Source organism: Paenibacillus tianmuensis (genome assembly GCF_900100345.1).
In the GTDB taxonomy this organism is placed as follows: Bacteria; Bacillota; Bacilli; order Paenibacillales; family NBRC-103111; genus Paenibacillus_G; species Paenibacillus_G tianmuensis.
Map to the genome: position 1 here is coordinate 283,611 of NZ_FMTT01000001.1, position 51,894 is coordinate 335,504.

The window sequence follows — 51,894 nt, forward strand, 5'->3', positions numbered from 1 at the left end:
AGCTTACACGGGGCAGGTTGCCGTTCCGGGTGAGGAGGATGCCGAGGACGAGGCCGCCGCGGGCGAAAAGACGGATGCTTCCGGTCTTGCCGTCTGGGAAGCGGAAGATTCGGCCCAAAGCGACGATACGTTGATGTTTTTCCATCTTAACTATAAAGTCGCTTATGAGGAAGGCGAATTGCCGGCGCAAACGTGCGTTTTACCGGCCAACGAGGAGACGAATCCGGAAAAGTATGAAACGGCTTTGCAGCAAGCATGGCATTGGCCCGAAGCCCGCGAGACGGTGGAAGCATGCCAGCATTCCTTGCTGTTTACCGATTTCTGCGCCGCAAGCCTTCCTTATAAAGAACGGCTGGAGCTGTTCCAGAATGCGCTGCGGGCTTTGCTGGAGGTTGCCCCGTGCGACGCCCTCTATTGGAGAGCAAGCGACAATATCGTAGATCCGGAGCAGTATTTGGGCGCTCTGGCAGAAGGGCAGACGCTGTACGGGGCGATGAGCGTCAGATTTTATAACGTCCAGGGCAGAGGGACGGAGCGCCAGGAGTTTTTGATGGATACGATCGGTCTTGCCGCACTGGGACTGCCGGATCTGCAGTGTCATTTTTACGATATGGAGCCGGGGGAAGTCGATTCCGTTCTGGGCAATCTCGGTTATTACGTATATAACCAGGGAGACATCATTCAGGATGGCGAGACGGTCGGCGTAACGGAACAGCAGCGCTGGCGCTGCGAGCATCAATACGCATTGGCGGCGCCGCGCCGGTACGTGCTGGACTTGGACCCGGGCGAGCCTTACTATGCCGGCAGACAGCATCACGACGAAAACCAATAATGCAGGAGGCGGGGCTGTCGTATGGATAGCATGCTGGAAGAACTCATAACTGAAATAAAGCAAGAAATTGAGCGATGGTTCGAATTCATTGGCGACAAAGATGCGGAACAAATTGTGAAGCGCACCCCGCTACAGGTCGGGATTCATGACTTCGGCCTACTGGAGTACGCCAAGGGCAGAGTCAGCGTGACGGACTCGGAGCTAGATTTCGTGTCGCCAAAAGTCAAGACCCGGCTGGGCGAGCCTGCCGAGCTATTGTCGGAGGAGCAAGTCCGGGAGCAGATCATCCCGTCCTTGGCTGTATTCATGCAGCAGCAATTGGACAGCCTTCCGTCCCCGGCGTTAATCGATTATAAATTTACGTTCTGGGGAAAGTTTCGCGTGCGGGAAGGCGAAGTGACGCTCCCTATCCTTCAGCATATCGACGAGGCGAAGAAGGAGCGGCTGCTGAATTCCATTGCGTCTTATATCCAAACGAAGCTCGATGACGGGAAGTACCCTACCAAGCCGCTGGAGACATTCTTTCTCTCCAGACACCTGCTCGACGAGAAATTATTTCCCGAGCCGGATGCAGGTCGGATCATTTCCGTGTTCGAGAACATTTTGGAGCTGAATAAAGGGAAGAAAGAGCGGCTTGCCGAGCATCGTTCGAATATCGTGTATGCGCTGCGGAAATGGGTGGAGGAAACGTTTCTTCCTCGTTATTTCGAGATTCGGAAAGAGCCGTATCATCAAGCAGAGTATACGAGAAAAAGAGATATTCAACTCGAAGATACCGAGCAAGGGCCGATTGAGCTGCTGTTATATACGGCGGTGTCCATTATTAAATATGAGCCTTCTTACAGCAAAAGCATGGGGCTTGCCTTTTTGGAACGGGCCGTCGAGCTGGGAAGCGCCCGGGCATCCCGCTACATGAAGGAAGGCAGCGGAACGTTTGCCAAGGAAGATGTATATTTCCGCGACGAGTTTGTGGAATGCACGGCCAATGACGTATTCGCTACCGTAACGATTACGATGAAGCAGGAAGCCGAGGAGAGCTACGCGCGTGCGCTCCGGTTTATTTGCCGCTTGCTGCAGCAAGGATTCCCCAAAAGCTATCAGATTAAGCTAAAATCCGGCGTCAAGCAGTTTTTGCCCATCAAAGGCTTAGCGAAGTCAGGGACACATCGTTTCTTCGCCAACGCTATGGAATACCCGAAGCTGTACCCCCTGTTGGAGGAATATGCCCGCGAAGCGATGGAAGAGTTCGAATGGTATGCGGATACGGAAGGCGAGAAGAACTGCATGCCGGGCAGCTATGCCGTCTTCGGCCTCGGATTGGCTGACCGGAGCTATTTTGCGCTGGTAGAGGAGTATATGAAGCAGGTGGATGACGAGCACCAGTCCGTGCAAAATGACTTCACGGTTGCTTTCGTTGAACGGTATGGCGTGAATGCGGAGACCATCCCCACGCTAGTGACGTGCTTGCTGCACAGCACCGACTCGATCAAGCTGAAGATCAAGCCGGCGATGGAAGAGGAAGCCAATGCAAGATTGCTGCTTGATCACGTTAGCGGACTTCAGCCTTATGAAGTGCAGCGTATCGTCTATCCGATTTGGGGCAGTGTGGAGAAGCTTAAGACTGCCGGCGCCAAAGCCAAAGGGGAGAAGGCGGTATTGCTATCGGAGCTAGTGCAGGCTGCATCCTCCAAGAGAAGCCAGCGCTAGGCAACGTTAGAAGAAGGATAAGTGATATAGACAAGGCGAGGGTGCTATGGAAAGAACGTTAACGGACAGAATCAGCAACAAAACATGGTCGATTCAGCAAACCGGGAATCAAGTTCTCATCTCAAGCAACGGAGGCAAGGCGAAAGAAAAAGTCTTTGATGAGCCGGGGCAAGCGGCAAAGTATGTACAAAAGGAAACGTGGAGCAGGCTGAAAAAAGGGTTTGTGCTGCATAACCCGCAGGCAGGAGCCGGACAGCCGGTTCTGCACCGTTACATCGGAGGCGGCTACACTGGCTTTATGCCGCTGGCTGCGATGGAGGATACGAACACGTTCTTTTGCAGCTATGTGGTGGGCCAGTTTGAAAAAGAAGAGATTTATCTCATGGACGATCAAGGGGAGAAACAAACAACCTACGAGCTTCTGGGAAAGCAGTTAATCTTGGATATGCGGCACTGTGCCGAACAGAACGTACTGCTGTTGAATATTGACCATCATATTGCGGGACTTTCTCTGGGCAATGGCGAGATGGAGCGATACACTCCCAAAATGCCGGCGAGTACGCTATCGGTATCCGGCTCGACGGCGCTCTGGTACGATAAGTCCAGCCTTGTCGTCTATGATCTGGGGACGAATACCGTCCGCTATACGAGACAAGTGGAATGCGAGAAGTACGGCGGACATAGTACGCAGCTTTGCGCAGCCGTGTCGCACGACGGCCGCCTGATGGCGTATTGTACGCAAACCGACGAAATCGTAATCGTCGATATGACGACCATGCAGGAACATATGATCGCAAAAGACAAAAATGCGATGACGTCGAGCATGGCTTTTTCGCCGGACGACCGATTGTTGTTCACGCAGGAGCAGTACGGTTCATGGTCGCTTAAGTGCTATGACCTGAGCACAATGACCGGATGTAGGGACTGGATGACGACGGATATAAAAAGCTTTGCGATCCATGAACGCAGAAGACTGCTCGCCGTGTACAATTACGGCAAGATTCAGCTGTTCGACCTCCAGACGATGAAACCGACGATGGCATTTGAGGTCGAGCATGTCGTGAAAAACTGCACCCTAGCCTTTACACAGGATTACCTCGCCGTCTATACGGATTATGGCTGCGTGAGCCTCTATGCACTTGCATAACTAAAAAAACAAGCCGGAGCGCAATTTCGGTTGCACTCCAGGCTTGTTTTTCATTTGCTTTATAGCTGATCCGCATTTGAAGATGGCTTGCCATAGGGATCGAGATTTTCGTCTCCAATGATATCGACATAATCTTTGGCGCCTTCGGGAACCGTCAATAAATCTGCCGCTTCCGCCGTTGTCTCAAGATTTTCAATGCCTGTTTGGGTTTCTTTATCCATCGTTACCTCCTGTAGTTATTCCATCGAATATCCATCTAATTTTTCACGATCTCCGATTTCCTGGGTATCGTCCGTTCGAAATCCATCACGTTCATGTGACGTAAGATCCTCATAGACCGTTTCGGGATTTCCATCCGTTTCTTTTTCCAGCTTATCTTGCGGCATGGCTTCATCTCCTTCACAATGGATATCATTTACAGCATGCGGCAAAATTATTCTACATAAAAAAGACCGCCAAGCATGGCGGCTTACTTATCCTGTGTCCGGTAGACAACCAGGATCGTGCTTCTTTGATATTCCCCTTTGTCCGGTTTGCTTTTGATAATCGATCCGTAGCTTATACTTACAATTTGATCTTCCGCTAATGTGGACAGAAATTCATTGCAGCTTTTCTCGGCAAGCCTAACGTCGGAATCAATGAACTCTTTCACTTGAATCATGCTTTTCACCTTTCTTGGCTTATGATGATAACCCGCCATACATTAAATGTAAAAACCGCTTTCATGCAGTAAGGCATCCCGCCCAATAGAGTGGAATGCCTTACCAATTGACCATATCATATAACCACTATGGAGTCAAACCGCTAGATTATAACGATGAATCCTATCCTATTGTGGAAATGAAATTTTGAATTGGTTATGATAGGAGGGGAAGCCCTACATTGGTTTTGCCCAAAGGAGAACATGAATGGAAGAGAAATTGCTAAAAAAAATTGTAATGAACGTTCCTTTTTCCTATCCGCTGGCGGAAGGAACCACGATTCAAAAAAATGCCAACGATCCGAAGCTGCGAGTGAAGTGCTTTTATCTTACCGTCGTGAATAAAGGCGATCATACGGGAATCGAGATCTTTATTAAACCGGACACCTATTTCTTGATTGCGAAGGCCACTTATCATTATGACACCTTTGAAATGACCGTGGTCAGGCAACTGGAGAACATCTCTGTTCACTATAATGAACTTCCGGATTATATCGGGCAAGAAAATATGAGCCTGATTGACGATCGGCTGTCTTATTATTTGTTTAAATCCCTGTAGCGGGTTGTGGCGGAAGAAACGCTGGATAGCGGCTGCGAAGTTTATGAATAAAGCTTGCCAAAGGTGGTCATAGATTATGGTGGAATGTCCGAACTGCGCGAAGCCTACGGCGTTTCAGAGGCACTGTTCCCATTGTGGAACCATTCTGCAGCATACGGCCGAAGAGAAATTCGAGCTGCTTGGCGAAGCTGTGGAGAAGGCGATTAAGAAAGAGCGCCAAGAGCGAAAAAAGAAAAAGCGGATCAAAATGCTTATGGGCATAGCCATCATTTTGCTGGCCGTCTATGTCGGGGTAAAAAGCGTCGGAGCATAGAAACACGGGAAGGGCGGAAATCTATGAAAAAAGATGAGTTTGGAAACCGGATGAAGGAGTATGAGCATGCGTTCCGGCATAGCTTGTCGCGCCGTCTCCCGATTATTGTCAGAATCGACGGATGTCATTTTCATTCATTTACGCGTGGTATGAAGAAGCCTTTTGACGAGACATTGACCCATGCTTTGTGGGAAACGTGCAAGTACCTTGCGCAAAATATCATGGGATGTAAGATCGTTTATCATACTTGAATCAGTATGTTTATGTGGACAAGGGGGAGTAGGCTTGGAGTGCGTCCTGCTCATTGGAATTCAGGCTTCCGGCAAATCGACCTTCTTCAAAGAAAAGTTTTTTAATACGCACATCAGAATTAACTTGGACATGCTGAAAACAAGACACAGAGAAGACATCTATGTGGCTGCTTCCATCGAAGCGAAGCAGCCTTTCGTCGTCGATAACACGAATCCCACAGCTGAGGATCGAAAAAAGTATATTGAGGCCGCGAAGCGGGGGAGGTTCAAGGTTACCGGCTATTATTTTGAGCCGGATTTTGCAGAATCCATGAAGCGCAATGAACGCAGGGCAGGGACAGAAAAGATTCCCGAGATCGGCATAAAAAGCGTACTTAAGAAATTGACCCTGCCCGACGCAGATGAAGGATTCGACGAATTGTATAAAGTGATCTCGCAGAACGGCATGTTTATCGTATCAGAGCTATAACCCTATAATAAGGAGAGCGAATCAAGCCTTATTTTAATTTACCGTAATTTTTCTTAGCGCCGTTAAGGTTCGCAGTCTTGCGTGTAGATGTCTTTTTTCAGACTCGTTCATTATAAAGTTCACGCCGTAGTGATTGAGCGTGTTCGTTGATTGCAACTGCCAGCGAATCGAACCGTTGAGCTTCAAAAGCTCTTCTTGCAGCTGCACATGTAAAATGATCTTCAGCTTGTTGCTGGCAGCATTCAAATTTAAGGGAGTCACGATTTTGCACCCCGAGTTGCTGATATCCATCAAATTTGCTTTGACTGGTGTGCTCGACGTTGAAGTGCCGTTAATATTCGTGACTTCGAAATAGCAAACTAACGGAGTATTTAAACTAAATCTAAAAGCATCGCTTCGCTTGTTTTGATACATGACGCACCGCCTTAAATAGTTTTGGATTGCCATCCCACATAGGTATAGCCTATACATATATCGGTAATTTTGATCATTTATTTAATCTTTTAATAATACTACAAGAATTGCTTAACGAAGTCTAATATGTTCCCTTATAGGTCAGCTTTACAAATCTACAAAATTAGATATAATGATGCGTATGGATCCTTCATTGATTTATAAAGCATTGTCTAACGAGACCCGCCGTCAAATTATGGTGTGGTTAAAAGATCCGGAGCAATATTTCGATAAAACCCCCTATATGGAGCACGGGATCGATTTCCGCGTCGGGGTGTGTGTTTCGGATATTCAAGCGAAGGCGGAGCTTGCCCAGTCGGTCGTTTCCAACTATTTGTTAACGATGCAAAAAGCCGGCTTGTTGGAAGCGGAGCGGTATGGAAAGTGGACGTTCTATCGTCGGAACGAAAAGACGATCCAACAATTTGCCGAGTATACTCGGACCGAACTTTAGTATGAAAGGAGAGACCCTTTTTTTTTATTTTTTTGCATATTCATATCTATATATATGTATTTGAAGATTAGAATGAGATAGGAGATATATCGAGAGATGAACAAGATCAACCCTTTGCTTATCATTGTTTTAGCATTAGGCGTATTCGGAATTATAACGACGGAAATGGGAATTATCGGGGTTTTGCCGCAGGTTACGCAGAAGTTCAACATCTCCGCCTCGCAAGCCGGATGGCTGGTCAGTATATTTGCTTTAGTCGTTGCGGTCTCAGGCCCGTTCCTGACGCTGCTCGCCTCCGGAATGAACCGCAAATTTATTTTATTGACCGCAGTGCTGTTGTTTGCGATTTCCAATATCGTGTATGCTTTTACGACAAGATTTGACGTCATGCTGGCTTTCCGCATTATTCCGGCTATGGTTCATCCCGCTTTCTTTTCAGTTGCGCTTGTCACGGCGGCATCGCTCGTTTCTCTGGAAAAAAGCGGCCAGGCGGTTACCAAGGTTTTTGCCGGCATTACGGTCGGGTTTGCCTTCGGCGTGCCATTGACTTCCTATCTGGCGGAGCGGGTCTCGCTGGAAGCCGCTTTCCTGTTCGGGGCTGTCGTCAGCCTCGTGGCCTTTATCGGTATTTGGGCTTGGCTTCCCTCGATGCCGGTTCAAGCAAAGCTGTCTTCCGGCGCACAGTTAAGTATTTTACGTAAGCCCGCATTGTGGCTAAATATCGCCGCAGTAACGAGTATATTCGCCGCGATGTTCTCGGTATACAGCTACTTCGCCGAATATCGGACAAGTTTCCCATATAAACGGCTCTTGGATCAGTATGATGCTGATGATCTTTGGAGTGATTATGATTTTGGGTAATTTCTTATTCGGAAGCTTTTTGCAAAAGAACGTTCTTCGAACGACGGTCCTCTTTCCTGTAGCTTATGCTGCTGCTTATCTGCTGATTTATTTTGCGGGAGGATACTTCCTTCCCATGATCGTGATGATCTTGCTGTGGGGAATCGTGCATTCCGGCGGGCTTGTTGTCAGCCAAAGCTGGCTCATGACCGAGGCGCAGACGGCTCCCGAGTTCGGCAACAGCCTGTTTGTCTCGTTTACGAATCTCGGCATAACGATCGGAGCGTCGGTCGGCGGCTGGTTTATCGGGCAATGGGGAATCCATCAGCTGATTTGGAGCGGGGTCGGGTTTGCCTTGCTGGCTTTCCTGCTGATCGCCGTAAAAATAAAATGGTACAGCGCTTCACAGTGATATACCAACAGCTGTTTTTTCTTTCTGCGAGGTGTGCTAAACTGAAAGGATAGCGTCCAACTCAGAAGAAAGGAGTTTTCACCGATGCAAATATCCGATTTTCTGTTCCCCAAGGACAATGTGGTCTATATTAACTCGTCTGCGACGATGCAGGAGGCCTTGGACAAGCTAGAGCAAAGTCAATACACGGCAATTCCCGTTATTGACGGTGAGGGGAAATATATTGGCACCCTTTCGGAAGGGGACCTATTCTGGAAGATGAAGAGTGCCCCCGGATTGAGCTTTCAAAACTTGGATACCATCAAAGTTCATGAAATTAAACGCCGTATTCATAATGAGTGCGTGTCAATCAAAGCGCACCTGGAGGATATGCTTCATCTGGCTACCGATCAGAACTTCGTTCCCGTCGTAGACGATAACCGAATCTTCATCGGAATGATCCGCCGCAAAGATATCATCGAGTACTATACGAGTAATATTACGGACTAACCTTTTGGGTTTGGTCGAAATTTGTTTTCAAAGTAAATCCCCTCTAAGCAGCATTCTTGAAAAAGAGTGCGCTTGGAGGGGATTTTTCACTTTTTGAAACCATGAAAATAATAGAATTAAAGAAAAATAAATATAAATTTGTAAAATATTATTGTATAAATGGTAATATTATGATATTTTGAGTTTAGTATATTGTGCACGTTATACTAAACTATCATTAAGGAGTGACTTTATGAAAAAGCTTTTGATTTCCGCTATGGTTACACTCACCTTGATGACTCCTACAAACATTTTTGCAGCTCCCATCGATTCTGTTGCTTCCCTTGCGGCAGCTGAAAACAGCGGCTCCGCTTGGGTTGCGAAATTTCCCGGCTCCACAAGTGTCGATGACCTCAACGACCCGTTTAAAAGCGATGTCAAAAGATTCATAGCCGCACTTCATGAGGCGGGCATTTCAACGAGCGTCAAATCTACTTACAGACCGCTAGAACGGGCCTATTTGATGCATTGGTCATGGATGATTGCGAATAAAAAGGCAAGCCCGAAGGATGCGCCTGCCAAAGCCGGCGTTAATATCAAATGGGTACATGATAATGATGATGCAAATTACAGCAAATCGATCGCCGGAGCAAGAGCGATGGTAAACGGCTACGGGATTTCTGAATTGAAAGTCGCACCGGCGCTGAACTCCAACCATACCGCAAGAAACGCGATAGATCTTGCTACGTCTTGGTCGAAGTCCAGCGTTGTGATCAAGGATGCGAACGGCAAAAAAGTAACGATCAATTCCGGCGAAAAAAATAGTACAAACGCAACATTGATTTCCGTAGCCAAAACGTATGGCTTGGTCCATTTTACTCCTGTAAATAACGATAAGAACCATTTTTCTCCTAACGGTCGCTAGTTCCCATTCGAGAGTCGAATTTGCTTGTCGAGAACGTGGTCAGGGAACACTAGGTAGTACGAGGGGGTATACACCTCCGTATGTCACTCTGTATTAGTGAAGACCACGTTCTCAACACTCTGGAGAGTCGAATTTTATTCGACTTTTTTTATTGTATAAAGAAACTTGACATATCGATAAATTGCGATATTATAATGTGTATGGAGCCGATTGAAATTTTTAAAGCACTGTCCAATGAGTCAAGACTGCAAATTTTGCATTGGTTGAAAGATCCTGAAATACATTTTACGCCCCACGAAGGGATTGATATGAGAAACATTGGGGTATGCGTCTGTCAAGTCACTGAAAAGTTGAAAATGACTCAGTCTACAGCTTCTCAATATTTATCGATTCTCCAACGAGCAGGGCTTTTAAAGACGGAACGTATCGGCAAGTACACGTACTATAAAAGAAACGAGGAAACGATACGCGAAATCGGTTTATTTTTTAACAATGAAATCTAACCACGACAAACCGAATGCTCTAATGAGGATTTGGTTTGTTTCAAGCCTACATATCGATATATCATAATATGTAGATTTTTTTATGTACAATACATCGATAAATTATAATATATAGATGTGAAAGGATAAGGTGTAGTAATTGATGGCGAACCCTTGGAAAGTTTATTTTTTGGCAATTGTCAGTTTTTTAGTCGGGACATCCGAGTATGTCATTTCAGGTATTTTAGATAAGATATCGGATACGATGGGGATCTCGATTACTTCGGCTGGGCAGCTTGTTACCGTTTTTTCATTTGTATATGCGATTTGCACTCCCATCCTGATGGCACTGACGGCAAAAATGGAGAGAAAAAAGCTGCTCGTTGGTGCGCTAGGAATCTTCGTATTAGCCAATATTTTGTCTTTTGTTCTGCCGGGATTCGGACTTTTTGTCCTTGCGCGCGTTATAATGGCTTTAGGCGCAGGAATGGTTGTTGTAACCGCCCTGGATATAGCAGCGAAAATCGCACCCGAAGGTAAACAGGCCAGTTCCATTGCAACCGTGGTAATGGGGTTCACTACGTCATTAATTATCGGTGTTCCTCTCGGACGCATGATCGCTGCGGCATATGGCTGGAAATCGGTGTTCGGTTTCATCGCCATAACGGGGCTTCTGGCTATCTTTGTTCTATACAAAACGATCCCGCGAGTGAAAGGGGATGCCCCCGTACCTTTATCCAAGCAGCTTGCTCTTCTAAAAAGCAGAAAAGTGGCGCTTGGACTCTCAATCACTTTCTTCTGGCTCGGTGGTTACTCTATAGCGTATACCTACATTTCTCCTTATCTTCTCAAGGTTGCTGGCTTGAATGAAGAAGTGCTGAGCGGAGTCTTATTGGCGTTCGGCGTGGCCAGCTTAATCGGCTCCAAATTCGGCGGCTACAGTACGGATAAATGGGGAGTTTCTTCCACGTTAACCGGGGGCATGCTCATGCACATTGCGGCTCTCATTTTACTATCTGTTGCTGTCACTCTAACGAATTCTTGGTTGTTCGTTGTCGCCGTACTTGTATTATGGTCATTTGCAGCGTGGTCATCCGGTCCTACGCAGCAATATAATTTGATCCGAATCGAGCCGAATTATTCGGGAGTCATGCTCGGACTCAACCAATCCACGATGCAATTATCGATGGCAGCAGGAGCGGGAATTGGCGGCCTCGCCGTGGATCGGGTATCCTTATCATCCATCACGTGGTTCGGGACGATCGGTGTAGCGATTGCAGTCATGGCCTCGTTTTTATTATTTTCATGGATAAGAGAGGAGTCAAGAAAAACAAGTAAGCCGCAGGAACATGTTTTATCGGACTGATTCAGATATTCAGGTGCTCCCCAAATGATCAATCGGCAAACCAGCGGGAGCATCAAGATCACTTTTGGAAACCCATGTCTATCCGATGTGGGTTTCTCTTTGTCTTGCCGTCTCGCAGATAGAGGTGATTCGGATTTTTTTATTGGTTTCCTTGCCAGATTTCATTGGGGGAGTTAGAGTATAACAAGAGATGAAGAAAATGATGGAAATTCATTATTTATTGCCTATTGACTAAGCTTAATGGATATACAATTTGACGACGACTTTCTAGTATCAAAATATGATTCTTACGGTATAGGAGGTGGCGATATTGTTGTATAATGTTGGGTTTACATAACAAGAGTGAGCCATCCAGCAAATTTATAATGAGTGAAGGAAACGATATAAGCAGAATGGCCGATTTTAGCACTTATCCCAACATGCGATTAGAACAATAAAAATCTACTTCAAGGACATATACAAAATGAAAAATAAAACAATTTCTATAGCTACTATACTATTCATCCTATTCATTTTATATTTTAACAAAGGTTGGATTCTAACGAATCTTTCATCACCGGCAAGCAACGAAACTGAAAGCGCAGCTATACTCAATTTCCCATCCGATCGTTATCCGGAAACTGCCGCCCACATAAAAGCGGCGATTGAGCATGGGAAATCCTCCATCTGTACAATCGATAGAAAAGGCGCAGAAGCCAATCGAAAGGAATCTCTGAGAGGCGTACCCGTAAAGCCTAATTTGGATCGAGACGAGTTCCCCATGGCCATGTGCGCAGAAGGCGGCAAGGGAGCCGATATCATGTATATAAGCCCTTCCGACAATCGAGGAGCGGGAGCTTGGGTGAGCAATCAACTAGATAAGTATCCGGATGGGACGCGAGTGAAGATTGTTGTGAAATGAAGTACTTCCATGTATCTGCTCATGTATGGCGAAAGTGCCAATGGCTCAAGTCCATTGGCACCCGCACAAAAGAAACAAATGAATAGCAGGCTCTTACTATTCATTTATTTTGCTAATCGCTGTTGTGTTTGTTAACTTATGAATAGAGTAACCATTCAACATAAACTGAACAATACTATCGTTAAATTTTACTTCGGAGCCTTCTTCAAATGTAAACTTATATGCTTCTACAGGATTGTCGGTGTGTTTAAGATTGCGCATTAGCTCGAATATGGCATGAACCGGGTCAACAAATAGGTAGCCTCGATCAGGATGATACAGTAAATAATTCACGCTTTGCTCAATAATCTTATGCATTTTTACTCACTCGCTCCAATCAATAAGCAATTTGTTTTTTGCGGTAAGAAATGAAAACAGAAAGAGTATATCACAATTTTTGGAATTGGTCATTAGACATTTTGATGATTATTACATTAGTACGCAATAAATTCATCATTTTACGAAAAAAAGACGATTTTTTTGGGGCATTGTAACAAACAAGCCGCCTAATTAAGGATCTCCTCCGAATTATCGTACCCCAAGTAGTAAACCTACCTTCTGCGGCCGATTAATGTTCATTTTTTGTTTAGATCGCCCTTGTATATTAACTTAGGTCTTAATTATACGGGAGAGGAGGAAAAAGATGTATCCATCATGGAAGAAATATGCGGCCGAATTCATCGGTACTTTGGTACTCGTACTGATCGGCTGCGGAAGTGCAGCTACGGCAGGTGGCGAGTTGGGTTATCTTGGAATCGCCTTCGCATTTGGTCTGTCCATCGTTGCGATGGCTTATGTGATCGGTCCGATCTCAGGATGCCATATTAATCCTGCGGTTTCGTTGGCAATGCTCATATGCGGGAAAATGCCCGGTAAGGATTTCCTGGGTTATGTGATTGCTCAGACAGCCGGAGCCGTTACGGGTTCGGCGCTGCTGTACGCGATTATCCAATCAACAGGCAAGTCCGTATCCAGCCTGGGGCAGAACGGATTCGGCGAAGGGTACGGGATCGGGATAACGGGGACGATGGCATTCATCGTGGAAATCGTTTTGACGTTCATCTTCATTTACACCATTCTGGGAGTCACGTCCGATGCTGCCAATAGTCATGTTGCAGGTCTTGTTATCGGCTTGTCGTTAGTGCTGGTTCACATTTTGGGCATCGGCCTTACGGGCACTTCCGTTAATCCGGCTAGAAGCTTCGGACCGGCAGTCATATTGGGCGGGGAAGCCTTAGCGGAACTATGGGTATTTATTGTGGCTCCTCTTATCGGAGCGGTGCTGGCCGCCATTGTGTACAGGCGGTTGAATGTCAACAACACAGAGGCGTGATTTAAATTGAATCCCCCCTCCGATCCAAGGCAGGGGGGATTTGGCGTTTCATTCTTGGCAGTTCTATAATAAAGGCTGGGGGCAAGAGTGAGGAGCAACGAATGGCGAAGGGGGAGGAGTCATTGAAAGTGAGAATTTTGGATGTGAATTATATTATTGACGGGAAACTATCCGTTACATCAACGAAAATGTTTTATGAACAACGAAATAAAGACGAAATGCGGAGCATTCATTATGAAGTTCAACTGAATAATCAGCGCTTTAGATCTAAGGCATCCGATGTAACCGAATTCGCAATTAAAAACTTACAGAAAGAACTTCCAACCAATATTAGCATCGCTTGCTGCCAATCTTGCAGACATGGCAACTTCTGTCCGTATGGCGATGATGATGATGAAGTCTACTGCCTAAAAGATAAGAAACCTAACAGTAAAGGGGATGTCGTTGAACTATTCTCAACACAGGATAAATCTATGAAATCAAGAAGCCGAAAACTTCTTGATTTTTGCAATGATTACAAGATTATGGCCCATACCGAATATTACACGTACAATGATTGGGGATTATGATCAATCCTAAGATCGAAAAGAAAGTTTAGTTATACCCAATAAGTATACGGAAAATGGCGACATAGCACTCTATACTATGGAATGTACTTATTTAAATGAAATGGACTGATACAAGTGAATTACATCGTATTGGATTTAGAGGCTACTTGTTGGGAAAATGATCGAACGAAACAAAACGAAATCATTGAAATTGGTGCCGTTAAAATCAATGATAAACTTGAGATTGTCGATGAATTTCAAACGTTCATTAAGCCGATATTAAATCCTTGGTTATCTGATTTTTGCAAACAACTAACCTCCATTACACAAGATGATGTGAATCAAGCGGAATATTTTCCGCAAGCCATTCAACAATTTCAAGATTGGATTGGCAAAGAAGATTATATCTTATGTTCTTGGGGTTTTTATGATAAAAGTCAACTAACGAAGGATTGTGAACTACATACGATAAGTACAAAATGGCTTGCTAATCATATTAGTATCAAACATCAACACGGCAAGTTGATTGGCAAAGAGCGGGGTGTGGGTATGGCAAGGGCGCTTGATATGCTTAAGCTGCCGCTAGACGGCACACACCATCGGGGAATAGATGATGCCCGGAATATTGCAAAGATTTTTGTAAAGACTTTTGATCAGCTGGAATTCTGATTACCACATTCAGAAGGGAGTTACATTATTGCGGTATGACACTGAAATTGCTTGCACATCTTATTTGACACTTCACGAACAAAAACGACGGATCAAATCGTTTTTGATAGAGTATTTCGGCGCAGCTCACTTCTTTCTTGTTGAGACGGGTTTTTCTATCACAGCTGTACAAGAGGAAACAGCTTTTTTCGAATGGATCAATGCAGGTAAACCAGATCGAACGACTAAAGAATTGTTTCATTTTAAATGGATGGAGCAACAGAAACGGAGTGGACATTTCTTATTGAAATGTAGCTTTTATAATCGATTGGAAGATAACGGCAGACAGAAGCAATTCGAGAAAATCGTCTTACAAATGAAAGCTCATATGGAGCATCCCGCTTCGACACTTCGTATCACCCAAAAAGAAAAGATCATCGATGTACGGCAATTTCATCATCGTGCTGATGGGAAAATTGGCTATGGTTTGTACCCTTATGCTGAAGATGAGAAGGGGCATTGGCGTGAAAATTTGGGTGTTGGCTTATGGATATATCGTGAGGACTTTCATCTATTATATGAAGGAATCAAGGAGGTATATCCGCGTAAGGAGAAAGACTTTGAGAATTTTGATGATACTGGCATGAATTTCATTCGTAAGTCGGAATGGAAAGTGATTCTGAACCATTGGTCTAAACTAGCGATCAGTAACCCTTCCAGCGCTGAATTTATTGATTATGTAAGTCGATGGGTGATCGCAACGCTGGAGCAGGTGGATGAAATTGCGATCGAAGGAAATTTGTAATTTGCTGATCATGCCTATGAAATTTATAAGGGAGATGCATGGGTACGGCTGAGCTTTTACTTTGCTGGCATGATTATCTAAAACTTGCTTGAAAGTATGGACGGAAATGCATATTGCATGTATAATCATTTACTGATAATGATTATCAGTATCATGATTTACGAGACAAAATACTCTTCACTCCAGCAAAGATAAGGATGGTTGTCATGAACGTACATACGGAGGCTGCGCCCCAATCCACACCGAAGCTGCGGTCCCGGCCGGTAACGGCAACGATTGTTTTGTTTACGGGACTTGCTGTCTTGCTACTGGGGCTGGCCTTTTCGGTTTCCGTCGGTGCGGCGGATATCCAGCTTTCCACCGTATGGGAAGCCGTGTTTCAGTTTAATCCGGACATTACCCAGCATCAGATCATTCAAGAGCTGCGTCTTCCGCGGGCGCTCGCCGGGGCGCTCGTCGGCGCCTGCTTCGCCGTTGCGGGAGCGATTATGCAGGGGATGACCCGCAATCCGCTTGCCGATTCGGGGCTGCTCGGTTTGAATGCGGGAGCGGGGTTCGTGCTTGCTCTCTGCTTCGCCTTTTTTCCGGGTATGCCGTTCATGCAGTTAATATTGTACTCGTTCCTCGGCGCTGCCATCGGGGCGATTATGGTGTATGGGGTCGGTTCCATGTCGAAAAACGGCCTGACGCCGGTCCGGCTCGCTCTGGCTGGCGCTGCGGTCACGGCCCTTCTTGTTGCGATCAGTGAGGGGATCGCGATTTATTTCAACATCGGACAGGATCTCGCTTTCTGGCATGCCGGCGGGGTGGCCGGGACGAAGTGGTTCCAGCTCAAAATCATGACTCCATGGATCATTGCCGCTCTGATCGCTGCCTTGCTGCTCTCCCGGTCCATTACGCTGCTGAGTCTTGGCGATGAAGTGGCAACGGGGCTGGGCCAGCGTACAGGTTGGGTGAAGCTGGCTTGCGCTATTGTCGTGCTGGTGCTTGCAGGCACGGCCGTCTCCGCAGTCGGCGCAGTCGGCTTTGTCGGGCTCGTCATTCCGCATATTGCCCGGTCGCTGGTCGGCGTCGACTACCGCTGGATTATTCCTTGCTCGGCGGTGCTCGGTAGCTTGCTCATGGTCATTGCCGACATCGGGGCGAGAATGATCAATCCGCCCTATGAGACGCCGATCGGCACATTGATCGCCTTGATCGGGGTTCCGTTCTTCCTTTACTTGGCGCGCAAGCAGAGGAGGGAACTGTAGATGGAAGCAGTGAAAATGGGAGCGACGGAACGCCGCAAAAAAATTCAGGCCATTACGGTTTTATCTGTTCTGGGCGTGCTGATTGTGCTTGCTTTTCTTGTCAGCATGAACACCGGATACACCCGGCTGTCGCCGCTCGATGTCATCCGAACGCTGTTCGGTGCGGGTACGGCGAAGCAGGAGCTCATTTTGTTTGATTTCCGGCTTCCCCGCATCGTCATCTCGGTGCTGATCGGCGCGGGCCTTGCCGTTTCGGGGTGTATTTTACAGGGGCTGTCCCGCAATGCGCTGGCCGATCCGGGCATTCTGGGGATCAATGCCGGCGCAGGCTTGATGGTCGTGCTCTTTATTTCGTTTTTCCCGTCGAAGACGGCAGCGCCGGTTTTATTACTGCCGATTCTTGCTTTCGTCGGGGCAGGCATCACCGCGGCCATCATTTACGGACTGGCCTACAAGAAGCACGAAGGCTTGTCGCCGACAAGAATGGTTCTTACCGGGATTGCCGTCGCAGCAGGCATCAGCGCCTTAATGGTGGTGCTGACGCTGCGGTTGAACCCGCAAAATTACCAATTCGTCGCCGTCTGGCTGGCGGGAAGCATCTGGGGTTCGAACTGGAAGTTTGTCACCTCTCTTCTGCCGTGGCTGATCGTGCTGCTGCCTTATGTGTTTTACAAAGCCAGAGTACTTAATGTGATCAATCTCGGGGAACAGATGGCGACCGGCTTGGGCGCTCCCGTTGAGAAGGAACGGCTCGGCCTGCTTGCCGCTTCCGTCGGGATTGCCGGCGCTTGCGTCGCGGTAGGGGGAGGCATCGGCTTTGTAGGCTTGCTTGGTCCGCATCTGGCCCGGCGTCTGATCGGTCCGAGGCACGAAATACTGCTTCCGGCCTCGGCCTTGGTCGGCGGCCTGCTGATGATCGTCGCCGATACGATTGCACGAGTCATTATTCAGCCTACGGAGATTCCTACCGGAATTGTCGTCGCGATCATCGGTGCACCGTATTTTCTTTACTTGCTTGCGAGAGCAAGATAAATCGAATGTACCCAAGTAGTGGTTTGGAGGAGAGTCGTTCCGATGAGAAAATCAAAGTTTACCTGCATCGCCGTGTTTTTACTAATCCTGATCGTGATCGCAGGCTGCGGGTCCAATTCACCCGATGCCAAGCAGGCCGCTTCCACCGATAGTTCCGGCGCGAAACCGGCGGCGGAGCGCGTCTACAAGCACGCGATGGGCGAGGCGAAAATTCCCGTTAAGCCGGAAAAGGTCGTCACGCTCCAATATGTCAGCCAGCTCCTGTCCATTGGCGTCAAGCCTCTTGGCGGCCCGGCCAATCTCCTTAAGGATCTCGGAGAGAAAGCGGCGGTAATTGAAAATATCGGCGAAGGCGGGAAGTACAATTTCGAAAAAATATTGGAGCTCCAGCCGGAGTTAATCATCACCGGGGACGTCGAACAGGAGACGTACGATAAATTGTCCAAAATCGCTCCGACGGTCGTCGTTCCGTGGATGAATCACGACGTGTTCGGTCATGTCAAGGTTATGGGCGATATCATGAACCGCCAGAGTGAAGCCGAAGCTTGGAGCACGGCGTTTCGTGCTAAGTTCCAAGCGGTGCGCGAGCAGCTTCAGAGCATTATCGAACCGGGAAAAACGGCGGCGATCTATAACATTCGCCCGAAGGAAATCTACGTGTACGGTGTACGGAATTTCGGCTTCACCATCTACAAGGCGCTGGAGCTGACGCCTCCGCCACCGGTGAAGAAAGAAATCGAGAAGGACCCGAACTTCTGGGCTGTTCCGGTATCCTTGGAGCAGCTTCCGGAGTATGCCTCCGATTATTTGTTTGTGTCGACATTTGGCGATGACGATTCCAAGAAGCGGCTGGATGAAATTTCGAAAACCGCACTATGGGCGAATCTGCCTGCCGTCAAAAACAACCGGGTATACATGTTGAATCTCGATACATGGTTCGGTTACACACCGCATGATATCGAGAAGCAGCTGCAGGAGATTGTGTCTCTGATCAAAAAGTCGTAAGTCTAATTCATAGGAAAGACCGCCGAGTCCGGCGGTCTTTTGCGTATTTGCTATTATTTCTGCTGGATCATCATATTCCATAATTCCTTCGAATCGTAGCCGAGGCGCCAAGCGGCCACGCCGGCCAATTCGTATTTTTTGGCGATGTCGATCCGCGCTTTGACGGTCCCTTCGTTTTCCAGCCAGAAGACGTTATTGAAGCCGTCCTGCTCGTACTCGACCTTGTACTGATTGAAGCGGTTGTCCCAGCTGAGCTTCGCTTGCTTGGAATTGATGAGGCCGGTCAAGTCCTTCATCAGCAGCGCGCGATTGCTGTCCAGCTTGCCGGATTTGTCGACCTTCCACTCCCGTACATAGAACGGAATTCCCATGATCAGCTTGTCACGCGGAATGCCGTAGGACAGGAATTCCTGCACGCCTTGTTCGACCCAAGGCAGACCGGCCACGGAACCCGGTTCGGTGCTGCCTTTCCAATAATGGTCGTAGGTCATCGTGATGACGTAGTCGACGATCTGACCGAGCTTCTCGTGCTCGAACGCGGCTTTTGCATTCCATGCGGCGCTGCCCCTGGGCAGGTCGACCGAGATGACAAGTCCTTTCTGATGGGTCGCATCCGCGATTTCCTTCATGAACGTCGTGAAGGCAGAGCGGTCCGTGCCTGCGACGCTTTCGAAGTCGATGTTCAGTCCGTCCGCTCCGATGGCGACGGCTTTATCGACCAACGCGGAAATGAACTTGCTGCGGGCCTGCGCGGAGGCAAGAAATTGCGTCGTCATCGCCGTATCGAACTGGTTGTTGACAAGCGGATGCACGGAATACCCCTGCTTCTTCAGCCAAGCGACGGTTTCTTTGTTCGAGCTGTCGGTCAAATTGCCTGAACCGTCGGCAAGCTGAAAGTAGGTGGGGGAGATAACATCCAGCCCCGAGGTGTTGCTCACCTGGCTGCGGATCGTGGCGTCGCTGGAGCTTCCGTTCCAGCCCCAGAACTGCAGATCGCGAAGGTTTTTCCAAATGCTGGACCCATCGTCGTACAGTCGAATAGAGGCGTTGGAATAGCCCATGGCGTAGGATAGAGCGCCGCCAATCGTAGAGAAGTCCGCAACCCATTTGTCTTTTTGAAACACTTGATAATACGGATAATTATTCCATATGACGCGTGCGGTGCCGTCAAGTCCTGCCGCTTCGTCATCGGTGATTCGGGTATGATCGAACTGCTTGGCGTATGCGATCGCCTCGTCAATGCTTAGGAACGAATTCAGCAGCTTTTCGAACTGGTACACTTTATACGGTCTGACGTTGGAGTATACGACCTTGCCCGTTTCCGTGTTCACAATCTTCGAATCGCTCAAGCGAAGCGATTCGTTTATGGCATCCTCTATGTAAGCAAACTTCCAATTCTCAGCGGAGTATGTACCTTGATAGATTTGATAAATTTTGCTGCCGCTGCGCAGCTCCGTCTTGCGGCTGGCCGGAATGTTGTCCCATACCCAGCGGTGCGTGCCAAGCTCGACGATATGGGCATTGCCCCATTTTTTTGCTTCGGCGATCGCTTGGTTCAACGTTTCAAAGATCCAGGAATCCTTCGTAATATCGTCGCCTTGGTAGACGCGGTACTTCGGGTAATTGTTCCATACCCAGCCGCCGGATTGCAGGTCGCGTACGCTGGCATGTCCCCAATTGGACGCTTCGCGTATCGCCTGATCCAAGCTGGCATATTCCCATTTGGAAGAGCTGTTGCCGTTCTGGTATACCTTGTAGCGGGGGTAGTTGTGCCATACCCATTTACGGTTGCCGATCTCTTCGACGTGGCTGTCCGCGAACTGCCTGGCGTAATTTTCGGCGGACTTGTAATCGGACGTCTCCAGCAGCATGGTGGTATCCTGATAGACGCGGAACTTGGATGTCTTGTCGGCTGCCAAAACAGAGTCCGCGGAGGAGAGGAAGAGCGTTATAACAGACAACGTCAGCAGGGTGTTGCGCTTCAACATGCATCAGCCTCTTTCTGGTCAGTCTACTCTATTAAACGTTGGAAGAGGCTCGAAGTTGCAAGGAAAATAATAGAATCCTGATTAGGCGGCCATTGGAGAAAAAAAACAACCCTCCAAGCCATGGCTTGAAGGGTCGTTCGGAAGGTTCAACTGATATCGGCGACGATTTCGTCTTCCAGCACGAGCTGGATTTGATCCCGGAACACGCGGATATTTTGCTCCTTGAGCAGGTAGCGCTCGATCGCTTCCAGCATATTGGCGGCGATCAGGATCTGGCTGCGGCCTTCGGCGTTTACTTCTGCGGAGAAGCCATGGTCCTCGTCCCACATGAGCTCCACTTCGACTTGCGACGGATGAATCTGCTTTCGTTCGGCGATATTCAGGCATATCGCATTGATAATTTCTTGTTCCGATAGTCGCATACTAATAACCTCTTTACCCTTTATTAAAGTTGCTTCGGTTCTTCCTTCAACTTCTTACGGTCGCGGAAGTAGACGAAAATTTTGCGGATGACGACGAACAGCACAACAACCGCAAGCACGTTTACCATCATGCCGAGCAAGTCGCCGAGGAAGCCCATGCCGCCGAACAGACCTCCGAAGAGAAGACCCGCCAGACCGCCGATCATCAAGCCTTTCATTAGACCACCGCTGAAAAAGCCCGGTTTCGTTGCCGGCGTCGCCGGCGTGCCAGCTGGCGATTTGGAAGCGGCCGGCTCGGTTTTATTGACACCGTTGTTCGGCGTTTGCGTGGTATTGGAACTGCTTGGCGTGTAGCTTTTTTTCGAGGACTTGTACCCCTTGGCATCGACCATACCGGGCGCGGTGAATGAAAACACCAGCATGCAAGCCATCAAAATGAGAGACAACTTCTTCAACATCTTTTTGCATCCTCCATTAAATATATTAGACTCCTTGCATTAGGTTACTACGTATAATGTGGGCGATGGTTTCAGAATTTAAACGAACTTGCTACAATAAGAAGAGGAAAAGATCATTTCTATGAACAGAGGGATGTTGCAATGCCTAATTATACCGAAGCGTATATTCAATATTTGGTCCACTTCCATGCGGAGCGCGATTTTTTCGAATGCCACGAGGTGATGGAAGAATACTGGAAGGAGCATCCGGAAGATCCTTGCAGCGAGGCTTGCGTCGGGCTGATTCAAGTGGCTGTATCGCTATACCATCAGCGGCGGGGTAATCGGGCTGGGGCGGTCAAAATGCTTGCGAGCTCGCTCCGACGGCTCAAAGACGAGCAGTTGGAGCAGCTCGGCATCGACGCGGCCGAATTCCGGCTGCGTCTGCAGGCGCGTCTGCGTGAGCTGGAACAGGTCGGTTTTGTCTATACCGATCTGGATATTCCGCTGCAGGACGAGGCGCTGAACGTCTTATGCCGGGATGCTGCCGCTCAAGCGCAAGTCGAATGGGGACAGCCGAGCAACTTGAACGATACGTATCTCATCCATAAGCATACGCTGCGCGACCGCAGCGACGTCGTAGCGGAGCGGGAGATGCAGAAGCAGCTCAGAATGGAGCGCAGGACGATGGGGGACGGCGTATGAGCCGGATGCCCCTAAGCGGCGATCCACAGAAAATTATGGTTGTGGACGACGAGCCGCATATCGTCGAAGTCATACGGCTTTATCTGGAGCACGCGGGTTATGTTCCCCTTCCGCACTTTCGGGGCGGAGAGGTGCTGGAGCGGGTGAAGGCCGAAGCGCCCGACCTTGTGCTGCTGGACGTCATGCTGCCTGACGTATCGGGCTTCGAGCTGTGCAGCCAGATCCGCAAGCTGCCGGGAGCGCAAGGCGCTACACCGATTATTTTCCTGACCGCCAAGGGCGAGTCGATCGATAAGCTGCGCGGCTTTAGCCTCGGGGTGGACGATTATATCGTCAAGCCATTCGACCCGAACGAAATGGTTGCGCGGATCAAGGCCGTCCTGCGGCGCGCCGGGCAGCTGGGAACCGCTCTGCCGGTACCCGAAGAGCATGCCTCGAAGCCGTTGGAGGTCGGCAATTTAACCATTGATCTGGATCAGTACAAGGTAAGCTTAAACGGAAGCAGAGTCGACTTGACACCCAAAGAGATCGAGCTGCTGCACTTTTTGGCCGCCAGCCCCGGCAGGGTATACACCCGCGAGGATCTGCTCGGGTACGTGTGGAACTTCGATTTCAGCGGTGGAACCCGAACCGTGGATGCCCACGTGAAAAATTTGCGCAAGAAGCTCGGCTCCCATGAGGCCTGGACGATTCAAACGCTGTGGGGCATCGGGTACTCGTTCGAGGTGCGCGGGACATGATCAAGCAGTGGCTGCGTAGCCTGTATATTCAAATCTTTCTTTCCTTTCTCGCCACGTGCGTGCTTGTGTTCGTAGGTCTGGCCGTGTTTTGGAATTCTTATTTTACCGATTTTTTCTATAAGGACAAAAAAGAGCTGCTGCGCTCACGTGCCGCCGAAGTCGTCAAGCTGTTGCCCACGTTTCAGGAGGGGACGCTTTCCACAAGAGAACTGCGGCTCGGCAGCCGCATCATCGGCCGCAGCATGAACGGCTCGGTATGGCTGGTCGATGCGAAAGGCACGGTGTTGAACGGTTCGTCGGACCGGGAGGGAACGACGATTCCGAAGCTGCTTGAACCGTTGCTCGCTGAAGGACTTAAAGGTAGGAGCGGGTATTCGGCAGGGCATTACAAAGTCGATCCGTACGGCGGGGAAGGGCAGCTGGCCTATTACACGCCCGAAGAGCTCAACGGCCAGCCGATCGTCATCATGATGCTCGTCCCTGCGCTGGAAAGCAGCGAAGCGCTAAAGGCCATCCGCTGGAATATTTTCGTTCCGCTGCTATTCTCTTTGGTTGCCGTAGGGGTTATCCTTTTCATCTTGTCGCGCAAGCTGGCCGGTCCCCTTCAGCAAATGAACCATGCGGCGCTTGAAGTGGCGAACGGCGACTTTTCAACGAGAGCACCAGTCTCGTCCAACGACGAGGTCGGCGAGCTAGCGCGCAGCTTTAACTTCATGGTCGGTCAGCTGGAGCAGTGGGACGACAACCGCCAGGAGTTCCTGGCCAACGTATCGCATGAGCTGCGGTCGCCGCTGACGTCGCTGCGTGGGCTGATCGTCGCGATGAACGACCGGGTCATTCCGCCCGAGAAATTCTCGCATTATTTGAAAATATGCGATCATGAGGTGCAGCGGCTGCAGCGGCTCGTAGACGACCTGCTCGACTTGGCCCGCATTCAGAACGGAACTGACGTCTTCCGGACGCGACCCGTTGCGCTGCCGGCCAAGGTGAGCGAGGTGCTGGAACTGGTACAGAGTGCCGCTTCTGACAAACGGCTGCATATACGCTTGATCGCCCCCATGCCGGGAACGCCGCCGCTACGGTGCGAGCTTGATCCGGACCGCTTTGCGCAAATTTTGCTCAACCTGCTATATAACGCGATCCGGTTCACGCCTTCCGGGGGAACGATTACCGTCGAGCTTGCCGCCGAAGGAGAGGAGGCCGTCATCGTCGTGCGCGATACGGGGATTGGCATGAGTGAAAGCGAGCTGCTTCGGATCTGGGACCGGTTCTACAAGGCGGAGCCGTCGCGCTCCGGCGATTCGGACGGCACCGGGCTCGGTCTGACCATCGTCAAGCATCTCGTCACGGGGATGAAAGGGTCGATTGCGGCAGCAAGCGAGCTCGGGAAAGGAACGGAGTTCCGGATCGCTTTCCCGCTTCTCCCCCCGGATCGCTTTGGGAGCTGATGGGACTGCTGGAAATGATGCGCCTTGTGAAATAGCGAAAAACAAGCTAAGATTTAAAAACGTCAGCCTAACCAACTTGGAACCGGCTAAATAGAGAAATAAGAAGGTAGAACAGGAAGGACGAAGTGCGAATGCCGAATTTACTATCCCAGATCATGGAGTACAACCGCTCGTTTGTCGAGCAGCAAAAGTACGAGCCCTACTTAACCTCAAAGTTTCCGGATCGGAAATTCGTCATTCTTACTTGCATGGATACGCGTCTGATCGAACTTCTTCCGGCCAGCATGAATATTAAGAACGGCGATGTGAAGATGATTAAAACGGCCGGAGGCGTCGTCTCGACTCCGTTCGGCGGCATCATGCGCAGTATTATCGTGGCGATCTATGAGCTGGGTGCGGACGAAGTGCTTGTCATCGGCCATCACGATTGCGGGATGAGCCACATGAACCCGGATCGCGTGAAGGAGAAGTTTGTGGCGCGGGGAATTAAAGAGGAGACGCTCAAAACGCTGGAATATTCGGGCATGAACCTCGAACGGTGGCTGCGGGGCTTCGAAGATGTCAACGAAAGCGTCAAAAGCAGTGTAAATCTGATCAAGAACCATCCGCTCGTGCCGAACATCCCGATTCACGGGCTTGTCATCGACCCTTCGACCGGCAAGCTGGATGTCATCGTCGGCGGCTATTAAGCCGTTCCCGGAACGAAAAAGGTGAGAAGGCCACCCGCCTTCTCACCGGTTCGCGACGGCATTGCGTTTATCAATCAGCCGCATGCTCGCATTGTAGATTTGTCCGCTGCTTTTCAAGATAAAGCAGTAGCCGCTCACTTGATAGTCTACCGTCATATTTTCCTCGAAAAACACCTCGTGCTTCCGGTCCATCAGCACTTCGAACGGCTCCCCCGGCACAATAAAATCGTTCCGGTCCGGCTCGTCCGTGATCCACAGCGTCGGCACGCCGCTGACCGCGCACCCGCAGCCCTCCGCATCGTAGACAAGCTTCAGCCGTCCGCTCGCTTGCCGGTCCAGAATGCGCCGGATTTCCGCTACCGCACTTTCCGTAAAGATGATTCGCATCTCACGTCACACTCCTTTCCTTTTTATCATACCTCATTTCGGCGATATTTGCTTCTGCTCTGCGAACGCAGTATGATCAATGTATATCTTTGGAAAGGGGAATGCCCGTTGTCGACAGGAAATCTGGAAGCTAAATTGACGGAATTCAAACAATATCTGAAAAAGATGAAAAGCTACGAGGAAGCCGTCGGACTCATTTATTGGGACATGCGCACCGGCGCGCCGAAAAAAGGAATTGCGGCAAGGTCCGAAGTCGTCGGCGAGCTGTCCGGCGAGATGTTCAAAATGTCGGTGTCGGACGAAATGGGCTCGTTTTTGGACTACTTCACTTCGTCCGGGGTACAGTCGGAGCTGTCGAATATCGACCGCAGAATTGTAAGCGAATGCAAGAAGGATTACGATCGCAGCAAAAAAATTCCGCCGAAGCTGTATCAGGAATATGTGGTGCTCACCTCGCGGGCGGAATCGGCTTGGGAAGATGCGAAGCATCAGGCCGATTTTCCGGGCTTCCAGCCATACTTGGAAAAAATCGTCGATATGAACCTGCAGTTCATCGACCTGTGGGGCTATGAAGGACACAAGTACAACACGCTGCTTGATGCTTACGAGCCGGGCATGACCGTAGAGAAGCTCGATCAAGTGTTCGGTGCACTGCGCGAGCAGGTCGTTCCCTTGCTGTCGGCGATTCAGGAGTCGGCTCACAAGCCGGAAACCGGCTTCTTGAAGCAGACGTTCGACAAGGACAAGCAAAAGAAGTTCAGCTTATACATATTGGAGCAGATGGGCTACGATTTCGAAGCGGGACGCCTGGACGAAACCGTCCATCCGTTTGCGACCGGCCTGAACCCGGGCGACGTGCGGATTACGACGCGCTACCTGCTGAACGATGTGAACAGCGCGCTGTTCGGAACGATTCACGAGGGCGGGCATGCGCTCTATGAGCAGAACATTTCGATGGACTTGCTCGGTACGCCGCTGTGCACGGGAACGTCGATGGGCATTCACGAATCGCAGTCGCGCTTCTGGGAAAATATGATCGGACGCGGCCGCCCGTTCTGGAACCGTTACTTCCCCGAGCTGCAAAAAAATTACGCCGGCCAGTTCGACAAGGTAAGCGTAGAAGATTTTTACCGCGCCACGAACGAGGTGAAGACGTCGCTCATCCGGATCGAAGCCGACGAGCTGACGTACAACCTGCATATTATGGTAAGGTATGAGATCGAGAAGGCGCTGTTCAGCGGGGCGGTGAAGGTTGCCGACCTGCCGGAGGTATGGAACGAGAAATACCGGGAGTACCTCGGCATCGTGCCTTCCCATAACGGCGAAGGGGTGCTGCAGGACGTGCATTGGTCGGGCGGCTCGTTCGGCTACTTCCCGTCGTACGCACTGGGTAATATGTACGCCGCGCAAATTAAACGCACGCTGGAGCTGGAGCTCGGCAACGTGGACGAGCTGGTTCGCGAGGGCAATCTGATTCCGATCAAGTCTTGGCTGGCGGATAAAATATATCAATACGGCAAAAGCCAGACGCCGACGGAAATCATTACCCGGGTGACAGGCGAGGAGTTGGACCCGTCCTACTTGGTCGATTATTTGCGCGTGAAATATTCCGATATTTATAAGCTTTAATCCAACTGCGGGGACACGGTCCCCGCTTTTTTATTTCCTTGAGTGTAACTTTTGGGGTATTTTACCAGTCTATTCTTAGTAAGACGATTTTTTGTTTCTCCGAAGGGAACAGACGACAAGGAGGCGACAGGGTATGCACAAGGAACTTCAAGCGGACATTGCCATTATCGGCGGAGGTGTCGGAGGCTGCGCGGCCGCGTTGGCGGCCGCCCGAATGGGAAGACAGGTCATCATGACCGAGGAGACGGAGTGGATCGGCGGGCAGTTGACCAGTCAGGCCGTTCCGCCCGACGAGCACCTATGGATCGAACAATTCGGCTGCACCCGCAGCTATCGAGAATTTCGCGACGGGGTGCGCACCTATTATAAGACAAAGTTTCCGCTGACCGCAGAGGCGCGCGCGGTCTATTACTTAAACCCCGGCAACGGCGGCGTGAGCCGACTTGGTGCGGAGCCGAGAGCCTATTTGGCCGTTCTGCAAGACATGCTGGCCCCCTACGTACACAGCGGCAGGCTCATTATCATGACCCGGCACCGGCCCGTTGCGGCCGAGACGGACGGCGACCGTGTCCGGTCGGTTACCGTAATCGGGGAGACGGGTCACCGGCATACGATTCGCGCCGCATATATTTTGGATGCGACCGAGACGGGCGAGCTGCTCCCGCTGACCTGCGCGGAATATGTGACGGGCGCCGAATCGAAGCAGCAGACGGGCGAGCCCCATGCGCTGGACGGTGCGCCCGATCCGCGGGACATTCAGGCGTTTACCCACTGCTTCGCCATGGATTACAAGGAAGGCGAGAACCATGTAATCGATAAACCGAAGGATTACAACTTCTGGCGAAACTACCGGGCAGATTTTTGGCCGGACAAGCAGCTTAGCTGGGTTTCGCCCGATCCGCGCACATTGAAGCCTGTGGAGGACACGTTGTTTTGGGGTACGAATAAATATCCGCTGTTTTACTACCGGCAAATCGTCGACAAAGCAAATTTCGCGCTCGGCACGTTTCCGAGCAACATCACGGTAGTGAATTGGTCGCAGAACGATTATTGGCTCGGCAACGTGTACGACGTGAAACCGGAGGAAGCGCAGAAGCATGCGCGGCAGGCGAAGCAGCTCAGCTTGTCGCTCCTGTACTGGCTGCAAACGGAAGCTCCCCGCCCGGACGGAGGGGCAGGTTATCCCGGTCTGCGGCTGCGGCCGGATGTGGTCGGTACGGAGGACGGATTGGCGAAATATCCGTATATCCGGGAGTCCAGACGCATCCGCGCGGAGTTCACCGTGCTGGAGCAGCATGTGAGCGCAGCGGTGCGCGGCGAGCAGGGGGCGGCGCCGTTCCCGGATTCCGTAGGAGTCGGCTGCTACCGGATCGACCTGCATCCCAGCATGACGGGCCGCAATTATCTCGACATCTCGTCGCTGCCGTTTCAAATCCCGCTTGGCAGTCTGATTCCGGTCCGGCTGGAAAACCTGCTGCCGGCCTGCAAAAATCTCGGCACGACGCATATTACGAACGGCTGCTTTCGGCTGCATCCCGTGGAATGGAACATCGGGGAGGCTGCGGGGGCGCTGGCCGCTTTTTGCCTGCAAAACGGCTACCAGCCCCGCGAAGTGCGGAATACGCCGGCCAAGCTCGAAGTGTTCCAGAAAGCGCTTGTCAATCAAGGCTTTGAATTGGCATGGCCGAAAATAACCGCCGTTTAACGAACTTGATACGAATCGAATGCTGCTTCGAGGCTGTTTCTGCGGATCTTCCGTGGAAGCGGCCTTTTTTTGGCTTCTGCAGACATCTGCTCTCACCATTTTCTAGGCGCGTTCATATGCTGTCATATCTAAAGTTCGTCATGCGTTAAGACGCTGACAGGGAGGGACTGGCCTATGAAAACAAGGCGTCTGAGGAGAGCGGCGGCACTTATACTTGTGTTGGCGCTTGCGGCGTGCGCGACGCTCGCAGGCTGCGGTCCGAAGAAAAGCGGGGAGCGGGTGAAGGTGCGGATCGGCGAGGTGACCCGGTCAATCTTCTATGCGCCGGAATACGTGGCGTTGGAGAAAGGATTTTTCAAAGAACAGGGGCTCGATATCGAGCTGACGACGACGTTCGGCGGCGATAAAACGATGACGACGCTGCTGTCAGGCGGGATCGACGTCGCGCTGGTCGGCTCCGAGACTTCGATCTACGTGCATCAGCAAGGTACGGGCGACCCGGTCGTCAACTTCTCGCAATTGACGCAAACCGACGGAACGTTTCTCGTGGCGCGCAAGCCGCCCGAAGGCTCATTCGACTGGAACAAGCTGAAGGGCTCAACCTTCCTCGGCCAGCGCAAGGGCGGGATGCCACAGATGGCAGGCGAATTTACGCTGAAGAAGCACGGTATCGATCTCCAGAACGATTTGAACCTGCTCCAGAACGTGGAGTTCGCCAACATTCCGACCGCTTTCGCATCGGGCACGGGGGACTACGTGCAGCTGTTCGAGCCGCAGGCCTCGATGTTCGAGAAGCAGGGGAAAGGCTACGTCGTCGCTTCCTTCGGGGTAGAGAGCGGCAAGCTGCCTTATACGGTGTTCATGGCGAAAAAGAGCTACATCGATAAGAACACGGATGCGATCCAAAAATTCGCCAATGCCGTGCAAAAAGCGCAAAATTGGGTGCAGCAAAGCAGCGTGGACGACATTGCGACGGCCATCGCTCCTTACTTCCAGGAAACGGATAAAGATATCGTTCGCAGCGTAATCAAGCGCTACAAGGACCAAGGCTCGTTTGCCGCCGACGGCATCGTCGACGAACAGGAGTGGAACAACCTGCAGGATGTGATGGAAGCGGCCGGGGAGCTCAAGAAGCGCGCCGATTTCAACACGCTCGTTAACAATCAACTTGCGGAAAAAGCGAAACAAAACATGAAGTAGTGCCTGTAGCCGTCATGGTCGACGAGGGCGCGACAGCGCTTCGGGATTGCCGTTGCAGGGGCTTGAGGGCTCGCTGCGGATACGTCACTTTGAAGAGCTGTCAGGCGTCCTCCCACTGTCTCACAGGCTAAGCGCACAAGGAGGGAAGGCCGTATGTATGCCGTGGAGCTGGACGGCGTTTCACAAGTATATGTCAACCGCAAAGGCGCGTTCGTCGCGCTGCAGGATGTGCAGCTCGCGATCGCGCCGGGCGAATTCGTCAGTCTCATCGGCCCGAGCGGCTGCGGGAAGACGACCGTGCTGTCGCTAATCAGCGGCTTGCTGACGCCGACTTCGGGAACGGTGCGGGTGTTCGGCGAACGGATTCAAAAACCAACTCCGCAAGTCGGATATATGCTCCAGCAGGATTATTTATTCCCTTGGCGAACGATCTTCGAGAACGCCTCCATCGGTCTCGAATTGCTCGGACGCTTGAATGCCGCCACCCGTCAATATGTGCTGGATTTGCTGGACGAAATGGGGCTTGGCGGCTATGCTGACCGTTATCCGCACCAGTTGTCCGGCGGCATGCGCCAACGGGTCGCGCTGGTGCGGACGCTTGCGGCGGAACCGGACATCCTGCTGCTGGATGAGCCGTTCTCGGCTCTGGATTACCAGACCAAGCTCCAACTGGAGGATTTGATCTCTGCGACATTGAAGGCACGCGGCAAGACCGCCGTGCTTGTCACCCATGACATCACCGAAGCGATTGCAATGAGCGACAGGATTGTCGTGCTCCAGCCGAATCCCGGACGTGTGCTGACCGAGGCCATTGTGCCGGAGGCTATTCGGGAAGCCCAGCCGCTGCATGCCCGCGAGGTTGTGGGCTTTCACGAATTGTTCCGCGAGCTGTGGGGGCGGTTCGAGCAGATGGATGGGAAAGGAGGCGGGGGACATGGACCGGCGGAAATCTGAGGAGGCGAAGGCAAGCGGGAGTTTATCGTATGCGGCTGTTAAAGGAGCCGGCGAACCGTCCGAACGTCCGGAGGATGGGGCTGCAAAGGCCGACGGCTTAACGTCAGGAGCAGTACGATCCGAAAGCTTGGCCGGGCAAGTGTACGCGCAATTTCGTCGGAGCGAGCGCAAGCTGACGACATCCGTGCGCCTGACCCAGTTGGCGCTGCTGATCTTGTTTTTCGTGGGCTGGGAAACGGCAAGCCGATTGCAGTGGATTGACGGGCTTCTCTTCAGCTCTCCGACGCGCGTGTGGGGGCTGCTGGTTGAGAAAACGGCGGACGGTACGCTGCTCGTGCATACATGGACTACCGTGTGGGAGACGATCGTCGGCTTCGTGCTCGGCACGCTTCTCGGTACCGCAATCGCTGCACTCATCTGGTATTCGCCGTTTCTCTCCCGCGTGCTCGATCCGTATATCGTCGTCCTGAACAGCCTGCCTAAGGTGGCGCTCGGACCTTTGTTTATCGTTGCGCTCGGCCCGGGCATGCTGTCGATCATCGCGACAACGCTCTCGATTACCGTAATCATCACAATTTTGGTCGTGTATAACAGCTTCCGCGAGGTGGACCCGAATCTGCTCAAGGTAGTACGGATTTTCGGGGGAAATCGGAGCACGGTTTTCCGAAAGGTAATTTTGCCCGCCTCGTATCCGACCATCGTATCCACGCTCAAAGTAAACGTGGGGCTCTCCTGGGTCGGGGTCATCGTCGGCGAGTTTCTCGTTTCCAAGGAAGGGCTCGGCTATTTGATCATCTATGGTTTTCAGGTGTTCAACTTTACGCTTGTGATTGGCAGCGTTCTTCTTATTGCCGTGGTCGCGACCCTCATGTATCAAACTGTTGTCTATTTGGAAGGGAAGCTGACGGTACAATCGTGAAAAGGTTCCCAAAAACAAAAGATTATCGACAAACGAGTTTCACTCGTTGAGGATTTTGTCGAAAAACGGTAAGATGTGGGTACATTATCTGTATAATAATTTTTAGCGACTATGATCGTTGTCGAAGCGAGGAACGCAGCCCATGGGATTTCGAGTCATCAAAACCGCGCTGGCGGTTATCGTATCCATTTTTTTGGCGCAGACGCTCGGATTGCAGTCCCCCCTTTCGGCGGGGCTGCTCGCGGTGTTAGGCGTCGACGTAACGAAAAAGAGAGGACTTCAGACGTCGTTTCAGCGCATTGCGGCCTCGATTGTCGGGTTGTTTTTCGGCGCCGGGCTGTTTTGGGCGCTTGGCTTTCACGTGTGGGTGATCGGCGTATTTATTTTGGTGCTGTACCCGATTTTGAGCCGGTTAAAGCTGAAGGAAGGCATTGTTACCGGCTCGGTCGTCATGTTCCATGTGTTTGCCTCCGGCCGGGTCAGCGCAGAGCTGCTGCTGAACGAGATCGCCCTGCTCCTTGTCGGGCTCGGCACGGCGACGCTGATCAACATTGGCTATATGCCCAGAGAGGACAAGCTGCTGCAGGAATACAAGCAGCGGGTGGAGCAGCTTTTCTCGCAAATATTTTTGGAACTCTCGCACCATCTGCGAGACAACGACTACATATGGAGCGGTGCGGAGCTGCTGGAGGCGGACGATACGATCCGCAAGGCGACTCAGGCCGCCCAGCGCGCGAACGAGAACAATTTGTTCGCTGGGGGACCCAACTGGTCGGTTTACTTTTATATGAGGGAACGGCAGTTGGACGCGATCCAGCGAATGGTGCAGCTCGTCGCCCGCATCTACCAGACGCTGCCGCACGGCGAGCTATTGGCTCTGGTGTTCAACGGGCTGACGGAGGATGTCAAAGTACCTTATTATACGGGGCGGAGCGAGAAAAAGCTGAACGAGCTGGAGCAGCAATTCCGATCCATGCCGCTGCCGGCCACGCGGGAGGAATTCGAGGTTCGCGCCGCGCTGCTGCAGCTGGTAGAAGAGCTGAAAGTGTACTTGTCCGTCGCCAAAAAAGAAAAGCGGCCCATGGAGGAACCGCTGGGGAGAGCCTGATTCTGTTAACCTTCCGACAAACGTAAAATATGATAAAAAAGTTATCACACTAGGCCAATGTCCTGCATACAATTCTAATGAATGATTGTATGGAGGAGGTTAGAAGGATGTCATTAGATAAAGATTTGCAGTGCAGAGAGATCTATACGAAGGCTGTCTGTGGCAAAGGACGCAAATTTTCGCAAGTAACTAACACGGTCACTCCGCCTCATGCTCCGACCAGTATTCTGGGTGCTTGGATTATCAACAACCAATACGATGCGGTAAAGTCGGGGGAAAATGTGGAAGTGGTAGGTACTTACGACATCAACATTTGGTATTCGTACGACCGGAATACCAAGACGGATGTCGCGAAAGAAACCGTTTCTTATGTGGAAGTGGTGCCGCTCCACTACCTCGATAAGAAGCATAAATCGTCGACGGCCGAAGTGGCGGCGGTCGCAACGCAAGAACCGAACTGCGTGGAAGCCAGCATCTCCTCGCACGGAGATAACGTGCTGATCCGCGTCGAGCGGGAGTTCAAGGTTGAAATGTTCGCCGAAACGAAGGTGTGTGTCGTTGTCTGCCCGAACGGCTGCGACGAATACGACGACAAGCATGTGGACTTCGGCGGGGTGGACGATGGCGATTTCGAGGATCTCGATCCCGATCTGCTTGATGAGGAATTGAACTGATATGTTGTTAATATATGCCGAACGGTTGCAGGTTGGAGAGGGCGTTTGCCCTCTTTTTTGTTGATCGAACCCAATTATTTTTGCCTCAAGAATAGGCAGGCATAAGCCACGAATGATGCTTAAATCCGAATGGAGGAATCAGCATGCGCGCATTTTTGCTGCACTCCGGCGAGCCGACGCTCGGTCTGCTGCTGGAGCGGCTTCGCATTCCGCACGGAACGAAAGCGCCGGAAGGAGGCGAAAAGCCGGACGTTACGATTCATTGGGGCACCTATCATCCGGACCGCGGAGACAGAGAGGTGCTGCAACCGGTGAAAAGCATGCTGCTGGCGGCGAACATGCGCCGCGCTGCGGAGCTGTTGAAGCTGCACGGGATCGATTGTGTCCTGGAAAAACAAGAGGCAGACAGCGGAGTGCGTCGTCAAGACAGCCGCTGGTCGCACCGGTTCGTCGTACCAGTGTTTCATCTGCAGGCGCTCTCCCTGTTCCATAAGCCGCAGACTGTATTTTACGGAAGCCAGGCAAGGGAGAGCCTTGCGGCACGTGAAGAGAATGAAGACGATTATACGGAAATCGGGCGGGAGCAGCCGAGCTATTACGGCACCAAAGCGATGCGCGAAGCGGTAAAAGCGATCTATGCGCTCGGACTTGATTACGGCGTTGTAAGCGTCGGGGTCAAGCCGGACGGCAGCTTCGCGGTGCGCGGCGTGGAGGCAGCGCCGCTCTTGACTCCGCGGCTGGCCGAGCTGTTCGCGGAAGCGATGAACCGATATGGCGAGCTGACGGAAGAAGAGACGCCCGTGAAACGCGGGGACGTCATGCTGGGCGCGGACCCGGAGTTTCTGCTGCTTAACCGGCAGGGGAAGGTGGCGCTCGCCTCCCGGTTTGCAGAGAAGGACGGACCGTTCGGCTGCGATTCGATCGTCCTGCCCGGCCGAAGAAAACTATTCGCGCTCGCCGAGCTGCGTCCGCAGCCAAGCACGGATGTACGCGAGCTGGTCATTCATTTGCACCGGACGATGCAGCTTGCGGCCAAACGCATCTCCGATACCGAACTGATCTGGGTGGCGGGCGGCATGCCGGTCCGCGGTTTTCCGCTGGGCGGACATATTCATTTCAGCGGCGTAGAGCTGTGCAGCCGACTGCTGCGCGCATTGGACAACTATGTGGCGCTGCCGCTGACGCTGCTGGAGGGGGAGACGACGGGAGCGCGCAAGCCACGGTACGGATTTCCCGGCGACTTCCGCCGTCAGAAGCACGGCGGCTTCGAATACCGTGTGCTGCCAAGCTGGATGGTATCGCCTGCGGTGACGAAGGGCGTGCTGGCGCTGGCCAAGCTTGTGGCTGGGAACGACCGCGCGCTGAAGCAGCGGCCTTTGTCCGACCCGGAGGTTGTCAAGGCATATTACCGCGGCGACAAGGAGCGTATCCGGCTGCTCCTGCCCTCGCTCTGGAGAGATTTGGAGAGAATGCCGGAGTATGGGCGATATGAAAGCTATTTATTGCCGCTTCGGCGCATGATGCTCCGGATGAAATCGTGGAACGAGCGCGAGGATATCCGGCCCAAGTGGAAAATCTCTCCCTTCCGATAGAGGCTGGGAGTTCTCTAGCAATTCATGCTATAATGATGAAATGCTAGAGTAGCATGATACATATGGCAGCGAAACGTGAAGACGCAAGCAGGCAGTTGGAGGATGAAGCATGGCCAAATATACGCCAATGATCGAACAATATCTTTCTGTAAAGGCGCAGGTGCCGGACGCCTTTTTGTTTTTCCGTTTGGGCGATTTCTATGAAATGTTTTTCGATGACGCGGTTCTGGCCGCGCGGGAGCTCGAAATTACGCTGACCGGCCGCGAAGGCGGTGGGGAAGAGCGCATCCCGATGTGCGGGGTGCCCTACCATTCGGCGGAAAATTATATTGCGCGCTTGATTGAAAAAGGGTTCAAAGTCGCCATTTGCGAGCAGGTCGAGGACCCTGCGGAAGCCAAAGGCGTCGTGCGCCGGGAAATTGTCCGGATCGTGACGCCGGGGACGGTGATGGATGCCCGCTTGCTCAGCGAGACGGTGAACAACTATATCGTCGCGGTCGTCTTTTCCGGCGGCGGGTACGGCTTTGCCGCTTGCGACATTTCCACCGGCGAGCTGTATGTGACGCGGCTTTCGGGTTCGTTCGAGCTGCTGCTCGACGAGCTTAATGCTTACAATCCATCGGAGCTGCTCGGAAGCGAGGCGGTGCTGGAGCAAATCCGCGGCAGTTCGTCCGCTTGGCTGAAAACCGCGGTCATGACGCCGCGCGAGCCTGCATCCGGAGGCGGCTTTTCGCCGGAAGGACTGTTCCTGGAGCAACAGCTGGCGTCCTTGCCGGAAAGCGGCCGGGAAACGCTCGCGCTTCTGATGGGCTACTTGCAGGAAACGCAAAAGCGTTCGCTATCGCATATCAAGCATATCCGGGTCTACGAGCCGAATCAGTATATGGTGATGGACCCGTTCACCCGCCGCAATCTGGAGCTGGTGGAGACGGTGCGCGACCGCTCTAAGAAAGGGACGTTGCTCTGGCTGCTGGACAATACCGTCACAGCGATGGGCGGGCGGCTGCTCCGCCGCTGGATCGAGAAGCCGCTGATGAACGCGGCGCACATCAACGATCGCCTGGAAGCGGTGGACCGGTTGTATAACCAGTTAATCGTCCGGGATGAGCTGAAGCAGGCGCTCAAGGAAGTGTACGACCTAGAGCGCCTTACGGCGCGCATCGCGTACGGCAGCGCCAACGCGCGCGACTTGGTCGCGCTCAAGGTGTCGCTGCAGCAGGTGCCTGCGCTCCGTCAGCAATGTGAAGCAAGCGGCTCCCGCACGCTTGCGGCTTTGGCGGCGCGGATCGACCCGTGCCAGGACTTGATGACGTCGATTGCGGAAGCGATTGTGGACGAGCCGCCCGTCTCCGTCCGCGACGGGGGGATGATCCGGGCCGGGCTCAGCGGGCGCCTCGACCAATTGCGCGAAGCGAGCGCGAACGGCAAGCAGTGGCTTGCCGAGCTGGAGAAGCAGGAGCGGGAGCGGACGGGCATCAAATCGCTGAAGATCGGTTACAACAAAGTGTTCGGTTATTTTATCGAAGTGACCAAATCGAATTTAGCCCAGCTTGAAGAAGGCCGGTACGAGCGGAAGCAGACGCTGACCAACGCTGAGCGGTTCGTGACGCCGGAGTTGAAAGAGAAGGAAGCGTTGATCCTCGAAGCGCAGGAAAGCATGGTCGATCTTGAGTACGAGCTGTTCGTGGGTCTGCGGGACCAGATCGCTTCGTATATTCCACGTTTGCAGCAGCTGGCCGAGCTGATCGCGACCGTGGACGTGTACCAGTCGCTCGCTCACGTGAGCGCTTCGAACCGGTTCACCCGCCCGGAAATCGGTGACTTTTACGCGCTGGAAATCGAGGAGGGGCGTCACCCGGTTGTGGAAGCCGTGCTGGAGGACGGCGTGTTTATCGCCAACGAGACGAAGCTGACCCGCGAAGACGGCAACATGCTGCTGATCACCGGTCCGAACATGGCCGGGAAAAGCACGTACATGCGTCAGGTGGCGATGATATGCCTGATGGCGCAGATCGGCTGCTTCGTTCCGGCGAAGCGGGCGAAAGTGCCGGTGATCGACCGCATTTTCACGCGCATCGGGGCGGCGGACGATCTGATCGGCGGCCAAAGCACGTTCATGGTCGAGATGATGGACATTCAAGTGATGACCGAAAAAGCGACGGAACGAAGCTTGGTCATCATCGACGAGCTGGGCCGGGGCACCTCAACGGGAGAAGGAATGTCGATCGCGCAGGCGGTCATTGAATTTCTGCACGATAAAATCGGCTGCAAAACGCTCGTCTCGACGCATTTTCACGAGTTGGCGCATCTGGAAGAAAGCCTCGGCGGCTTGCGCAATTACTGCATGGCGGTCAAGGAAAGCGGCAAGCAGGTCACGTTCCTGCGCCGCCTGATCCGCGGGGCCGCAAGCACGAGCTACGGCATCTATTGCGCGCAAAGCGCCGGCCTGCCCGCCAGCATTATCGAGCGCTCTTACGAGCTGCTGCATACGTTCGAAGCGCGTACGGAGCTGCTGCAAGGCCAGCTTCAACCGGCGGCATGTGACGCGAATGGACAAGATGCAGGAGAACCCAAGCCGGAGGCTCCGAACGGAGCGGAGACGATTGCAGAAGCTTCCGCTTCGGATGCGCAAGCGGGCGTCCGTTACACCGTGGAAGCCACCGTCCCGGTCGCGCAGCTTCAAGCGGAGCGGCTGGATGCGGCAACGAAGGAGCCTGAAGTAGGGGACATCGTGCAGCTCAGCTTGTTCGCCGTTCACGAAGCAAAGCCGGAGAAGCTGACCAAGCGCGACTCCAAAGCGGACAAAGTACTGGAGCAGCTGCGCTCGGCCGATTTAATGAACATGACGCCGATGACGGCGATGAATTTCTTGTACGAGTTGAAGAAACAGCTGCCTAATTAAGTCTTATCCAATACTTCGAGAAGAGGAACCGTTGATGAATACTTCCAAAAAATTTCCAAAATGGCGCAGACAAACCGTCTCGACGATGCTGGCGTTAACTCTGCTGATTCCTGCCGCTTCGCCGGTGTTCGCGGCAGATGCCAAGTTGCCGGCTGCCGAACGGATGGCCGAAGTGCTGGACGCGCTGGAGAAAAACCATGTAAGCGGACCGAAGGCGGACAAGCTCTCCGAAACGGGCATTCGGGCGATGGTTGAGTCGCTGGGCGATCCTTATACGCAGTATTTCACGGCGGAGCAGCTGCAATCGTTCGAGGATGCGGTCCAAAATCAATATGTCGGCATTGGCGTACGGGTAGGCATGGAGAAGGAAGGCGTATACGTGGCGGACGTATTCGCCGGTTCTCCGGCGAAGGAAGCCGGGATGCTCCGGGGCGACATCATCGTGAAGGTCGGTGACGATGCGACGTCAGGGAAAAAGATCGACGATGTGACGTCCAAAATTATGGGCCCGGTCGATACGGAAGTCCGCTTGCAGGTATTGCGCGACGGGCAAACGAAAGAGCTGACCGTCAAACGGAAAAAGGTACAGATTCCGACGGTCGTTGCCAAGCGGTTCCAGAACGTTGGATATATCAGCATCGCCAGCTTCTCCAGCGATGCCGCCGAGCTGGCCAGCAAGGAGCTGAGCGCACTAAAAGCGCAAGGCATCCAAAGTCTGATCGTCGATTTTCGCGACAATCCGGGCGGTTTGCTCGAAACCGCGCAGCAGCTTGCCCGCCTGTTCGTGAAGCAGGGAACGCTTATTCATACGCGCGACCGCAACGGCGTCGATCAGCCGGTTGAGTTCGCGAACGGGACGACGCAGCCGTTCCCCGTCTTTTTCATGGTGAACGGGAACAGCGCGAGCGCCTCGGAGGTGCTGACGGGAGCGCTGCAGGACTACGGCGCGATTACGGCGATCGGCACGAAAACGTACGGTAAAGGCAGCGTACAAAACGTCATTCCTTTGAAATCGGGCGGCGCAATCAAAGTGACGTTCGAGGAATACTTGACGCCCAAGCTGCGCAAGGTGAACCAGGTCGGCCTTGAGCCGGATAAAAAAGTCGAAGGCGCGATGGCGCAGCTGCTGACGGCGATTCGCGCCGCAGGCGCCAGCCGGATCGACTTGACGCTCGACCGGCGCAGCGCGACGGTGAACGGCACGGAAGTACAGGAAACGTTCGACGTTATTCGCGAGAATGGGCAAACCTATGTTCCGGCCCGTGTGCTGGCAGCTCTTCTGGGCGCGAGCGTTGAGTGGAACGAAGCCGCAAGATCGGTTCAGCTTGTAGCGGGAGATGCCAAAACTTCGTACACACCGGCTGCGGCCGATTTCGTGCTCAAGAACGGCACAGGCTACATTAACGCAGCGAAGACGGCCGCAGCCTTTAGCGGTCTGAGCTGGAAGGACGACGGCAAAACGTTGACGCTGGGCGCTAACTGAATGTCAGAACGGGCCCTGTAAAGCAACCGGATTCCGTTTCCTTGGCAGGACTCCGCTATGCGGAGAAGGTAGCGTCCGGAATCATGCCGTGCACGTATCTACTTTGATTGGCCGGACTTTTAAGGAGACCTGTTTATGGGTAAAATAAACATTTTAGAAGAGCATATTGCGAACCAGATCGCGGCGGGCGAGGTGGTCGAACGTCCGTCCTCCGTTGTGAAGGAATTGGTGGAAAACGCGATCGACGCAGGAAGCACGAGAATCGACGTTGCGATCGAGGAAGGCGGGCTGGAGCTGATCCGCGTGACCGATAATGGCTCCGGCATGGACCCGGACGATTGCGAGACGTCTTTCTTCCGTCATGCGACAAGCAAAATTGCGAGCACGCAGGATTTGTTCGCGATCCGCACGCTCGGCTTCCGGGGCGAGGCGCTGCCGAGTATTGCCGCGGTGTCGAAGGTAGAGTGCCTGACCGCGCCGGATACGAGCGGGCTCGGCTGCCGTTTTGTTATTGAAGGCGGCATCGTCCGGACGAAGACGGAAGCGACGGCTCCCCGGGGAACGGATATTGCGGTGCGGGAGCTGTTTTACAATACGCCTGCGCGTCTAAAATATATGAAGACGATCCAGACGGAGCTCGGACACGTGACCGATTTTATTTACCGGCTCGCGCTCGCGCATCCCGGGATCGCCTTTACGCTGAAGCATAACGGTCATACACTGGTGCAAACGCTCGGCAACGGCGATTTGCTTCAGGCGATCGCTGCGATATACGGCACAACCGTTGCAAAAGGCATGTTGCCGATCCGCGAGGAAACGCTCGACTACCGGCTGGACGGCTATATCGCCAAGCCGGAGCTGACCCGGGCGAACCGCGCCGGCATCTCGACGGTGATCAACGGCCGCTACATCCGCAACTATCCGATGGTACAGGCGCTGCTGCAGGGGTACCATACGCTGCTGCCGATCAACCGGTTCCCGGTTGCGGTGCTGCATGTGCAGATGGACCCGACGCTGATCGACGTCAACGTCCATCCGGCGAAGCTGGAGGTACGCTTCAGCAAGGAAGCGGAGCTGATGCAGCTCGTTGAGCGCGAGGTGCGCGAGACGCTCGGGAAGCAGCGGCTGATCCCGGCCGCAAGCATGCCGGCGGCCAAACGGCTGCAGGAGGCGGTCGTGCAGGAGCAGCTGGAGCTGTACCGGCCGCAGGCGCCGCAAGCGCAGGCGTCGGCTGCCGGGCAGCCCGCCGGGGCGCGGATGCCGGGCGCAGCCGCTCCCGCGGAGCGCTGGAGCGCATCGGCCCCGGCCGCGGGCACAGGCGCCGCCAGCGCCTCGCCGTGGGCGCAGCCGCCCGGCGGAGCGCCCGAGCGCAGCGGCAGCGACGCAGACGCTGGCGGAGCGCCGAGCGAGTCGGCGGCGGCCTCGGAGGCACTGCTGCGCGCGATGACGCCGCAGGCGGAGCAGCCTCCGGCGCTGCCGGATTTTCCGAAGCTGCACCCGATCGGGCAGCTTCACGGCACGTACATCGTCGCACAGAACGAGGAAGGACTGTTCCTGATCGACCAGCATGCGGCGCATGAGCGGATCAATTATGAGCATTATTACGAAAAATTCGGCAATCCCGCGGAAGCGAGCCAGGAGCTGCTTGTGCCGCTGACATTGGAATTCACCGCGATCGAAGCGGCGAAGCTGGCCGACCGCTTGCCGCAGCTGGAGCAGGCGGGCGTCTATCTGGAGCCGTTCGGCGGGGCTTCGTTCCTCGTTCGCGCGTATCCACATTGGTTGCCTTCGGGTGAGGAGCAAGCGCTTATCGAAGAAATGATCGAATGGCTGCTCGGCGAGAAGAAGCAGATAGACATCGGCAAGCTGCGCGAAAAAGCGGCGATCATGTGCTCCTGCAAAGCTTCGATCAAGGCGAACCAAAGCATCGGTCTGCTGGAAATCGAGACGCTGCTCGACCGGCTGGCAGCCTGCCGCAATCCGTATACGTGTCCGCATGGAAGACCTATTGTCGTGAGCTTTTCGACCTACGAGCTGGAAAAAATGTTTAAAAGGGTGATGTAGTTGTTCGTTACCACCTCCTATGACCCGAATCCTGCGCAGCTGAGCGAGGCGGAGGCGCTGGCGCGCGCGCTTGGCGGGCGCTGTATCCGGCGGCGGCGGATGACGCTGGCCCAGCTGCGGGAGCGGTACGGGGACGAGGATATTTTGCTGATCTCGAAACAGCGGATCGAATACCATCACGAACAGCGGCTGCCGCTGTTTTTTCATCCCAGCACGGCGGCGGTCCGGATCAAAAGGCTGCTGAACGGCGAGACAGACCCGTTGCTGGCGCTGGCCGGCGTTCGCCCAGGGGACCGGATTATCGATTGTACGGCGGGGCTCGGCTCGGACGCCATCGTTTTCTCGTTTGCGGCGGGACCCGAAGGAGCGGTGACGGCGCTGGAAACGGCGCGGGTACCGTGCTTTTTATTGGAACAAGGTCTTAAGACCTACCATTCGGAGGTGCCCGGATTGAACGAAGCGATGCGCCGCATAGAGGTGATCCGTCAGGATCATACCGAGTATTTGCGTGCGCTGCCGCCGAACAGCGCCGATCTGGTGTACTTCGATCCGATGTTTCGCAAGCCGATCACGGAATCGACCTCGATCAAGGCGATCCGCGGCATAGCCGACGACCGGGCGCTGACGGAAGAAGCGGTGGCGGAAGCGCGGCGGGTCGCCCGGCGGGCGGTCGTGATGAAGGAGCACCGGGACAGTCAGGAATTCGACCGGCTGGGCTTCACGGAGGTGCACCGGTCTTCCACCAAAATAGCTTACGGAGTGATAAGATGCTGACAGAGACGGACCGGCATCGGCCGAAGCTGCTTGTGCTGGTCGGCCCGACCGCCGTCGGCAAAACCAAGCTGAGCTTGACGCTGGCCGAAGAATACAACGCGGAAATTATTTCCGGAGATTCGATGCAGGTATACCGGGGGATGGATATCGGTACGGCCAAGGCTTCGCCGGAGGAGCTTGCCCGGGTCAAGCATCATATGATCGACATTCACGACCCGGATCATCCGTTTTCGGTTGCGGAATTTCAAGAAGGGTGCGTATCGCTGATCCGGGATATCGATTCCTGCGGAAAGCTGCCGTTTATTGTTGGAGGAACGGGCCTTTATGTCGAATCGGTTTGCTACGACTTCCGGTTCAGCGAAGGTGGATCGGACGAGGCTTTTCGCGCGGAGCAGGAGGCTTACGCTGAAGCTCACGGCGCGGAAGCGCTGCACGAGCGGCTGCGCCAGATCGATCCGGAGTCGGCGCAGCGTCTGCATCCGAACGACAGGCGGCGCATTATCCGGGCCCTTGAGATTTTTCATATGACCGGAGACCGGCTTTCCGACCAGCTTAAAACGCAAAAAAAACAGACCCCGTACGAATTGTGTATCGTCGGGTTGACAATGGATAGAGCTTTACTATATAAACGTATTGAAGAGCGAATCGATCTCATGCTGGAGCAAGGGCTGGTCGAGGAGGTTCGGGGGCTTCTGGCGAAAGGTTACGGACCATCGCTCGTTTCCATGCAGGGGCTCGGCTATAAGGAGATTACGGCGTACTTGCAGGGAGAGTATTCTTTGGAAGGTGCCGTCGATTTACTGAAGAAGAACACGCGTCATTTTGCAAAACGTCAGCTTTCCTGGTTCCGGCATATGAAGGACATCGTTTGGGTGGATATGAGTGAAATGGAAGAATTTACTACCCAACTGGACCAGATTCGTGCTATACTAGCAGACAAGCTAACATTTGGCGTTAACCATTTTTGAGGGGGCCCATTGATGAACAAGTCAATCAACATTCAGGACACGTTTTTGAACCAATTGCGCAAGGAGAACATTCCGGTTACCGTTTATTTGACCAATGGATTTCAAATTCGCGGCGTGATTCGCGCGTTCGATAACTTTACGATCATTATCGACAGCGAAGGACGACAACAGATGGTGTACAAGCATGCGATTTCGACCTTTACGCCGCAGCGTTCGGTATCGCTCATGCAGCAGGAAAGCAGCGCCGAATAGCGGATTTTTGGTTGGCGGCATAACTTGGAAGCGGAAGGAGCAACTTTTTCGGCTTCCCGTACGTCTATGGATACGAAGCATAAGAGCAACCCGTCTCGTTAGGGTTGTTCTTTGTTTAGTAAGCCTTGATGCAGGTTAAACAGGCTGTGCATTGTACACAGACACAGAAAGGAAGTCGGGGCATGACGGGAAGAAACAGCAGAACACCGGGCCAAGCACCGAAGGAGAAGAAACCGACATCATCCGCAAAACCGAAGAAAAAGAAGAAGAAGATTACCTTAGGCAAAGTTCTGGCATGGACGTTTGTTGTCGGCGCGCTGGCCGCCATTTGCGGGATGGGGGTATACATCTTCGTCTTGGTGAATGGAGCCAATATCTTAAAAGCCAATCTCGACAAATTGAATTTCAGCGAAGCATCGATTATTTACGACGTGAACGAAAAGGAAGCTGGCATTTTGAAGGTGGAGAACCGGGAAAATGTCGACAAGGCCGAGATTCCCGAGTTGTTGAAGCAGGCGTTCATTGCCACGGAAGACCAACGCTTTGAGCAGCACCAAGGCGTCGATTTGTTTTCCGTCGGACGCGCTCTCGTGAAGGATGTTGTCGCGCGAAGCATGGTTGAGGGCGGGAGTACAATCACGCAGCAGCTCGCCAAAAACGTATTTTTAAGCTCGGACAAAACGTTTTTCCGTAAAGCGACGGAAATGTCCATTGCGCTTGCGCTTGAGAGAGAAAAAACGAAGGACGAAATCATAACGTATTACTTGAACCGGATTTATTTCGGCAACCGGGCGTATGGCGTGAAAGCCGCTTCCAAAGCGTATTTCGGGGTTTCCAATCTGAATGACTTGAAGCTGTGGCAAATGGCTACGCTCGCGGCCATGCCGAAAGCGCCGAACACGTATAATCCAATCTCGAACCCGGATAAATCGAAGGATCGCCGGGCAGTTGTACTTAAGCTGATGGAGGAGCAGGGCTACATTACGGAGGCCCAGCGCGCCGAAGCCGCTGCCGCAGAGTACGCGCCTCAGGCGAATACGGCCAAATCGCAGTACCAGACGTACATCGATTACGTCCTTAAGGAAGCGCGGGATATGTATAAGATCGAGGAAGACGATTTGCTGCGGGGCGGGTACAAAATTTATACGACGCTTGACCCGAACGCCCAGCAAATTATGGAGCAGACGTATGCGAACGACAAGCTATTTCAAAAGGATGGACCAGAGCAGAAAATGCAGAGCAGCATGGTCATCCTGAACAATGAGGACGGCGGTATTGTCGCGATGATCGGAGGCCGGGACTACGTTGCCCGCGGATTGAATCGCGCAGTCGCTCAGCCGCGGCAGCCGGGCTCGTCGTTCAAGACGCTTGTCGCTTTTGCGCCGGCCATCGAATCGGGCAAGTACAATCCTTACAGCAGGCTGCCCGACGTGCAGAAATCGTATAACGGTTATTCGCCCCGCAACTACGACGGGGTATACCGCGGCGAAGTGAGCATGTTCGATGCGGTCAAGAAGTCGATGAACCTTCCGGCCGTCGACCTTTTGAACCAGATCGGTGTCAAGACAGGAATAGATTTCGTCAAAAAATTGGGAATTGAGCTCGATGAGAAAAACGACCGAAATCTGGCGATTGCGCTTGGCGGATTGAATAAAGGCGTAACGACGCTCCAAATGGCGCGGGCCTACACTGCCTTCCCGAACAACGGAAATTTGTCAACCGCGCACGCCATTACCAAAATTGTCGCAGGCGACGGCAAGGTTACCCCGTTTAAAGGAGAAACCAAGTCCGTCATGAGCGCCAAGACGGCTTGGTATATGACCCAGCTCATGCAGGGCGTCGTCGAACCGGGCGGTACCGGAACAGCGGCGAAGTTCAATCGCCCGGTGGCAGGCAAGACGGGTTCCACGCAGCTCGATATTAAAGGGCTGGAAAAATACAACCGTGACCTGTGGTTCGTCGGTTATACGCCGGAATGGACGGCGGCCGTGTGGATGGGCTTCGATAAAACGGATTCGAAGCATTATGTTTCGATGAGCAGCGGCAGCGCTGGGGTTATTTTCAAGGAGGTCATGCAAAAAGCACTGGCCAAACGCCCGATGACCTCCTTCAAGCGGCCGGATGACGTCAAGGATCTAACCGCGCCTCCGAAAGGAATCGCCGATTTGAAGGCCGAGCATGTTGTGATGGGCGGGAATTCGAAGGTACAGCTCCGTTGGAGCGGCGTTGGCGACAATATTACGTACCAGATCTTCCGCAAAGACAGCAAGATGTCCGACTTCCCGGCAGAGCCATTAGAGAGTACGACGATGACGGACTTTTCGGAGTACATTTCTCAACCGGATACGTATGAATATGTCGTAGTGCCTTACAACGCCGAGAATAATACGACCGGTGGGCGCTCGAACGTGGCGACGGTCAAGGTCGATGTGGTCGGCGGGAATCCGCTCGACCCGCTGCACCCGGGAACCGATCCGAACGGCAAGCTTGACCCGAATTCGCCGGGAGGCAAACCTGGAACGAATCCGTCGGGAACCGGACAACCGGGGAACGACGGCACGGGAACCGATCTGCCGGGCCAAGGACAGCGTCCTGACCAGGATGGCGGAAATGGGACGGACGCTCGCCCCGGAACGGAACAAGGTACGAAGCCCGGAACAGGGCAGGGCGGAAGTACACGACCCGGTGGCGAGACTACGCAGCCGGGAGGAAGTGCCGGAGCAGGAGCGGGGACGGGACGCCCAGCAACGAGCGAAGCCGGAACCGATACAAGGACAGGAACGGGAGGCGCCAACGCTACCGGAGGCGCGAACTCCGGCGCGCAGACGAACGGCAACAAGGGCCAAGGAGCCTCCGGAACGGGAGGCGGAAAAAGCGGTCCAGGAACCATCAAAGGCACGGACGCGGCAACTGAGGGCTCTTCCAGAGGCGGCGGAGCAGCGGGAGGCACGACCGGTTCCGGCGCTTCGACAGGAACGACGGATAGAGCCGGCGCCGATTCCGCTCCGGCAGGATCAACGACACAGACGGGACGATAATGCGATCGTGTTGTCCCGCTGTGTGGAAGGATTTTCATTTTTCCGGAAGCTCGTAGTATAATAAAGCATGGTTAAGGCTGGTTTGTATAAATTTTGACTTAAATGGAGTTGAAATCGATCCGATGAATGCAGAAATGGTAAGAAAAACGGCAAAATGGGCATGCGCCGCCGCGCTGCTCGCTATGATTACGACGGGCTGCGGCACGAAGCCCGCTCCAGAAGCCCAGAAAGAGCCCGCGACGAACAGCAACCAGACTGCCGAGCAGACGAACGGTGAATCCGGAGGGAAAACCGGCACCGGGCAGGCCGCCAAAAAATCTTGGTCGTCTCCGCCCGCGATGTCCATCGATCCGAGCAAATCGTACAAGGCGACGGTCACGACGTCCAAAGGCGCATTTACGATTGAGCTGTACGCCAAGGAAGCGCCGAAGACCGTAAACAACTTCGTATTTTTATCCAAGGAAGGCTTCTACGACAACATTTCGTTCCACCGGATCATCAAGACATTTATGATCCAGACGGGCGACCCGCTCGGCAATGGTACTGGCGGCCCCGGCTATAAATTTGAGGATGAGCTGAAAACGACGCACAAATACGAGCCGGGAATCGTCGCGATGGCCAATTCCGGGAAAAATACGAACGGCAGCCAATTCTTCATCTGCTCCGGCGAGGACTGCAAATCGTTGAACCAGCGCCCGAACTACACCATTTTCGGTAAAGTGATTGAAGGCATGGATGTTATCCAAAAGATCGCCGAGACCCCCGTTAAGCAGGGCAGTGAAGCGTCTCCGAGCGTTCCGACCGAGAAAGTGACGATCCAATCGGTCGCGATTACCGAGAAATAAATTGACAGCAGCGTGGCATGCCACGCTGCTTTTGCGTTGACCGGCATTCGTTTGGGCGGCCGGTTTAAAATTTCGGAAACGCCGTTGAAATTTGAAACGAAACTCCCTTGTCTCACGTCTACTAAGAAGAGAGTCCAAATGATCAAGCAGAGTTTGAAAGCTCGCTCGCCTAAGGAGAAGTATCGATCATGCCGAATCATGAACCGCGTGTTTGCTTGCTGCTGCATGGATTTACCGGCGGACCGTTTGAACTGGAGCCGCTTGCGGATTATTTGCGGCTGCAGGGCTATGTTTGCGTGCTTCCTACACTTCCGGGTCATGACGCAGGACTGCGGATGATGCGCGGCGTTCATTGGCAGGACTGGCTGAATGCCGTTGCAGAGGAAGCGGACCGGCTAAGCAGGCAGTACGGTATGATCGACGTGGTCGGTTTTTCAATGGGCGGTCTACTGTCCGCTTATGTGGCTAACCGTTTTCCGGTCCGCCGACTCGTGCTGCTTAATGCGGCGGTTATTTATGTGAGTCCGGGAAGGTTTGTCCGCAATTTGGCGCAGCGTGTCCGCATCTGGCTGCGTGAGCCGTGGGAACGTCCGAAAAGCGTACCGCTTTCGGCGCTCGTTCAGTTCACGAAGCTGGTCCGATTTGTGAAGCAGCAGGAGCTGCCGCGAATTATGGTGCCGACGCTCGTCGTCCAAGGGAAACAAGACCAAGTCATTCACCCCTATAGTGCCCGGTATATTTATGACAGGCTCCGGGGCGAGAAGGAACTGCTCTATATGCCGCATTCCCGCCATATGATTTGCTTGGAGCCCGAAGCTCCTCAGCTATTCGCGGCCGTTGCGCGCTTTTTGGACTCATCGAATGAACAGCATAGGGGAGTTTGAGTTGAAAGCTACAGGGTTCAATCATGTGACGATTCGCGTATCTGATTTGTCCAAATCGTTGTTATTTTACGAATCTTTGCTGGGAATGAAGCTTGTTCATCGCAGCCGGTTCGACGTTTATTTGGAATGGGGAAGCGCATGGGTATGTTTGGTCGAACGAAGCTATGATTATTCGGAGAGGTTGAGTTATGGCGTCGACCATATTGCATTTTCTATAACGGAAGAAGATTTCCACGACGCGGCAGCCGAGCTGCAGCGGGCAGGGGTTCCCATCGTCAGGGGACCGCTGGAGCGGGGAGGCGGGTACAGCATCAACTTTCTCGATCCGGACGGTACCGAGCTGGAGCTGTTTACAGGCAGTTTAGCGGAACGTATGAAGGGGTGGTCTTGATGACCGGGGTAAACCGCGTAAAACCGATTGCTCCGGGGCTTCGCCGTACCGTCAGCAAGCTGTTCCGATTCATGCTCGCTGTGGGCGCTGTGGCGCTTTTATGGGTCGGTTTCATTCAATGGCGGATGGCTACGCTGCCGGACGAGAAACTGCCGCCGCACGACGTTGGAATCGTGCTGGGAGCGGCCTTATGGCAAACGACGCCGAGTCCGGCGTTAAAGGAACGGCTGGACCGTGCGGTCGAGCTGTACCAAGCCGGTGTTATCCCCCGCATCATCGTATCCGGCGGCTACGACCGCGCGGATTCGCAGCTGACGGAGGCGGAGGGGATGCGCAACTATTTGGTGGAGAAAGGAGTGCCGAGCGCATCCATTTATTTGGAAAACGAAGCGCGCAGCACGTTGCAAAATATGCTTTTCAGTCAAAAGATCATGCAGGATCACGGCTGGACTTCGGCGGTTATCGTCACGCACCGCTATCATGCGGTACGTGCGCTCGATATGGCGCGCTTCCTGGGGTACGAGTCCCCTTCCGTATCGCCGATGGACTCCAGTGTGCTTACGATGGCTTGGCACAAGAGCAGGGAAACGCTCGCGTTCACGAAATGGCAGTGGGACAAGATGCGGTCCGTATTCGGATACCGACCGTTAACCTGAATCTGGCGGGTAATGTAAGGCGGAAGCGGTTTATTTTCCGGGGACAAGCTGGTATAATGTAAGCTACGATCTCCAGGTGCGAAGGAGTTGATTGCATTGCCTTTCGGAAACATCGGTATCGGAGGACTTCTTCTGATTGTCATCGTGCTGCTGCTGCTTTTCGGCCCGTCCAAGCTGCCGGAGCTCGGAAGAGCCTTCGGTCGTACGCTCAGTGAATTCAAGGAATCGACCCGCGGCCTCGTGTCCGGGGATAAAGACGATAGCAAGCCGCAGGACGATAAGAAGGCCTGATCGCTCGCGCAAACTCCCTCTACCATATGCTCGTTATGAGCTAAAAATAGAGGGAGTTTTTTTCGCAGCCCGTTTTTACGGCTAAAGGCTATTCGTTGGCTTGGTACGATAATGATAGGCGAAAAGCTTCTCATAGCCTGCTCCCGAGTAAAGCCGGATGGCCGGGGCATTGTCTGCGATCACCTGCAAATATAAGCGGTCCGCTCCTTGATCCCGGCTCCAACGCGCCAACTCGTGAACGATGCGCTTGCCGATGCCTTGACCGCGATGGTGCGGATGAACGACGATATTGATGAAGCCGGACCATCCGTCTTCAGCGACGGCCGTTCCCATCCCGACGTATTGGTCGCATTCCATAATGCTTACATAGGCGGTCGGGGCCTCAATTCGGGAGAAGAGGATATTGTAAAATTCCAAGAGTTCGGGGCGAAGCCCTCCAATGTCGAAAACTGCTCCAGCCAAGAGGCGTCAGGCGACGGTTGGACAACGGCGCGCAGCGAATTTCCGTACACGGGCTCCGTTCGCCGTATCGCTTGACTCACGTCCGTCGTCAACATGAGGCTCGGCGTTTCTTTTACATATCCCCGGCGTTCAAGGCATGCGTCCAGCCCGGAGGGCGAAGCTTCGCTGATATGAAAGCGCGGAGTCAAGCGATGGCTCATATAGAATGCTTCCGCATCGGCGATCGCCTTTTCATCTCCGGTCCATTGCTCCCTACCGTCAATGGTCCATACGCTGTTCGCACGCTTCGTCACCCCATCAGATGCCCGCAGAATCCAGCCTTTGCAAGGCTGTTCCAATTGAGCCGGCCATGTCCGCAAAGCCAATCGTTCAAGGAGGCGGAACATCGATCGATCTTGTAGTGCCTTCATTTGTCCTCGGGCCTCCTTTTACAAGGAATTTTATTATAAATATACATATAAATGAATAAAAATTCAATTCTTTTATTTTTTACAACCCGCATTTCGCATGTCAGTAAATGAAAATGAATAATAACAACCGCTGATGCGGTTCAAGAGAAACTGTTTTGGGCTTGGAGGGAGAATGGTTGCCTAAATTCGACATCATTCCCCTTCTTTCGACAGCGGATTATCATACGGTGTCTGTATGGACTTAGCGGCATGTGATTTCGACACGATTCGCGGTGTAGATGGTCATGTCGTACCCCGCCATTTCCACCACCCGGCAGGCAAGATCATCTGCATTGTCCGTCAGCACGCGTTCTGTTCGGTCTGCATATCGAATTAGCAGCACTTTGATTTGCTGCAGCATGACAAGCAAGACTTGACCTGTCGGCTTGTAATCCCGGCTTCGGCCGGGGATTCGGAATGGCTTGTCTTGCTTGTCCAGCTCTTGACGGATGCGGTACTCCAAAATGCCGTATAGCAGCAGGGCCATCACCAGTACGATCCCGAGCGCGGCGATTCGATCCGGTGTTTTAAGATAGATGCCATCCACGAGCTGCGGGTCTTTCAACAGACGAAAGCGCGTCTCGGCGGCATCCTGTCCCTTGTACGCGCGAAGCAGGTCCGTATCCGAATAGCCCGATGTTTCGGCATTGCTGATCAGGACGAAGGTGCTGAGCAGACGTTTCTCCGCTTCCACCGCGGCTTCGTCTCGAAAAAACTGTTCAAGCTTCGGCACATATACGGTTTCCATAGACAAAGGCTCTTCCTTTTTCGGACGTCCTCGGCCGGTTCGCTTGGCTGGCCGCGTCACCGTTTGGACACCCAACTTCCACTGAAACCATGCGCTTCGCTGTTCGCTATTGAATCTCTGAATCGCTTGCCAAGCATCCGATTCGCAGTGG

53 protein-coding genes and 3 pseudogenes (1 of these 56 cut by a window edge) are annotated in these 51,894 nt (G+C 52.9%); 45 read left to right on the forward strand and 11 right to left on the reverse strand.

Annotated features, from left to right (window positions below; genetic code table 11):
- The 3 genes in view from BLO51_RS01470 to BLO51_RS01480 are tightly spaced (at most 46 nt apart) and all read left to right on the forward strand, a layout consistent with a single transcriptional unit that may run on beyond the window.
- A protein-coding gene (locus tag BLO51_RS01470; RefSeq protein ID WP_090666045.1) for a DUF4261 domain-containing protein crosses the window boundary here: on the forward strand, window positions 1-832 show its 3' portion. The gene continues 146 nt to the left of window position 1, outside the view; only the last 832 of its 978 coding nucleotides appear in the window; its start codon lies off the left edge, out of view; its stop codon occupies window positions 830-832.
- 21 nt (window positions 833-853) lie between these two features.
- On the forward strand, window positions 854-2,539 hold the full coding sequence (locus tag BLO51_RS01475; RefSeq protein ID WP_090666047.1) for a DUF6138 family protein: 1,686 nt from the start codon (window positions 854-856) through the stop codon (window positions 2,537-2,539).
- Window positions 2,540-2,585: 46 nt separating this feature from the next.
- Window positions 2,586-3,686 (forward strand): WD40 repeat domain-containing protein, encoded by a 1,101-nt coding sequence (locus BLO51_RS01480; RefSeq protein ID WP_090666048.1) that lies wholly within the window; start codon window positions 2,586-2,588, stop codon window positions 3,684-3,686.
- A 59-nt stretch (window positions 3,687-3,745) separates the two neighbouring features.
- Here the strand turns inward: BLO51_RS01480 and BLO51_RS29010 are convergent, their stop codons facing one another.
- The 3 genes from BLO51_RS29010 to BLO51_RS01485 all read right to left on the reverse strand — a co-directional run bounded on the left by BLO51_RS29010 (window position 3,746) and on the right by BLO51_RS01485 (window position 4,386).
- The gene (locus tag BLO51_RS29010; protein ID WP_167670071.1) at window positions 3,746-3,907 is read right to left on the reverse strand and encodes a hypothetical protein; all 162 of its coding nucleotides are present in this window, start codon (window positions 3,905-3,907) and stop codon (window positions 3,746-3,748) included.
- Between the two features lie 15 nt (window positions 3,908-3,922).
- Complete coding sequence (locus BLO51_RS29015) at window positions 3,923-4,072, reverse strand: hypothetical protein (protein WP_167670072.1); 150 nt, start codon at window positions 4,070-4,072, stop codon at window positions 3,923-3,925.
- An 83-nt stretch (window positions 4,073-4,155) separates the two neighbouring features.
- Window positions 4,156-4,386, reverse strand: coding sequence for a sporulation protein Cse60 (locus tag BLO51_RS01485; RefSeq protein WP_245719484.1), 231 nt, complete (start codon window positions 4,384-4,386; stop codon window positions 4,156-4,158).
- A gap of 208 nt (window positions 4,387-4,594) precedes the next feature.
- Between BLO51_RS01485 and BLO51_RS01490 the strand changes: the two genes are divergently transcribed.
- The 4 genes and pseudogenes from BLO51_RS01490 (at window position 4,595) to BLO51_RS01505 (ending at window position 5,978) form a co-directional block, all read left to right on the forward strand.
- Window positions 4,595-4,945: a hypothetical protein gene (locus BLO51_RS01490; RefSeq protein WP_090666052.1), complete on the forward strand. Its 351-nt coding sequence runs from the start codon at window positions 4,595-4,597 to the stop codon at window positions 4,943-4,945.
- 76 nt (window positions 4,946-5,021) lie between these two features.
- Window positions 5,022-5,258, forward strand: a complete 237-nt coding sequence (locus BLO51_RS01495) for a zinc ribbon domain-containing protein (RefSeq protein ID WP_090666054.1) — start codon at window positions 5,022-5,024, stop codon at window positions 5,256-5,258.
- Between the two features lie 23 nt (window positions 5,259-5,281).
- Window positions 5,282-5,503 (forward strand): annotated as a pseudogene (locus BLO51_RS01500) (tRNA(His) guanylyltransferase Thg1 family protein); the annotation flags it as partial.
- 40 nt (window positions 5,504-5,543) lie between these two features.
- Window positions 5,544-5,978 carry an AAA family ATPase gene (locus BLO51_RS01505; protein WP_090666057.1) on the forward strand — a complete coding sequence of 145 codons (435 nt, stop codon included), beginning with the start codon at window positions 5,544-5,546 and terminating at the stop codon, window positions 5,976-5,978.
- Window positions 5,979-6,011: 33 nt separating this feature from the next.
- Here the strand turns inward: BLO51_RS01505 and BLO51_RS01510 are convergent, their stop codons facing one another.
- The gene (locus BLO51_RS01510; protein WP_167670073.1) at window positions 6,012-6,392 is read right to left on the reverse strand and encodes a PilZ domain-containing protein; all 381 of its coding nucleotides are present in this window, start codon (window positions 6,390-6,392) and stop codon (window positions 6,012-6,014) included.
- A 181-nt stretch (window positions 6,393-6,573) separates the two neighbouring features.
- On the opposite strand from BLO51_RS01510, the gene BLO51_RS01515 reads away from it, so the two are divergent.
- The 14 genes and pseudogenes from BLO51_RS01515 (at window position 6,574) to BLO51_RS01585 (ending at window position 18,939) form a co-directional block, all read left to right on the forward strand.
- The gene (locus tag BLO51_RS01515) at window positions 6,574-6,885 is read left to right on the forward strand and encodes an ArsR/SmtB family transcription factor (protein WP_090666061.1); all 312 of its coding nucleotides are present in this window, start codon (window positions 6,574-6,576) and stop codon (window positions 6,883-6,885) included.
- A gap of 96 nt (window positions 6,886-6,981) precedes the next feature.
- Window positions 6,982-8,137: pseudogene (locus BLO51_RS01520) on the forward strand (MFS transporter).
- Between the two features lie 84 nt (window positions 8,138-8,221).
- A complete protein-coding gene (locus BLO51_RS01525; protein WP_090666063.1) occupies window positions 8,222-8,626 on the forward strand; it encodes a CBS domain-containing protein in 405 nt (134 codons plus the stop codon).
- Between the two features lie 232 nt (window positions 8,627-8,858).
- Window positions 8,859-9,530, forward strand: coding sequence for a hypothetical protein (locus BLO51_RS01530; RefSeq protein WP_090666065.1), 672 nt, complete (start codon window positions 8,859-8,861; stop codon window positions 9,528-9,530).
- 200 nt (window positions 9,531-9,730) lie between these two features.
- Window positions 9,731-10,033 carry an ArsR/SmtB family transcription factor gene (locus tag BLO51_RS01535; RefSeq protein ID WP_090666195.1) on the forward strand — a complete coding sequence of 101 codons (303 nt, stop codon included), beginning with the start codon at window positions 9,731-9,733 and terminating at the stop codon, window positions 10,031-10,033.
- A 142-nt stretch (window positions 10,034-10,175) separates the two neighbouring features.
- Complete coding sequence (locus BLO51_RS01540) at window positions 10,176-11,378, forward strand: MFS transporter (protein WP_090666067.1); 1,203 nt, start codon at window positions 10,176-10,178, stop codon at window positions 11,376-11,378.
- A gap of 463 nt (window positions 11,379-11,841) precedes the next feature.
- Window positions 11,842-12,279: a NucA/NucB deoxyribonuclease domain-containing protein gene (locus tag BLO51_RS01545; protein WP_090666069.1), complete on the forward strand. Its 438-nt coding sequence runs from the start codon at window positions 11,842-11,844 to the stop codon at window positions 12,277-12,279.
- A gap of 682 nt (window positions 12,280-12,961) precedes the next feature.
- Window positions 12,962-13,651 carry an MIP/aquaporin family protein gene (locus tag BLO51_RS01555; RefSeq protein WP_090666073.1) on the forward strand — a complete coding sequence of 230 codons (690 nt, stop codon included), beginning with the start codon at window positions 12,962-12,964 and terminating at the stop codon, window positions 13,649-13,651.
- A gap of 122 nt (window positions 13,652-13,773) precedes the next feature.
- Window positions 13,774-14,220, forward strand: a complete 447-nt coding sequence (locus BLO51_RS01560) for a hypothetical protein (RefSeq protein WP_143006800.1) — start codon at window positions 13,774-13,776, stop codon at window positions 14,218-14,220.
- 114 nt (window positions 14,221-14,334) lie between these two features.
- Window positions 14,335-14,868: a 3'-5' exonuclease gene (locus tag BLO51_RS01565; protein ID WP_090666077.1), complete on the forward strand. Its 534-nt coding sequence runs from the start codon at window positions 14,335-14,337 to the stop codon at window positions 14,866-14,868.
- Window positions 14,849-15,652 carry a hypothetical protein gene (locus BLO51_RS01570; RefSeq protein WP_217266671.1) on the forward strand — a complete coding sequence of 268 codons (804 nt, stop codon included), beginning with the start codon at window positions 14,849-14,851 and terminating at the stop codon, window positions 15,650-15,652. Before BLO51_RS01565 ends, BLO51_RS01570 begins: the two co-directional genes overlap by 20 nt.
- Before the next feature lie 206 nt (window positions 15,653-15,858).
- Window positions 15,859-16,902, forward strand: coding sequence for a FecCD family ABC transporter permease (locus BLO51_RS01575; protein WP_090666082.1), 1,044 nt, complete (start codon window positions 15,859-15,861; stop codon window positions 16,900-16,902).
- Window positions 16,903-16,917: 15 nt separating this feature from the next.
- Window positions 16,918-17,934, forward strand: coding sequence for a FecCD family ABC transporter permease (locus tag BLO51_RS01580; RefSeq protein ID WP_425415794.1), 1,017 nt, complete (start codon window positions 16,918-16,920; stop codon window positions 17,932-17,934).
- Window positions 17,935-17,976: 42 nt separating this feature from the next.
- Complete coding sequence (locus BLO51_RS01585) at window positions 17,977-18,939, forward strand: ABC transporter substrate-binding protein (protein ID WP_090666086.1); 963 nt, start codon at window positions 17,977-17,979, stop codon at window positions 18,937-18,939.
- Between the two features lie 53 nt (window positions 18,940-18,992).
- On the opposite strand, the gene BLO51_RS01590 is transcribed toward BLO51_RS01585, so the two are convergent.
- The 3 genes from BLO51_RS01590 to BLO51_RS01600 all read right to left on the reverse strand — a co-directional run bounded on the left by BLO51_RS01590 (window position 18,993) and on the right by BLO51_RS01600 (window position 21,807).
- Window positions 18,993-20,927, reverse strand: coding sequence for a glycosyl hydrolase family 18 protein (locus BLO51_RS01590; RefSeq protein WP_174551173.1), 1,935 nt, complete (start codon window positions 20,925-20,927; stop codon window positions 18,993-18,995).
- Window positions 20,928-21,073: 146 nt separating this feature from the next.
- A complete protein-coding gene (locus BLO51_RS01595) occupies window positions 21,074-21,349 on the reverse strand; it encodes a YxcD family protein (RefSeq protein WP_090666088.1) in 276 nt (91 codons plus the stop codon).
- A gap of 23 nt (window positions 21,350-21,372) precedes the next feature.
- A complete protein-coding gene (locus BLO51_RS01600) occupies window positions 21,373-21,807 on the reverse strand; it encodes a hypothetical protein (RefSeq protein WP_090666090.1) in 435 nt (144 codons plus the stop codon).
- A gap of 141 nt (window positions 21,808-21,948) precedes the next feature.
- On the opposite strand from BLO51_RS01600, the gene BLO51_RS01605 reads away from it, so the two are divergent.
- The 4 genes from BLO51_RS01605 to BLO51_RS01620 all read left to right on the forward strand — a co-directional run bounded on the left by BLO51_RS01605 (window position 21,949) and on the right by BLO51_RS01620 (window position 25,368).
- Window positions 21,949-22,491: a DUF309 domain-containing protein gene (locus BLO51_RS01605; RefSeq protein WP_090666091.1), complete on the forward strand. Its 543-nt coding sequence runs from the start codon at window positions 21,949-21,951 to the stop codon at window positions 22,489-22,491.
- Window positions 22,488-23,231 (forward strand): response regulator transcription factor, encoded by a 744-nt coding sequence (locus BLO51_RS01610; protein ID WP_090666094.1) that lies wholly within the window; start codon window positions 22,488-22,490, stop codon window positions 23,229-23,231. The genes BLO51_RS01605 and BLO51_RS01610 overlap by 4 nt, the downstream gene beginning before the upstream one ends.
- Window positions 23,228-24,679: a sensor histidine kinase gene (locus BLO51_RS01615; RefSeq protein ID WP_090666096.1), complete on the forward strand. Its 1,452-nt coding sequence runs from the start codon at window positions 23,228-23,230 to the stop codon at window positions 24,677-24,679. Before BLO51_RS01610 ends, BLO51_RS01615 begins: the two co-directional genes overlap by 4 nt.
- A 131-nt stretch (window positions 24,680-24,810) precedes the next feature.
- Window positions 24,811-25,368 (forward strand): beta-class carbonic anhydrase, encoded by a 558-nt coding sequence (locus BLO51_RS01620; RefSeq protein ID WP_090666099.1) that lies wholly within the window; start codon window positions 24,811-24,813, stop codon window positions 25,366-25,368.
- 42 nt (window positions 25,369-25,410) lie between these two features.
- Here BLO51_RS01620 and BLO51_RS01625 read toward each other — a convergent pair whose 3' ends face one another.
- Window positions 25,411-25,755 (reverse strand): iron-sulfur cluster biosynthesis family protein, encoded by a 345-nt coding sequence (locus tag BLO51_RS01625; protein ID WP_090666101.1) that lies wholly within the window; start codon window positions 25,753-25,755, stop codon window positions 25,411-25,413.
- A 108-nt stretch (window positions 25,756-25,863) separates the two neighbouring features.
- Between BLO51_RS01625 and BLO51_RS01630 the strand changes: the two genes are divergently transcribed.
- The 20 genes from BLO51_RS01630 (at window position 25,864) to tatA (ending at window position 50,084) form a co-directional block, all read left to right on the forward strand.
- Entirely contained in the window at window positions 25,864-27,384 is a 1,521-nt protein-coding gene (locus BLO51_RS01630) for a carboxypeptidase M32 (RefSeq protein WP_090666103.1), read from the forward strand.
- A 133-nt stretch (window positions 27,385-27,517) separates the two neighbouring features.
- Window positions 27,518-29,089 (forward strand): FAD-dependent oxidoreductase, encoded by a 1,572-nt coding sequence (locus BLO51_RS01635; protein ID WP_090666105.1) that lies wholly within the window; start codon window positions 27,518-27,520, stop codon window positions 29,087-29,089.
- A 174-nt stretch (window positions 29,090-29,263) separates the two neighbouring features.
- The gene (locus BLO51_RS01640) at window positions 29,264-30,289 is read left to right on the forward strand and encodes an ABC transporter substrate-binding protein (RefSeq protein ID WP_090666107.1); all 1,026 of its coding nucleotides are present in this window, start codon (window positions 29,264-29,266) and stop codon (window positions 30,287-30,289) included.
- A gap of 153 nt (window positions 30,290-30,442) precedes the next feature.
- Window positions 30,443-31,243 (forward strand): ABC transporter ATP-binding protein, encoded by an 801-nt coding sequence (locus BLO51_RS01645; RefSeq protein WP_090666109.1) that lies wholly within the window; start codon window positions 30,443-30,445, stop codon window positions 31,241-31,243.
- The gene (locus tag BLO51_RS01650) at window positions 31,224-32,162 is read left to right on the forward strand and encodes an ABC transporter permease (protein WP_245719485.1); all 939 of its coding nucleotides are present in this window, start codon (window positions 31,224-31,226) and stop codon (window positions 32,160-32,162) included. Before BLO51_RS01645 ends, BLO51_RS01650 begins: the two co-directional genes overlap by 20 nt.
- Before the next feature lie 142 nt (window positions 32,163-32,304).
- Window positions 32,305-33,270, forward strand: coding sequence for an aromatic acid exporter family protein (locus BLO51_RS01655; protein WP_090666111.1), 966 nt, complete (start codon window positions 32,305-32,307; stop codon window positions 33,268-33,270).
- Between the two features lie 107 nt (window positions 33,271-33,377).
- On the forward strand, window positions 33,378-33,944 hold the full coding sequence (locus BLO51_RS01660; protein WP_090666113.1) for an outer spore coat protein CotE: 567 nt from the start codon (window positions 33,378-33,380) through the stop codon (window positions 33,942-33,944).
- A gap of 143 nt (window positions 33,945-34,087) precedes the next feature.
- Window positions 34,088-35,536, forward strand: coding sequence for a putative amidoligase domain-containing protein (locus tag BLO51_RS01665; protein WP_090666115.1), 1,449 nt, complete (start codon window positions 34,088-34,090; stop codon window positions 35,534-35,536).
- Between the two features lie 109 nt (window positions 35,537-35,645).
- Window positions 35,646-38,438 (forward strand): DNA mismatch repair protein MutS, encoded by a 2,793-nt coding sequence (mutS, locus tag BLO51_RS01670; protein ID WP_090666117.1) that lies wholly within the window; start codon window positions 35,646-35,648, stop codon window positions 38,436-38,438.
- 34 nt (window positions 38,439-38,472) lie between these two features.
- Entirely contained in the window at window positions 38,473-39,921 is a 1,449-nt protein-coding gene (locus BLO51_RS01675) for a S41 family peptidase (RefSeq protein ID WP_090666119.1), read from the forward strand.
- A 135-nt stretch (window positions 39,922-40,056) separates the two neighbouring features.
- Window positions 40,057-41,985, forward strand: coding sequence for a DNA mismatch repair endonuclease MutL (gene mutL / locus BLO51_RS01680; protein ID WP_090666121.1), 1,929 nt, complete (start codon window positions 40,057-40,059; stop codon window positions 41,983-41,985).
- Window positions 41,986-42,759 (forward strand): class I SAM-dependent methyltransferase, encoded by a 774-nt coding sequence (locus tag BLO51_RS01685; RefSeq protein ID WP_090666123.1) that lies wholly within the window; start codon window positions 41,986-41,988, stop codon window positions 42,757-42,759.
- Window positions 42,753-43,727 (forward strand): tRNA (adenosine(37)-N6)-dimethylallyltransferase MiaA, encoded by a 975-nt coding sequence (miaA, locus tag BLO51_RS01690; protein ID WP_090666125.1) that lies wholly within the window; start codon window positions 42,753-42,755, stop codon window positions 43,725-43,727. The genes BLO51_RS01685 and miaA overlap by 7 nt, the downstream gene beginning before the upstream one ends.
- A gap of 12 nt (window positions 43,728-43,739) precedes the next feature.
- A complete protein-coding gene (gene hfq / locus BLO51_RS01695; RefSeq protein ID WP_025844310.1) occupies window positions 43,740-43,979 on the forward strand; it encodes an RNA chaperone Hfq in 240 nt (79 codons plus the stop codon).
- A gap of 182 nt (window positions 43,980-44,161) precedes the next feature.
- On the forward strand, window positions 44,162-47,017 hold the full coding sequence (locus BLO51_RS01700) for a PBP1A family penicillin-binding protein (RefSeq protein WP_090666127.1): 2,856 nt from the start codon (window positions 44,162-44,164) through the stop codon (window positions 47,015-47,017).
- A 134-nt stretch (window positions 47,018-47,151) separates the two neighbouring features.
- Complete coding sequence (locus BLO51_RS01705) at window positions 47,152-47,862, forward strand: peptidylprolyl isomerase (RefSeq protein WP_425415792.1); 711 nt, start codon at window positions 47,152-47,154, stop codon at window positions 47,860-47,862.
- 188 nt (window positions 47,863-48,050) lie between these two features.
- Window positions 48,051-48,746, forward strand: coding sequence for an alpha/beta hydrolase (locus tag BLO51_RS01710; protein ID WP_090666131.1), 696 nt, complete (start codon window positions 48,051-48,053; stop codon window positions 48,744-48,746).
- Between the two features lies 1 nt (window position 48,747).
- Window positions 48,748-49,137 (forward strand): Fos family putative thiol transferase, encoded by a 390-nt coding sequence (locus BLO51_RS01715; protein WP_090666133.1) that lies wholly within the window; start codon window positions 48,748-48,750, stop codon window positions 49,135-49,137.
- Window positions 49,137-49,793 carry a SanA/YdcF family protein gene (locus BLO51_RS01720; RefSeq protein ID WP_090666136.1) on the forward strand — a complete coding sequence of 219 codons (657 nt, stop codon included), beginning with the start codon at window positions 49,137-49,139 and terminating at the stop codon, window positions 49,791-49,793. The genes BLO51_RS01715 and BLO51_RS01720 overlap by 1 nt, the downstream gene beginning before the upstream one ends.
- Window positions 49,794-49,889: 96 nt before the next feature.
- Window positions 49,890-50,084, forward strand: coding sequence for a twin-arginine translocase TatA/TatE family subunit (tatA, locus tag BLO51_RS01725; protein ID WP_090666138.1), 195 nt, complete (start codon window positions 49,890-49,892; stop codon window positions 50,082-50,084).
- 81 nt (window positions 50,085-50,165) lie between these two features.
- Here the strand turns inward: tatA and BLO51_RS01730 are convergent, their stop codons facing one another.
- The 3 genes and pseudogenes from BLO51_RS01730 to BLO51_RS01735 form a co-directional block, all read right to left on the reverse strand.
- Window positions 50,166-50,441: a GNAT family N-acetyltransferase gene (locus BLO51_RS01730; protein WP_245719486.1), complete on the reverse strand. Its 276-nt coding sequence runs from the start codon at window positions 50,439-50,441 to the stop codon at window positions 50,166-50,168.
- Between the two features lie 5 nt (window positions 50,442-50,446).
- Window positions 50,447-50,956, reverse strand: a complete 510-nt coding sequence (locus BLO51_RS28380; protein WP_143006801.1) for a GNAT family N-acetyltransferase, cg3035/Rv0428c family — start codon at window positions 50,954-50,956, stop codon at window positions 50,447-50,449.
- A gap of 241 nt (window positions 50,957-51,197) precedes the next feature.
- Window positions 51,198-51,894: pseudogene (locus BLO51_RS01735) on the reverse strand (IS1634 family transposase); the annotation flags it as partial.

Coding starts and splice junctions, on each gene's coding strand:
- BLO51_RS01475 (WP_090666047.1), top strand. CDS start 854: ATGGATAGCATGCTGGAAGAACTCATAACTGAAATAAAGCAAGAAATT.
- BLO51_RS01480 (WP_090666048.1), top strand. CDS start 2,586: ATGGAAAGAACGTTAACGGACAGAATCAGCAACAAAACATGGTCGATT.
- BLO51_RS29010 (WP_167670071.1), bottom strand. CDS start 3,907: ATGGATAAAGAAACCCAAACAGGCATTGAAAATCTTGAGACAACGGCG.
- BLO51_RS29015 (WP_167670072.1), bottom strand. CDS start 4,072: ATGCCGCAAGATAAGCTGGAAAAAGAAACGGATGGAAATCCCGAAACG.
- BLO51_RS01485 (WP_245719484.1), bottom strand. CDS start 4,386: ATGGCGGGTTATCATCATAAGCCAAGAAAGGTGAAAAGCATGATTCAA.
- BLO51_RS01490 (WP_090666052.1), top strand. CDS start 4,595: ATGGAAGAGAAATTGCTAAAAAAAATTGTAATGAACGTTCCTTTTTCC.
- BLO51_RS01495 (WP_090666054.1), top strand. CDS start 5,022: ATGGTGGAATGTCCGAACTGCGCGAAGCCTACGGCGTTTCAGAGGCAC.
- BLO51_RS01510 (WP_167670073.1), bottom strand. CDS start 6,392: ATGTATCAAAACAAGCGAAGCGATGCTTTTAGATTTAGTTTAAATACT.
- BLO51_RS01515 (WP_090666061.1), top strand. CDS start 6,574: ATGGATCCTTCATTGATTTATAAAGCATTGTCTAACGAGACCCGCCGT.
- BLO51_RS01525 (WP_090666063.1), top strand. CDS start 8,222: ATGCAAATATCCGATTTTCTGTTCCCCAAGGACAATGTGGTCTATATT.
- BLO51_RS01530 (WP_090666065.1), top strand. CDS start 8,859: ATGAAAAAGCTTTTGATTTCCGCTATGGTTACACTCACCTTGATGACT.
- BLO51_RS01535 (WP_090666195.1), top strand. CDS start 9,731: ATGGAGCCGATTGAAATTTTTAAAGCACTGTCCAATGAGTCAAGACTG.
- BLO51_RS01540 (WP_090666067.1), top strand. CDS start 10,176: ATGGCGAACCCTTGGAAAGTTTATTTTTTGGCAATTGTCAGTTTTTTA.
- BLO51_RS01545 (WP_090666069.1), top strand. CDS start 11,842: ATGAAAAATAAAACAATTTCTATAGCTACTATACTATTCATCCTATTC.
- BLO51_RS01555 (WP_090666073.1), top strand. CDS start 12,962: ATGTATCCATCATGGAAGAAATATGCGGCCGAATTCATCGGTACTTTG.
- BLO51_RS01575 (WP_090666082.1), top strand. CDS start 15,859: ATGAACGTACATACGGAGGCTGCGCCCCAATCCACACCGAAGCTGCGG.
- BLO51_RS01580 (WP_425415794.1), top strand. CDS start 16,918: ATGGGAGCGACGGAACGCCGCAAAAAAATTCAGGCCATTACGGTTTTA.
- BLO51_RS01585 (WP_090666086.1), top strand. CDS start 17,977: ATGAGAAAATCAAAGTTTACCTGCATCGCCGTGTTTTTACTAATCCTG.
- BLO51_RS01590 (WP_174551173.1), bottom strand. CDS start 20,927: ATGTTGAAGCGCAACACCCTGCTGACGTTGTCTGTTATAACGCTCTTC.
- BLO51_RS01595 (WP_090666088.1), bottom strand. CDS start 21,349: ATGCGACTATCGGAACAAGAAATTATCAATGCGATATGCCTGAATATC.
- BLO51_RS01600 (WP_090666090.1), bottom strand. CDS start 21,807: ATGTTGAAGAAGTTGTCTCTCATTTTGATGGCTTGCATGCTGGTGTTT.
- BLO51_RS01605 (WP_090666091.1), top strand. CDS start 21,949: ATGCCTAATTATACCGAAGCGTATATTCAATATTTGGTCCACTTCCAT.
- BLO51_RS01610 (WP_090666094.1), top strand. CDS start 22,488: ATGAGCCGGATGCCCCTAAGCGGCGATCCACAGAAAATTATGGTTGTG.
- BLO51_RS01615 (WP_090666096.1), top strand. CDS start 23,228: ATGATCAAGCAGTGGCTGCGTAGCCTGTATATTCAAATCTTTCTTTCC.
- BLO51_RS01620 (WP_090666099.1), top strand. CDS start 24,811: ATGCCGAATTTACTATCCCAGATCATGGAGTACAACCGCTCGTTTGTC.
- BLO51_RS01625 (WP_090666101.1), bottom strand. CDS start 25,755: ATGCGAATCATCTTTACGGAAAGTGCGGTAGCGGAAATCCGGCGCATT.
- BLO51_RS01635 (WP_090666105.1), top strand. CDS start 27,518: ATGCACAAGGAACTTCAAGCGGACATTGCCATTATCGGCGGAGGTGTC.
- BLO51_RS01640 (WP_090666107.1), top strand. CDS start 29,264: ATGAAAACAAGGCGTCTGAGGAGAGCGGCGGCACTTATACTTGTGTTG.
- BLO51_RS01645 (WP_090666109.1), top strand. CDS start 30,443: ATGTATGCCGTGGAGCTGGACGGCGTTTCACAAGTATATGTCAACCGC.
- BLO51_RS01650 (WP_245719485.1), top strand. CDS start 31,224: ATGGACCGGCGGAAATCTGAGGAGGCGAAGGCAAGCGGGAGTTTATCG.
- BLO51_RS01655 (WP_090666111.1), top strand. CDS start 32,305: ATGGGATTTCGAGTCATCAAAACCGCGCTGGCGGTTATCGTATCCATT.
- BLO51_RS01660 (WP_090666113.1), top strand. CDS start 33,378: ATGTCATTAGATAAAGATTTGCAGTGCAGAGAGATCTATACGAAGGCT.
- BLO51_RS01665 (WP_090666115.1), top strand. CDS start 34,088: ATGCGCGCATTTTTGCTGCACTCCGGCGAGCCGACGCTCGGTCTGCTG.
- mutS (WP_090666117.1), top strand. CDS start 35,646: ATGGCCAAATATACGCCAATGATCGAACAATATCTTTCTGTAAAGGCG.
- BLO51_RS01675 (WP_090666119.1), top strand. CDS start 38,473: ATGAATACTTCCAAAAAATTTCCAAAATGGCGCAGACAAACCGTCTCG.
- mutL (WP_090666121.1), top strand. CDS start 40,057: ATGGGTAAAATAAACATTTTAGAAGAGCATATTGCGAACCAGATCGCG.
- miaA (WP_090666125.1), top strand. CDS start 42,753: ATGCTGACAGAGACGGACCGGCATCGGCCGAAGCTGCTTGTGCTGGTC.
- hfq (WP_025844310.1), top strand. CDS start 43,740: ATGAACAAGTCAATCAACATTCAGGACACGTTTTTGAACCAATTGCGC.
- BLO51_RS01700 (WP_090666127.1), top strand. CDS start 44,162: ATGACGGGAAGAAACAGCAGAACACCGGGCCAAGCACCGAAGGAGAAG.
- BLO51_RS01705 (WP_425415792.1), top strand. CDS start 47,152: ATGGTAAGAAAAACGGCAAAATGGGCATGCGCCGCCGCGCTGCTCGCT.
- BLO51_RS01710 (WP_090666131.1), top strand. CDS start 48,051: ATGCCGAATCATGAACCGCGTGTTTGCTTGCTGCTGCATGGATTTACC.
- BLO51_RS01720 (WP_090666136.1), top strand. CDS start 49,137: ATGACCGGGGTAAACCGCGTAAAACCGATTGCTCCGGGGCTTCGCCGT.
- BLO51_RS01730 (WP_245719486.1), bottom strand. CDS start 50,441: ATGGAATGCGACCAATACGTCGGGATGGGAACGGCCGTCGCTGAAGAC.
- BLO51_RS28380 (WP_143006801.1), bottom strand. CDS start 50,956: ATGAAGGCACTACAAGATCGATCGATGTTCCGCCTCCTTGAACGATTG.